At 64.0% G+C, this 53,763-nt stretch carries 68 protein-coding genes and 1 tRNA gene (1 of these 69 only partly in view); 51 read left to right on the plus strand and 18 right to left on the minus strand.

The window, feature by feature from the left end; genetic code table 11:
- Window positions 1-277: 277 nt before the first annotated feature.
- From HNO88_RS02325 to HNO88_RS02335, 3 genes are read right to left on the minus strand one after another with little or no spacing between them, the layout of a single operon-like run.
- On the minus strand, window positions 278-1,186 hold the full coding sequence (locus HNO88_RS02325; RefSeq protein ID WP_221419799.1) for a hypothetical protein: 909 nt from the start codon (window positions 1,184-1,186) through the stop codon (window positions 278-280).
- A gap of 47 nt (window positions 1,187-1,233) precedes the next feature.
- Complete coding sequence (locus tag HNO88_RS02330; RefSeq protein WP_184242436.1) at window positions 1,234-2,427, minus strand: tyrosine-type recombinase/integrase; 1,194 nt, start codon at window positions 2,425-2,427, stop codon at window positions 1,234-1,236.
- Window positions 2,408-3,541: a hypothetical protein gene (locus HNO88_RS02335; RefSeq protein WP_184242438.1), complete on the minus strand. Its 1,134-nt coding sequence runs from the start codon at window positions 3,539-3,541 to the stop codon at window positions 2,408-2,410. The genes HNO88_RS02330 and HNO88_RS02335 overlap by 20 nt, the downstream gene beginning before the upstream one ends.
- Window positions 3,542-3,685: 144 nt before the next feature.
- Between HNO88_RS02335 and HNO88_RS02340 the strand changes: the two genes are divergently transcribed.
- The 12 genes from HNO88_RS02340 (at window position 3,686) to HNO88_RS02395 (ending at window position 11,497) form a co-directional block, all read left to right on the plus strand.
- Window positions 3,686-3,865 carry a helix-turn-helix domain-containing protein gene (locus tag HNO88_RS02340; protein WP_184242440.1) on the plus strand — a complete coding sequence of 60 codons (180 nt, stop codon included), beginning with the start codon at window positions 3,686-3,688 and terminating at the stop codon, window positions 3,863-3,865.
- Window positions 3,865-4,917 (plus strand): ParB N-terminal domain-containing protein, encoded by a 1,053-nt coding sequence (locus tag HNO88_RS02345; protein ID WP_184242443.1) that lies wholly within the window; start codon window positions 3,865-3,867, stop codon window positions 4,915-4,917. The genes HNO88_RS02340 and HNO88_RS02345 overlap by 1 nt, the downstream gene beginning before the upstream one ends.
- Window positions 4,907-5,374 carry a hypothetical protein gene (locus tag HNO88_RS02350; RefSeq protein ID WP_184242445.1) on the plus strand — a complete coding sequence of 156 codons (468 nt, stop codon included), beginning with the start codon at window positions 4,907-4,909 and terminating at the stop codon, window positions 5,372-5,374. The genes HNO88_RS02345 and HNO88_RS02350 overlap by 11 nt, the downstream gene beginning before the upstream one ends.
- 17 nt (window positions 5,375-5,391) lie before the next feature.
- Complete coding sequence (locus HNO88_RS02355; protein WP_184242447.1) at window positions 5,392-6,249, plus strand: DUF6551 family protein; 858 nt, start codon at window positions 5,392-5,394, stop codon at window positions 6,247-6,249.
- On the plus strand, window positions 6,246-6,527 hold the full coding sequence (locus HNO88_RS02360) for a hypothetical protein (protein ID WP_184242449.1): 282 nt from the start codon (window positions 6,246-6,248) through the stop codon (window positions 6,525-6,527). The genes HNO88_RS02355 and HNO88_RS02360 overlap by 4 nt, the downstream gene beginning before the upstream one ends.
- Before the next feature lie 3 nt (window positions 6,528-6,530).
- Entirely contained in the window at window positions 6,531-7,523 is a 993-nt protein-coding gene (locus tag HNO88_RS02365) for a CHC2 zinc finger domain-containing protein (RefSeq protein WP_184242451.1), read from the plus strand.
- Entirely contained in the window at window positions 7,520-9,049 is a 1,530-nt protein-coding gene (locus HNO88_RS02370; protein WP_184242453.1) for a YfjI family protein, read from the plus strand. Before HNO88_RS02365 ends, HNO88_RS02370 begins: the two co-directional genes overlap by 4 nt.
- Window positions 9,046-9,522 carry a hypothetical protein gene (locus HNO88_RS02375; protein WP_184242455.1) on the plus strand — a complete coding sequence of 159 codons (477 nt, stop codon included), beginning with the start codon at window positions 9,046-9,048 and terminating at the stop codon, window positions 9,520-9,522. The genes HNO88_RS02370 and HNO88_RS02375 overlap by 4 nt, the downstream gene beginning before the upstream one ends.
- 343 nt (window positions 9,523-9,865) lie before the next feature.
- Window positions 9,866-10,063 carry a hypothetical protein gene (locus HNO88_RS02380; protein WP_246381173.1) on the plus strand — a complete coding sequence of 66 codons (198 nt, stop codon included), beginning with the start codon at window positions 9,866-9,868 and terminating at the stop codon, window positions 10,061-10,063.
- A complete protein-coding gene (locus HNO88_RS02385) occupies window positions 10,060-10,329 on the plus strand; it encodes a hypothetical protein (RefSeq protein WP_184242457.1) in 270 nt (89 codons plus the stop codon). Before HNO88_RS02380 ends, HNO88_RS02385 begins: the two co-directional genes overlap by 4 nt.
- 3 nt (window positions 10,330-10,332) lie before the next feature.
- Window positions 10,333-10,557 (plus strand): hypothetical protein, encoded by a 225-nt coding sequence (locus HNO88_RS02390; RefSeq protein WP_184242459.1) that lies wholly within the window; start codon window positions 10,333-10,335, stop codon window positions 10,555-10,557.
- Window positions 10,558-10,615: 58 nt separating this feature from the next.
- Window positions 10,616-11,497 (plus strand): hypothetical protein, encoded by an 882-nt coding sequence (locus HNO88_RS02395; protein ID WP_184242461.1) that lies wholly within the window; start codon window positions 10,616-10,618, stop codon window positions 11,495-11,497.
- A 38-nt stretch (window positions 11,498-11,535) separates the two neighbouring features.
- Here HNO88_RS02395 and HNO88_RS02400 read toward each other — a convergent pair whose 3' ends face one another.
- Window positions 11,536-12,414 (minus strand): hypothetical protein, encoded by an 879-nt coding sequence (locus HNO88_RS02400; RefSeq protein ID WP_184242463.1) that lies wholly within the window; start codon window positions 12,412-12,414, stop codon window positions 11,536-11,538.
- A 160-nt stretch (window positions 12,415-12,574) separates the two neighbouring features.
- Between HNO88_RS02400 and HNO88_RS02405 the strand changes: the two genes are divergently transcribed.
- The 20 genes from HNO88_RS02405 (at window position 12,575) to HNO88_RS02500 (ending at window position 27,051) form a co-directional block, all read left to right on the plus strand.
- Window positions 12,575-12,853 carry a hypothetical protein gene (locus HNO88_RS02405; RefSeq protein ID WP_184242465.1) on the plus strand — a complete coding sequence of 93 codons (279 nt, stop codon included), beginning with the start codon at window positions 12,575-12,577 and terminating at the stop codon, window positions 12,851-12,853.
- 79 nt (window positions 12,854-12,932) lie between these two features.
- Window positions 12,933-13,139 (plus strand): HNH endonuclease, encoded by a 207-nt coding sequence (locus tag HNO88_RS02410; RefSeq protein WP_246381128.1) that lies wholly within the window; start codon window positions 12,933-12,935, stop codon window positions 13,137-13,139.
- Between the two features lie 181 nt (window positions 13,140-13,320).
- A complete protein-coding gene (locus HNO88_RS02415; protein WP_184242468.1) occupies window positions 13,321-13,740 on the plus strand; it encodes a hypothetical protein in 420 nt (139 codons plus the stop codon).
- Entirely contained in the window at window positions 13,688-15,505 is a 1,818-nt protein-coding gene (locus HNO88_RS02420) for a terminase large subunit (RefSeq protein WP_184242470.1), read from the plus strand. Before HNO88_RS02415 ends, HNO88_RS02420 begins: the two co-directional genes overlap by 53 nt.
- Window positions 15,505-16,869, plus strand: coding sequence for a phage portal protein (locus HNO88_RS02425; protein ID WP_184242473.1), 1,365 nt, complete (start codon window positions 15,505-15,507; stop codon window positions 16,867-16,869). Before HNO88_RS02420 ends, HNO88_RS02425 begins: the two co-directional genes overlap by 1 nt.
- Window positions 16,870-16,871: 2 nt before the next feature.
- Window positions 16,872-17,573 carry an HK97 family phage prohead protease gene (locus HNO88_RS02430; RefSeq protein WP_312856975.1) on the plus strand — a complete coding sequence of 234 codons (702 nt, stop codon included), beginning with the start codon at window positions 16,872-16,874 and terminating at the stop codon, window positions 17,571-17,573.
- Between the two features lie 23 nt (window positions 17,574-17,596).
- Window positions 17,597-18,850 (plus strand): phage major capsid protein, encoded by a 1,254-nt coding sequence (locus tag HNO88_RS02435; protein WP_184242477.1) that lies wholly within the window; start codon window positions 17,597-17,599, stop codon window positions 18,848-18,850.
- A 56-nt stretch (window positions 18,851-18,906) separates the two neighbouring features.
- Complete coding sequence (locus HNO88_RS02440) at window positions 18,907-19,191, plus strand: hypothetical protein (RefSeq protein ID WP_184242478.1); 285 nt, start codon at window positions 18,907-18,909, stop codon at window positions 19,189-19,191.
- Between the two features lie 2 nt (window positions 19,192-19,193).
- Entirely contained in the window at window positions 19,194-19,508 is a 315-nt protein-coding gene (locus HNO88_RS02445) for a hypothetical protein (RefSeq protein WP_184242480.1), read from the plus strand.
- Window positions 19,508-20,080 carry a head-tail connector protein gene (locus HNO88_RS02450; protein WP_184242482.1) on the plus strand — a complete coding sequence of 191 codons (573 nt, stop codon included), beginning with the start codon at window positions 19,508-19,510 and terminating at the stop codon, window positions 20,078-20,080. The genes HNO88_RS02445 and HNO88_RS02450 overlap by 1 nt, the downstream gene beginning before the upstream one ends.
- The gene (locus tag HNO88_RS02455) at window positions 20,077-20,409 is read left to right on the plus strand and encodes a phage head completion protein (RefSeq protein WP_184242484.1); all 333 of its coding nucleotides are present in this window, start codon (window positions 20,077-20,079) and stop codon (window positions 20,407-20,409) included. The genes HNO88_RS02450 and HNO88_RS02455 overlap by 4 nt, the downstream gene beginning before the upstream one ends.
- A gap of 14 nt (window positions 20,410-20,423) precedes the next feature.
- On the plus strand, window positions 20,424-20,807 hold the full coding sequence (locus HNO88_RS02460) for an HK97-gp10 family putative phage morphogenesis protein (protein ID WP_184242486.1): 384 nt from the start codon (window positions 20,424-20,426) through the stop codon (window positions 20,805-20,807).
- A gap of 1 nt (window position 20,808) precedes the next feature.
- Entirely contained in the window at window positions 20,809-21,237 is a 429-nt protein-coding gene (locus HNO88_RS02465; protein WP_184242488.1) for a hypothetical protein, read from the plus strand.
- A gap of 10 nt (window positions 21,238-21,247) precedes the next feature.
- Complete coding sequence (locus HNO88_RS02470) at window positions 21,248-21,703, plus strand: phage tail protein (RefSeq protein ID WP_184242490.1); 456 nt, start codon at window positions 21,248-21,250, stop codon at window positions 21,701-21,703.
- A complete protein-coding gene (locus HNO88_RS02475; protein WP_184242492.1) occupies window positions 21,703-22,182 on the plus strand; it encodes a hypothetical protein in 480 nt (159 codons plus the stop codon). The genes HNO88_RS02470 and HNO88_RS02475 overlap by 1 nt, the downstream gene beginning before the upstream one ends.
- On the plus strand, window positions 22,179-22,421 hold the full coding sequence (locus tag HNO88_RS02480) for a hypothetical protein (RefSeq protein WP_184242494.1): 243 nt from the start codon (window positions 22,179-22,181) through the stop codon (window positions 22,419-22,421). The genes HNO88_RS02475 and HNO88_RS02480 overlap by 4 nt, the downstream gene beginning before the upstream one ends.
- Window positions 22,422-22,446: 25 nt before the next feature.
- On the plus strand, window positions 22,447-25,446 hold the full coding sequence (locus HNO88_RS02485; protein ID WP_184242496.1) for a hypothetical protein: 3,000 nt from the start codon (window positions 22,447-22,449) through the stop codon (window positions 25,444-25,446).
- Window positions 25,446-26,045, plus strand: a complete 600-nt coding sequence (locus tag HNO88_RS02490) for a hypothetical protein (RefSeq protein ID WP_184242498.1) — start codon at window positions 25,446-25,448, stop codon at window positions 26,043-26,045. Before HNO88_RS02485 ends, HNO88_RS02490 begins: the two co-directional genes overlap by 1 nt.
- A complete protein-coding gene (locus tag HNO88_RS02495) occupies window positions 26,045-26,644 on the plus strand; it encodes a hypothetical protein (protein WP_184242500.1) in 600 nt (199 codons plus the stop codon). The genes HNO88_RS02490 and HNO88_RS02495 overlap by 1 nt, the downstream gene beginning before the upstream one ends.
- 8 nt (window positions 26,645-26,652) lie before the next feature.
- Window positions 26,653-27,051: a DUF6950 family protein gene (locus HNO88_RS02500; RefSeq protein WP_184242502.1), complete on the plus strand. Its 399-nt coding sequence runs from the start codon at window positions 26,653-26,655 to the stop codon at window positions 27,049-27,051.
- A gap of 1 nt (window position 27,052) precedes the next feature.
- Here HNO88_RS02500 and HNO88_RS02505 read toward each other — a convergent pair whose 3' ends face one another.
- Window positions 27,053-27,409: a hypothetical protein gene (locus HNO88_RS02505; protein WP_184242504.1), complete on the minus strand. Its 357-nt coding sequence runs from the start codon at window positions 27,407-27,409 to the stop codon at window positions 27,053-27,055.
- 26 nt (window positions 27,410-27,435) lie between these two features.
- Here HNO88_RS02505 and HNO88_RS02510 point away from each other — a divergent pair, with 26 nt between their 5' ends.
- Together HNO88_RS02510 and HNO88_RS02515 are read left to right on the plus strand one after the other, a co-directional pair.
- On the plus strand, window positions 27,436-29,262 hold the full coding sequence (locus HNO88_RS02510) for a phage tail protein (protein ID WP_184242506.1): 1,827 nt from the start codon (window positions 27,436-27,438) through the stop codon (window positions 29,260-29,262).
- A gap of 317 nt (window positions 29,263-29,579) precedes the next feature.
- Window positions 29,580-30,797, plus strand: coding sequence for a helix-turn-helix domain-containing protein (locus HNO88_RS02515; protein ID WP_184242508.1), 1,218 nt, complete (start codon window positions 29,580-29,582; stop codon window positions 30,795-30,797).
- 52 nt (window positions 30,798-30,849) lie between these two features.
- On the opposite strand, the gene HNO88_RS02520 is transcribed toward HNO88_RS02515, so the two are convergent.
- Window positions 30,850-31,017, minus strand: a complete 168-nt coding sequence (locus HNO88_RS02520) for a hypothetical protein (RefSeq protein ID WP_184242509.1) — start codon at window positions 31,015-31,017, stop codon at window positions 30,850-30,852.
- A 61-nt stretch (window positions 31,018-31,078) separates the two neighbouring features.
- Between HNO88_RS02520 and HNO88_RS02525 the strand changes: the two genes are divergently transcribed.
- Both HNO88_RS02525 and HNO88_RS02530 read left to right on the plus strand, forming a co-directional pair.
- Window positions 31,079-31,597 (plus strand): helix-turn-helix domain-containing protein, encoded by a 519-nt coding sequence (locus HNO88_RS02525; protein ID WP_184242511.1) that lies wholly within the window; start codon window positions 31,079-31,081, stop codon window positions 31,595-31,597.
- Between the two features lie 217 nt (window positions 31,598-31,814).
- The gene (locus HNO88_RS02530) at window positions 31,815-32,009 is read left to right on the plus strand and encodes a hypothetical protein (protein WP_184242513.1); all 195 of its coding nucleotides are present in this window, start codon (window positions 31,815-31,817) and stop codon (window positions 32,007-32,009) included.
- A gap of 155 nt (window positions 32,010-32,164) precedes the next feature.
- On the opposite strand, the gene HNO88_RS02535 is transcribed toward HNO88_RS02530, so the two are convergent.
- The 5 genes from HNO88_RS02535 to HNO88_RS02555 all read right to left on the minus strand — a co-directional run bounded on the left by HNO88_RS02535 (window position 32,165) and on the right by HNO88_RS02555 (window position 36,715).
- Window positions 32,165-32,647 (minus strand): thermonuclease family protein, encoded by a 483-nt coding sequence (locus HNO88_RS02535; protein WP_312856976.1) that lies wholly within the window; start codon window positions 32,645-32,647, stop codon window positions 32,165-32,167.
- A gap of 587 nt (window positions 32,648-33,234) precedes the next feature.
- On the minus strand, window positions 33,235-33,510 hold the full coding sequence (locus tag HNO88_RS02540) for a hypothetical protein (protein ID WP_184242515.1): 276 nt from the start codon (window positions 33,508-33,510) through the stop codon (window positions 33,235-33,237).
- A 378-nt stretch (window positions 33,511-33,888) separates the two neighbouring features.
- On the minus strand, window positions 33,889-35,073 hold the full coding sequence (locus tag HNO88_RS02545; protein WP_184242517.1) for a hypothetical protein: 1,185 nt from the start codon (window positions 35,071-35,073) through the stop codon (window positions 33,889-33,891).
- Window positions 35,074-35,367: 294 nt separating this feature from the next.
- Window positions 35,368-35,865, minus strand: a complete 498-nt coding sequence (locus HNO88_RS02550; RefSeq protein ID WP_184242519.1) for a hypothetical protein — start codon at window positions 35,863-35,865, stop codon at window positions 35,368-35,370.
- Complete coding sequence (locus HNO88_RS02555) at window positions 35,852-36,715, minus strand: DUF4747 family protein (protein ID WP_184242521.1); 864 nt, start codon at window positions 36,713-36,715, stop codon at window positions 35,852-35,854. The genes HNO88_RS02550 and HNO88_RS02555 overlap by 14 nt, the downstream gene beginning before the upstream one ends.
- 324 nt (window positions 36,716-37,039) lie before the next feature.
- Here HNO88_RS02555 and HNO88_RS02560 point away from each other — a divergent pair, with 324 nt between their 5' ends.
- The 4 genes from HNO88_RS02560 (at window position 37,040) to HNO88_RS02575 (ending at window position 39,273) form a co-directional block, all read left to right on the plus strand.
- Entirely contained in the window at window positions 37,040-37,684 is a 645-nt protein-coding gene (locus HNO88_RS02560) for a hypothetical protein (protein WP_184242523.1), read from the plus strand.
- Between the two features lie 402 nt (window positions 37,685-38,086).
- Complete coding sequence (locus HNO88_RS02565; protein ID WP_184242524.1) at window positions 38,087-38,287, plus strand: hypothetical protein; 201 nt, start codon at window positions 38,087-38,089, stop codon at window positions 38,285-38,287.
- Entirely contained in the window at window positions 38,280-38,570 is a 291-nt protein-coding gene (locus tag HNO88_RS02570; protein WP_184242525.1) for a hypothetical protein, read from the plus strand. The genes HNO88_RS02565 and HNO88_RS02570 overlap by 8 nt, the downstream gene beginning before the upstream one ends.
- On the plus strand, window positions 38,563-39,273 hold the full coding sequence (locus HNO88_RS02575; RefSeq protein WP_184242526.1) for a hypothetical protein: 711 nt from the start codon (window positions 38,563-38,565) through the stop codon (window positions 39,271-39,273). Before HNO88_RS02570 ends, HNO88_RS02575 begins: the two co-directional genes overlap by 8 nt.
- A 201-nt stretch (window positions 39,274-39,474) precedes the next feature.
- Here the strand turns inward: HNO88_RS02575 and HNO88_RS02580 are convergent.
- The 4 genes from HNO88_RS02580 to HNO88_RS02595 form a co-directional block, all read right to left on the minus strand.
- Window positions 39,475-39,548 (minus strand) — tRNA-Cys (locus HNO88_RS02580).
- Between the two features lie 78 nt (window positions 39,549-39,626).
- Window positions 39,627-40,634, minus strand: a complete 1,008-nt coding sequence (gene bla, locus HNO88_RS02585) for a class A beta-lactamase (protein ID WP_376768746.1) — start codon at window positions 40,632-40,634, stop codon at window positions 39,627-39,629.
- 375 nt (window positions 40,635-41,009) lie between these two features.
- The gene (locus HNO88_RS02590; protein WP_312856977.1) at window positions 41,010-41,756 is read right to left on the minus strand and encodes an SDR family NAD(P)-dependent oxidoreductase; all 747 of its coding nucleotides are present in this window, start codon (window positions 41,754-41,756) and stop codon (window positions 41,010-41,012) included.
- Between the two features lie 2 nt (window positions 41,757-41,758).
- A complete protein-coding gene (locus tag HNO88_RS02595; RefSeq protein WP_184242527.1) occupies window positions 41,759-43,276 on the minus strand; it encodes a replicative DNA helicase in 1,518 nt (505 codons plus the stop codon).
- A 321-nt stretch (window positions 43,277-43,597) separates the two neighbouring features.
- Here HNO88_RS02595 and HNO88_RS02600 point away from each other — a divergent pair, with 321 nt between their 5' ends.
- The 4 genes from HNO88_RS02600 to HNO88_RS02615 all read left to right on the plus strand — a co-directional run bounded on the left by HNO88_RS02600 (window position 43,598) and on the right by HNO88_RS02615 (window position 46,232).
- Window positions 43,598-44,080: a UPF0262 family protein gene (locus HNO88_RS02600; RefSeq protein WP_184242528.1), complete on the plus strand. Its 483-nt coding sequence runs from the start codon at window positions 43,598-43,600 to the stop codon at window positions 44,078-44,080.
- An 8-nt stretch (window positions 44,081-44,088) separates the two neighbouring features.
- Window positions 44,089-44,814: a glycoside hydrolase family 25 protein gene (locus HNO88_RS02605; RefSeq protein WP_184242529.1), complete on the plus strand. Its 726-nt coding sequence runs from the start codon at window positions 44,089-44,091 to the stop codon at window positions 44,812-44,814.
- Window positions 44,811-45,239 carry a cytidine deaminase gene (locus tag HNO88_RS02610; protein WP_184242530.1) on the plus strand — a complete coding sequence of 143 codons (429 nt, stop codon included), beginning with the start codon at window positions 44,811-44,813 and terminating at the stop codon, window positions 45,237-45,239. The genes HNO88_RS02605 and HNO88_RS02610 overlap by 4 nt, the downstream gene beginning before the upstream one ends.
- 216 nt (window positions 45,240-45,455) lie before the next feature.
- Window positions 45,456-46,232, plus strand: coding sequence for a hypothetical protein (locus tag HNO88_RS02615; RefSeq protein ID WP_184242531.1), 777 nt, complete (start codon window positions 45,456-45,458; stop codon window positions 46,230-46,232).
- 218 nt (window positions 46,233-46,450) lie between these two features.
- Here the strand turns inward: HNO88_RS02615 and HNO88_RS02620 are convergent, their stop codons facing one another.
- The 3 genes from HNO88_RS02620 to HNO88_RS02630 form a co-directional block, all read right to left on the minus strand.
- Window positions 46,451-47,623, minus strand: a complete 1,173-nt coding sequence (locus HNO88_RS02620) for a M14 family metallopeptidase (RefSeq protein ID WP_184242532.1) — start codon at window positions 47,621-47,623, stop codon at window positions 46,451-46,453.
- Entirely contained in the window at window positions 47,620-48,225 is a 606-nt protein-coding gene (locus tag HNO88_RS02625) for a DUF4136 domain-containing protein (RefSeq protein ID WP_184242533.1), read from the minus strand. Before HNO88_RS02625 ends, HNO88_RS02620 begins: the two co-directional genes overlap by 4 nt.
- Before the next feature lie 116 nt (window positions 48,226-48,341).
- Window positions 48,342-49,088 (minus strand): hypothetical protein, encoded by a 747-nt coding sequence (locus HNO88_RS02630; RefSeq protein ID WP_184242534.1) that lies wholly within the window; start codon window positions 49,086-49,088, stop codon window positions 48,342-48,344.
- 188 nt (window positions 49,089-49,276) lie between these two features.
- Between HNO88_RS02630 and ykgO the strand changes: the two genes are divergently transcribed.
- The 7 genes from ykgO to HNO88_RS02665 form a co-directional block, all read left to right on the plus strand.
- Window positions 49,277-49,402 carry a type B 50S ribosomal protein L36 gene (gene ykgO, locus HNO88_RS02635; RefSeq protein ID WP_003046794.1) on the plus strand — a complete coding sequence of 42 codons (126 nt, stop codon included), beginning with the start codon at window positions 49,277-49,279 and terminating at the stop codon, window positions 49,400-49,402.
- Between the two features lie 87 nt (window positions 49,403-49,489).
- Entirely contained in the window at window positions 49,490-50,128 is a 639-nt protein-coding gene (locus HNO88_RS02640; protein ID WP_312856978.1) for an HAD family hydrolase, read from the plus strand.
- A gap of 189 nt (window positions 50,129-50,317) precedes the next feature.
- Window positions 50,318-50,587 carry a hypothetical protein gene (locus tag HNO88_RS02645; RefSeq protein WP_184242535.1) on the plus strand — a complete coding sequence of 90 codons (270 nt, stop codon included), beginning with the start codon at window positions 50,318-50,320 and terminating at the stop codon, window positions 50,585-50,587.
- A gap of 88 nt (window positions 50,588-50,675) precedes the next feature.
- Window positions 50,676-51,311, plus strand: coding sequence for a PEPxxWA-CTERM sorting domain-containing protein (locus HNO88_RS02650; RefSeq protein ID WP_184242536.1), 636 nt, complete (start codon window positions 50,676-50,678; stop codon window positions 51,309-51,311).
- Between the two features lie 3 nt (window positions 51,312-51,314).
- A complete protein-coding gene (locus tag HNO88_RS02655; protein WP_246381129.1) occupies window positions 51,315-51,980 on the plus strand; it encodes a L,D-transpeptidase family protein in 666 nt (221 codons plus the stop codon).
- Window positions 51,981-52,424: 444 nt separating this feature from the next.
- Entirely contained in the window at window positions 52,425-52,946 is a 522-nt protein-coding gene (locus tag HNO88_RS02660) for a CAP domain-containing protein (RefSeq protein WP_184242537.1), read from the plus strand.
- Window positions 52,947-53,069: 123 nt separating this feature from the next.
- Window positions 53,070-53,763, plus strand: the 5' end (the start) of a protein-coding gene (locus HNO88_RS02665; RefSeq protein WP_184242538.1) for a circularly permuted type 2 ATP-grasp protein. Its footprint extends 749 nt past the window's final position; 694 of the gene's 1,443 nt are visible here — the first part of the coding sequence; the start codon lies at window positions 53,070-53,072; its stop codon lies beyond the right edge, outside the window.

The following is a 53,763-nucleotide window of genomic DNA, read 5'->3' on the forward strand; positions in this document are numbered from 1 at the left end:
CGTAGCCATAAGTGCCGCACCGGTGCTGTCCACAGTGCCGCACCTGTGGCTTGCCGATTACCCGTCGCGCAAGGCGCCCCAGACCGGACGCTTACGCTAACGCGACGCCCTCAGCCCCCTGAAAGGCAAAGTTGGAGGCCCGAGCCGGAATCGAACCGGCGTGCAAGGATTTGCAGTCTTAGGCGTAGGCCGCAGAAAACCGCCGTTCCTACGGCTCATGTTGCATCCGTGTTGCGCCGGGTTCCTCGGGCGCGAAGTTGCGAGCTGTTGTATATTGCTAGCCCACAGTTATGACCCGTGTCCGATAGAAGACTTCAAAGGCTTGTATCACCTCTAATGCTGCAAGCAGCCGGGCACGCCTTCCGTTTGCATCCGTTTCGTCCGCCGGCCGCGCTGCATCCAACTGGCGCAGCAGTGATGCCAACGCACTGCGCCTCGGGAGCACATCTTCGATCGCGTTTCGGATAGTTTTGGTAGCTCTAAGCGCTGCTTCTTCGAAGGTAAGCTTGGGTCCGGCAGCGATTGCTTGCTCGAGCATCGCGGGGAAATCTTCCCGCGGTATGATCTCAGGTTCAGAAAAGGCTTTCCCTGGTCCGTTGGCACTTTGGTAGGTGTAGCAGCCGTGGCTAGCTAGTTGTTGAGCACGAACGAAGTGAGCGTGATCCAGAATGGTGGCCTTTGTCGTACAACTCCATAACGTCGCGGCATCAAGGAAGTCAGGGCTGCAATAGCAGCCTAAGGCGCCCGACCCTGATCCATCGATAGCTGCCATCACCGCAAGTTGCTTTGGCTCCATCTCGTAACGGAAGTATGGTGCTTGCCAGTGCGGCCACTGCGCGGCCTTGCCCCCCGAAAGCCCCACGGGAGATTTGTACTGTACGAACAGGTTGAGCCTGAAAGGTGGAATCTTTGCAGCCGGCAAGGCCGCTAAGTTTGTCCAAACAGTGGCATTTACAGTGATGCCCAGATGCAACGGATGTGTTGGCGCTGCGCCAACCGCATGAGGTGCAACGTGCGGGCCGACAACCGCGACAAGATCATCGGCAGTAAGGAGGCAAGCGGCATCATAGCCGAGAGCGTTTTCGGCCACCCGCCCCGGGGTGGTGACGATGTTAGTCAATCGCCCGATCGCCCCGTCTACAAGCTGTTGGAAGGCATCTTCCTCGAATTGGCATTTGGAGGGCACGCGTTTTCCTCAGGGCTTATTGGTCCGAACGGATTGACTTGCATCCGTTAGGCGACAGAGCCACCAGCACCAAGCACGCCGGCTTCCAGCGCCGCCATCACCGCGGCATCTTCCTCATGAGCCGCGAACAGGTGGCCGTACACGTCGAAGGTTAGCGCAATCGAGGCGTGCCCCATCCACGTCTGCACCCGCTTTGGTGCAACCTTTTGCTCGATCCAGAGCGAAGCGGCAGCGTGGCGGAAGTCGTGCAGGCTGTAGAGCCCCTCGAGAACTGGCTGGCCCTCCGGATCCTTTAGAAGCTTGCCGTCCACCATCTTCGGCCTCGTGATGCCGGCAGCGATCTGCAGCGGCTCTTGGAAGCTCAGCACGAGATTGTTGTGGAAGATCGGAGTGCCCGCCGCGCTGGGGAACACGAGGTCCAGATCCGAGGGAGGACAGCGTAGCTTCCAGCGCTTCAGCTCGGTCACAACCGTCGATGGGATTGGAATGGTCCGGAAGCCAGAGGCGGACTTGGGCGGGCCGATAGTGTTCGACGGATCTGCGCGCCTGTTGATGGTGATCGTGCCGCGCTTCAGGTCTACATTCGACCAGGGCAGGGCACGCACTTCCGACGCGCGCAGTCCGGCAAACAGCAGCACCAGCACCAGTGGCTTGTCGATCGGTCGAGCGGCGCTCGTGCCGGCCGCGTCGATCAGCTGACGCATGTGCTGCTTCGTCGGCGGCACGACCTTGGCCTTGTCGCGCCCCGAGCGCTTTACGGTGATGCCTTGGGCTACGTTCTGGCCGACATATCCGACGCGGTGCGCCTCCTTCAGGAGGGAGGATAGCGAACGGAGAATCTTCGCCGCCATGGCGCGCGAGCGGCCGGTGTCGAGCAGCTGGTCCCGGTATTCCTCCACCATCGGCTTCGTGATCTGGCTGAGCCGGCGAGCGCCGAGAAGCGGATTGATGTGGAGCCGCAGGTGCTCGCGGTATGACTTGATCGTAGAAGGCTCCAAGTCCTCGCGCTCGGCGCGGGCGATCCAGTTCGCGCCCGCCTTCTCCACCGTGATACTCTGCGAGTCGGCGGTGTGGGTGCCTTGGCTAACTTCCCAGCTCGCCTTGGTCACGAAGGCGTCAGCGTCCTTCTTGCGGACGAACTGCTTTGCTCGACGCTTCCCTTGGGCGTCTTTGTAATCGACCAGCCAGGCGGTTTTTACCTCGCCCTTGGGCGTCGCCCATTCACGCTTCCGAACTGACATCGGTAGAGCCTCCCTTGGGTTCGCTGCTGGCTGCCTTCTCGTCTGTTAATAGCTGGCGATCGGCGACGTCTTCGGCGATCTCCGACGTAGCTATCGCTCCGAGTATCGTGAGTCGTGGCGGCGTGTCTCCGGACGGTGCTGATAGGAGTTCGTGCTTGATCAGTTCATGATACAAGTCGTCGATTTCGCCACCCCAGCGCAGCGCTTTACTTGCCGTCAGTAGGCCGCTCTTATCGTTCAGGTCCTCCGGCGTAAGGTCCGGCTTCGTCCAAATTGACACGGCAATATACCGCATGAACTGTTTGGCTGGTATCGAGAGCTGAGCAAAAGTTCCGACTGCCTCACGGGTCGGAATGGGACGGCCAAATCTCGGATCAGTCGTTCTAAATCTATGTATGTTTGCGCGCAGAAAATGATCTTTCTGCAGCGGCTCTTGAGTCATTAGATGTGCGGGTATCGTCCACTTAGGAGGTTCTGCGTCGAACAACTGAGTGAGGCCGCGCGCCCGATCGCTCTCCTTATCGATCTCTTCTTGGAGGCTAAGCCACAGAAGGTGCCGGGTGGAGAACTTGAGATCGTCACATAAGAGCGCAACAATATTGCCGACCAAGTTGATGCCGTTGATCACGATCATCCGGAGCCGTTGGCCCCTAACCCAGTGGTCATTATCAGCTATGAACTTAGTGAGTCGCTGCGTGTCGATGCGGAGGACGCGAGTTTGGTCGTACTCAGGCACATCGCCTTCCATCATTTCGCCAAGCTCTGATAACATGAGAAGCCAGTAAGGCTTATACTTATCTCCTTTCTTCAACGGACCGAACTGCATGGCCTGAGTGATGGTGAACTCAAGGCCAAGCAAGTTGGTCGAAATGATTCGTGCCGCTTTCTGCGGCGAAATTCCTACTTGAAGTAGCTCGACTGCAGCCGCGAGCTGGATAAGTTCGCTGAAAGAGAATGCGCCAGCCTTTCCACGCCCTGGCTTCAAGCGGCGGTGTGGGACCCCGTTCTTCTGCAGGAACTTCAATCTACCGCCAAACGCGACCCGCTTGTGATCAGCGATCCTGTTCTGGCGGGCCAGAACGGCTTCAACCTGCCCAAACGTAAACTCACCCATCTAATCACGCCTCTTTCTGTTTGTTCCAGTTTTGTGCCCGCTAGGGCTTGACGCCCCGCGTCACTTCGTGCGACTAGAACAACATCGTTCAACCACATCGGTAACCGACGGCATTGAACGGGAGTAAACGGAAAAGGATGCAACATGCAAGCACTTTCCGACGACCTGCTTGAAGGTGCGTCAGCTGCAGCGGCTTATCTCGGATTGAAGCCTCGGGCGGTTTACCGCCTCACCGAGGCAGGCGAGCTTCCCGTCATTCGCAAAGGCCGAAAGCTCTTCTACCGGAAGAGCGAGCTTGAGCGCGCGTTTCAGGTCGCTGGCTGATGGATGCGCCCACCATCACGTCGCTGCCGATCTCGCTTATTCGGCAGGATGGCGAGATGCAGCCTCGCGATCACATCAACCGGGATGTCTATCGCGGCTACGCCGAGGCCATGATTGAAGGGGCCGAGATGCCTCCGGTCACCGTGTTCTTCGACGGCACGACCAACTGGCTCGCGGATGGCTTTCATCGGCTGCAAGCGCACCATGTCCTAGGCCGCGAAGAAATTCTTGCCGAGGTTCACCAAGGCGATCGTCGTGCGGCGATCCTGCACTCGGTGGGCGCCAATGCCAGCCACGGCTACCAGCGCACGGACGACGACAAGCGCCGCGCTATCGTGACGCTCCTCAATGACCCTGAGTGGCGGGAATGGAGTGATCGGCAGATCGCGCGGCAGTGCCGGGTGTCTCACACTTTCGTCGCCAAGTGGCGGCCGACTGGCGTCACTGGTGGCGATGCCAGTGAGGTGCGGACCTTCATCGACAAGCATGGCAACGCTTCGCACATGCGCGTCGGCGCCATCGGCAAGACCAAGAAGGATCTGCCGCTGATTGCGGGCAAGCGTGCCGAGCGCCGCCCGCGCCCGGACGAAGCGGGACTGCAAAGCACCGTCGGCGTCGCACAGGCTGCGATGATCACCGGCCTAAGCGATCGGAACGTCAAGAGCCTGGCACGGGATGGGAAGATCAACGGCGCCGAGAAGGACGGCGGCTCTTGGTACTTCCCCGCCGCCACACTCGTGGCGCTGGTGCAGGAGGGCGCCGCCACCAGTGAGCAGGTACCGGCGGACGAGCCCGAGCCGGCCTACGACCACGAGGCCGGCGAGCTGCGCTTGGCAATCGTCGACACCCTGGATGCCATTGCGCGCTGGCCATCGGTCGAGGTGGCGCTTGCTGCCTGGGACGCAAGCATCGGCGCAGCGCCGGACGACGCAGTGATCATCAAAGCAGCCGAGTGGGTCGGCGGGTTCGCAGCCCACTGGCCCGCAGTTTCCGCACAGCGCGCCCATCGGATTGAACAAGCTCTTCAGGAGACCGAACGCCATGTCGCTTAACAAGATCGTAGCCGAGGCCATCGACGCGAATGAAAGCGCCGGGGTCATTAACCGGCACAACGCCATCAACCTTGCCGTCCCGAAAGTCCTCGCTGACGAGGAAATGACGGAAATGTGCGTCCGCAGCCATCTTTCGAAGGTGATGGCGAGCACCTGTAAGAAGCGCGCTCGCGAACTGGCTGCAACAAGCGCAGCCCAGTCGAGCCTGTTCGGCCTGCATGACGCGCATGTGCTCGACCATGGTGAGGGCATCATCAAGCGCACGGAAGCACTGACGCGCGACGAGTTTCGCGGGATCATCCGCGTCCGCCAGGAGCAGGTGACTGCCGATATGGCCTACCTGAAGCGGCTCCGTGATGCCGAGCTTGAGACGCGCGCGATCTGGGATCGCAATCCAAACTGGACATGGGGTCAGGTCGAGGCCGCGTACGCGCGCAAAGACGCGAAGGCGGCCTGATCATGGGGGAGGTTCACATGCTTCACAAAGACATGGCCGACGTGATCGAGGCCGCACTCTCGGGCGCGCCCATCGCACCGCGCAAGCACTGGGACAAGCCGCTCGGCATGCCCCCCTCGATCGAGAACCGCAGTCCTGATGAGCTGAATATCGACGACGCCTACCAGCGCAGCATCGACACCGGGCCGAGCCGTGCACTGATCCAGAAGATCGCGAAGGGATGGGACTGGCGCATGTGCTTGCCGCTGGTCGTCTCGAAGCGCGAAGATGGATCGCTTTGGGTGTTGGACGGGCAGCACCGCCTTGCGGCAGCCAAGGTACGCGGCGACATCCCATACCTTCCCTGCTGTGTGAGTGTGTACGGCGGAATCCAGGCCGAGGCGGCGATGTTCGTTGCCATGAACCGCGCGCGGCGCGCCATCAATCGCCTCGACGACTTCCACGCTGCAATCGCTGGCGGGGATAATGACGCGCTCATCGTCGCGCAGATGATCGAGTCAGTCGGCTTCACGGTCTCGCGCAAGACTGGCTCCGCTGCATGGGCACCGGGCGAGGTCGCATTCACGTCGGCGATCAACTCAACCCGACGGAAGCATGGCGAGCGGATTTGCCGAGTTGCCCTTGAGATGATGGCCCAAGCCTTCCCTGGCCAACGATTGTCTGCCGGTTCATCGATCTTCACCGCCCTCTGCCGGATGATGGTGAATCCAGCCAAGCCGCTGGATCAGGCTCGCTTGGCGAAGGCGGTCCAAGCGTTCGACATGGCAGGGTGGTCGAGCTTTCTTTCTGCGATCAAGGGCGGCGACACCCGCGCGCAGCGCCTGCGCGAAGTGCTTCTGCTTGCCTATGACGACACCGAGGCCGCTCAGGCGTGAGCAAGCGCGGTGAGAGCCTAGAACACTGGAAGCAGTGTCAGCGTGAACGTTGGTTCTCCGAAGGTTTCAAAGCCGCTCGAGAGCAGGCCGCCAAGGTGATCCTTGTCATCGCTGAAAACGAGGACTGGCGACCGGAGGATGCGCGGATTGCGGGCCTCAAGGCGGGCAGGGTCGTTCGCATGCTGAAGCGTGCTGCTGAGCATGTTCGCAACATGCCCCGGACCAAGCTCCAACCGACAGACGATCGGGTTGCCGAGGTAGAGCGGGAGGCGAATTGACGCATGGGGTCTCCCGCCAAGCTGCTTCCTGAAAGCGAGTTCCGCGATTTCGTAGAGCGGGCACGTGATAGGCATCTGCTCTCCCACATCGTGGGCCGTCATACCGAACTGAAGAAACGCGGCGCGCGCGAGTTGGTCGGCCTCTGCCCATTCCACAGCGAGCGCACACCCAGCTTTGAAGTGAATGACGGCAAGGGCACCTATCATTGTCACGGCTGCGGTAAGGGCGGCGACGCCATCACGTTCCTCGTCGAGCAAGAAGGTATGCGCTTTCGCGAAGCGGTCGAGGTGCTGCTTGGCGAGGAGTTCCCGGTCATCTCCGAAGAGGAGCGTGCGCAGCGCAAGGCCGAAGATGAAGCCATGCTGCGAGCGCGGGTGGATCTCGCGAGAGAGATGTGGAGCCGATCTGTTCCGGCACCCGGCACCCTCGCCGAGGTCTATGCGCGCTCGCGTGGCATTACGGCCCCACTGCCAGCCACCATCCGGTTCGGCGGCATTCCCCGATACATCAATCTGCAAACTGGCGAGGTCGGGCGGGAGTATCCGGCGGTGGTGTGCGCCCTGCAGGATGCCGCCGGCGCCGTCACCGGGGTGCAGAACATCTACCTGCGAGCGGACGGCGCGGGGAAATACGAGAGCCCGCGCGGAGGTAAGGCCAAATTGACCTTCGGCTCTATTGTGGGATCCGCCATGCGCCTCGGGCCGGTCGCTTCGCACATCGTCGCTGTCGAGGGGCCGGAAGACGGGTGGACGCTTATGCAGCGCCTTCCCGACAAGTCGGTCTGGGCAGCTTGCGGCACAGCGCTGCTGTCCCGCATCGATTGGCCGGCAGAAGTGCAATCGGTCTGCTTCGCTGGCGACAACAATGCTGCTGGTAGAAAGGCGGTGGAAGAGGCGCGCGACGCCGCACTAGCCCGTGGCCTGCGGCCGGGCTCAGCTTTCCCGCCGGAAGCCTACAAGGACTGGAACGATGAGCTGCGGGGTGTCGCCGCATGACGTTTCAAGCCGACTCGCGAGATTTCGACCCGGTTGGCGAAATCGTGGGCCAACCGATCGAGTTCCGACCATCGGTCGGCGATCCGGAGGATTATCCGCTTCAAGTGCTCCCGGCGCGCCTCGCGGACTGCATTCGGGGCCTCGCCGACACGGTGCAGCTTCCCGTCTCGATTGCAGCCCAAGCGATCCTCGGCGCCTGCGCGCTGGTGACGCAAACTCGTATCGATGTTGAGATGCCCACCGGCGAGATCATTCCGACGTCCCTGTTCCTCTTCACGGTGGCTGCGAGCGGTGATCGCAAGTCGAGTTGCGACAAGAAAGCGCTCGGGCCTGTGTACCGGCGCGAAAAGGAACTGCGGGAGGGATTCGAGGAGAAGCAGCAAAGTTTCACGATCGCGAAGGCCGCTTACGAACAGGCGGCTAAGACGGCCAAGGCGGGAAAGAAGAACAGGGCAGAGATCCAGTCGGCTTTGCAGGCATGCGGAAAGCCGCCAACTCCACCGGCACTACCCATGCTTCTGGTGGAAGAGCCGACAACCGAGGGGATCGTGAAGCTCCTTGACGAAGCGTACCCGTCGATCGGGTTGTTCTCGGACGAGGGCGCAGCGTTCCTCGGCGGCTATTCCATGCAGGACGAGCAACAGGCGAAGACCGGAGCGGTGCTGTCGCAGCTGTGGGATGGCAAGCCGATCAAGCGGGTGCGCGGCACCGATGTCACCAAGATCCTCGACGGGCGCCGCATGTCGCTGCACCTGATGGTGCAGCCCGGCGTGGCGATGAAGCTGTTCGGCAATAAGGCACTGCGCGACCAGGGCATGATGAGCCGCATGCTCATCACCTTCCCCAAGAGCATGAAGGGCCAGCGCCTATGGCGCGAGCCGACGCAAGAGGCGCTGGACGCGATCTCAGCCTACCAGTCCCGACTTACCAACCTGTTGCAAGGCCTGTTCTCACGAATGGATCCGGAGACACGCACGTTGGAGTTTTCGACGGTGCGGCTTCAACCCGAGGCGCGCTCCATGTGGATCCAGTTCAGCGATCACTTGGAGCGACAGCAGGGGCCAGATGGGGATCTCGCCGAGGTTAGCGACTTGGCGTCGAAGATGGCCCAACACGCGCTGCGGCTCGCCGCTGTGATCTCGTATTACCAATCAGGGGAAAACACGGCGAGGGAGGGCATATCTGCCGATGCTATGACCGCCGGGATCGCCTTGGGTGAGTTCTACCTCTCCGAGGCTCTACGTCTCTTCAATGCGGGCGCAGTCGACGCCGCCTCGGACAACGCTCAGGTACTTATCGAGTTCATCCGCAAGGAGCGTCTGGAGAAGGTGGGTAAGCGCTGGCTTAGCCAGAATGCACCCAAGAATGTTCGCCCGCACACCGTGCTCAAGCAGGCGCTGGAGTTGGCTGTTGATGCGGGCCACCTCGTCCTGATTGCAGGCGGCGCCGACTTCATGGCGCGGGGGAAAAAACAGAAGTTCGAACGGAACGCCTACACCGTGGTCTATCCGGATGACGGTCGATGACCTTTCAGCGCTTCAACGCCTCCGCAGCTGATCGGACCGAGCAGCCACAGGAACCGCCACCTTCGCTTCCGCGAGCCCTCGATCAGCGCCTCGCCGACGCTCAATCGGCAATAGACGCATTGGAATGCCAGGCGCAGCCACACGGCCTTTCTGAAGCTCGTTGGTATGAGCTGCTGAAGGATTTGCGCCATGTCAGCGATCAGTGGCTCGATCTCGGACTCGGCTGCGGTTGGTCGCTGCTGGATCTTTTCGGCTGCCCTCCGACACTGTCGGGCCGTGTCGGGCTGATGGGGGTCGTTGTGCTCCTGCGAGGCCGCTCGATCGAAAGCATAGATCAAGATCGCATCGTGATCGCCAACCGGCTCGGCCCCCCGAATGTATTCTACCGCCAATCGCCGGGCGTGTCCGTCCCCTTCGATCGATCGGGCGCGCGCCTGGTCTGGGACATTCTTAATCAAGGTGAGAAGGAATGATTGTAGCAGCTGTAGCAAGTGTAGCAGTATCCCCCGAAAAGGGCGGTTTTCTGCGGGTCCAGCCCTGCTGTAGCTACAGTGGTGCAACAGTAGCTGCTACACTTCCGTGTTTGTCGTCAGCGACTGTCAGTGACCCATTCCCACGTAGTCTAAGAACGGCAGAGTTCTGCCATTCAGCAGCAGGGGCGCCTGAACGCCTTGTGCGTGTAAATCGGGGTGGCGGTGGGGGGTCACCCTCTCCGGCTTCGCCGTCGAGAGGGTGCCCAACCCGTCAAGACCGCCTTGGGGGTGCAGAGCAAGGTAGTTGCGATGAAGTGGGAATATCCTGGGGCGAGTTGAAGCTGTGAGGGGGTCTCTCACCCGCTTCTCGGCGCTGATGCAGGAGCCCGACCCGGCTAACGCCCGCCGGGCGGCTCGAGAGGCGTGGCACTCGCACGGGCTGATCCTGATCAATCCCGAATGGCTGAATGGCTGGGCTGATCGGTGCCAGGCCGAACTCCTGGCCGAGAAGTGTCATGGCAAGCGGAAGGTACAATCGTGAGCGGCGACCCATCGCGCCGCCCTTCGAACGAGCGGGTGCGCGTCAACGTGTCGCTCGACGCCGAGGTATGGATCGAATGCACCGCGTGCCTCGGAGATGGCTGGACGCTCAACGGACGGTTCTACCAGCCCCGCGACGCCCGCAAGCTCACATGCCAGCGCTGCAAGGGTCACGGCGCCGAGCGCGTCCTCGCCATCCACCGTCATCCGAATAGCCGCATCATCCCTGGGCCGACTGGCTGGGCCGCAACCAAGAGTGGGAGCTGAACAATGGGACGTCCGAAGAAGCCCGATCCGCTCGAGCAGGCGCAGCGCCTGGCGGCAGTCAAGATCATGGTCCGAGACATGGCTGGTGCCATGCCGACCATGGCCAGAGACTTGCGGCGCAACGCCTGTGAGACGCTCGACGACATCATCGGGGAACTGACGGCGCCGGCTCGCGCGAAGGCGGCAAAGGAACTCCGGAACAATCTCATCAGCGAAGGGGCACAGTAAAATGGGTGGCAACAGGAAGCGGACTGGCGCCAAGAAGGTAGCTGCGAACGCGGGTCAGATGCCGATTGATGAATTGGTAGAGGGTCCGACGCCCGAACAGTCCGATCGGGTCAATTACCAGAAAACCACTCACACAGATGAGATGGGCGCGAAGGTGGGGTTCGGCTACAGGCGCGAGCCATGGTTCGAGACGCTCAACCGGGCGAGCGCTAACGCGATCACCCGAGATGAGCTGCTGGCGCTACGGTTCTACCGGGCTGCCTTCGATCGTTGCGAACGGTCGCCGACCAAGAGCTGCTTGAACGTTGGCGTAGGTGGCGGCCTTCGCGATCCGGGTAGCTCGATCGTCAGCTCAACACCCGCTATTGTCGAGGCCAGGCGCAAGGTGCGGCTTTGCGAGTCTGTGCTGGGCTCGTGGCTGGTCACAGTGCGTGCGGTTGCCCTTCAGGATCGTTCGTTTAGCGACATCGCGATCGAGCGGTTCGGCGGCCGGAAGCAGGACTGGATCATCGTCGACGAGCCCGTGCTGAAGGACGGAAGACCTGTAAAGGTCGGCGGCAAGGTGCTGACGGCACCGGTCACCCGCGAGAAGATTGTGCCCCGCTCCGGGCGCCATCGTGAGACAATCCGCCAAGAGTTCTACGCAGGGCTGCGGCTGCTGACAAAGCAGGTTCGGACGCTCGTATCGACACCGGGTATCGAAGAGATCTGGGTCGAGCCTGGCGTGAGATCAGCTAGCATCCGCCGCGGTGTAGCTGCTCCCAATGGTCTCTATCGGCTGTGGGGGAACTCGGATCGCATCGACGACGTGCTGAGCCGCCTGCGGGCGAAGCACGGCGACGGCCTCGACTTCGCGACGCCGGCTGACGCGCGGACGGCATTGGACGAGGCTGACGGCGGGATGCTGTTGCGGCTGAGCGAACAGGAGCTGTCGCGGTGATCGAAAGGGCGATCACGCCCCTAATGTTGCTACTCAGCTCAGGTGTCGACGGGCAAAGAATTGCACGCTTTAGGGACGGTGTCATGCGAGCGCAGGGTGATGACGTATCCACTGCGTTCAACCGGCGCGACTTCGAAAGAGAAATACGTTCTGAACGAGATGGTGCCCAAGGTCTCATACTCGAGGTATCCAAAAACATGGACTGGGTACTCCGGCAGCCGCCACATCGGGAGGGGCTTGATCTCAGTCGGCTCACCCACGGGGATCAGCTGCGGCGGCTGGTGATACCCTCGATCGAGGCACCCTTCCGTGTATATCGGGCCGGTTCCGACGGTCCAACGTGCATCAGTTATCCGGCCATGACTTCGCCCATAATTGATAAGGGTAAGCGCGAGCTCAAAGTCATCGACCGCATGTGGGTCGGATCTTGCGCGGAAATCGGCGTCATGAACCTTGATGACCGCCCGCTCAGTCGCGATGAAAGCTTGATGCGTATCTTGTGCGGCTTTCGACCCAGCTGCTGCCTCGTCAGCACTCCGCTTGGTCTCGTCCGCAGCGCGCTTCGCGTAGACAGCTGCTGCGCTCGCCGCAGCGAGCGTGAAGGTCCCGATAATGCTTCCTACGATGCCGAAAAGCCAAGAGGCTTCGGCACTGCTCTGAGCGGCATCCGCCGCCTTCCACTGGGCGCAAAGATCGGAGTGTCGGTCGTCTGTTCCTTGCTTGCATGGCTTATCCAAGCGCGCGCTGTCATCCTTGTTTTGGACGGACGTTGGTCGCTGCGGCAAGGTGCTCTTCAGCTGCTGCTGACGTTGCCGCTGTTGATCGGGCCGGGCATTCTTTGGTGGCGCAGCAGCACATAGGGCGCCGGCCGCCAATGTGACCGCAAGTATTCGGTACGCGCTGCCCATGCGAATCAAGCCCCCTGCAAGGTTGTCTCTGAAGCAGTGCTAAGAGTCTACCGGCCAACATGCGGCTAGGGCTTGCGCCGGGGCAGCGCATGTGTGTATATCACCAGCATCTTGAGTTGCGCCCACCCAAGCGCGTGTAGCAGCCCGCCCGAACACGGCGGGTTTTTTCATGGTTATCGCGGAGGCGGACATGCAGCGCTTCTGCTCGCGGGCATTGGCCGCGCTGTTCTTCCTCGCAATGGAAGCGGTCACGAATTGGCTGCTGCTATCGGCCGCGGAGTCATTCATCAGATGGGACTGGGCCGTCATCCACGACGCCGCACTCGGCCGAGCGATCTGGCTGCTGTTCATAGCCATCGGGGCGAAGGCCGCTATGCGGCGTGCAATGGAGATAGCTAACCGGCACATACGGAAGACGGCCAATGCCCAGCCGTCCCCCACCGCTTAAGCAGCGGCCCCGGCAGAAAGCCTGGTCCACCACACACAAGAGCAGGCAAGAGCGCGGATACGGGCGGGCGCATGAGTTGATGAGGGAGCAGGTGCTGGCTGATGAGCCACTGTGCAGGCCATGCGCCAAGCAGGGCCGAGTGACGCAGGCCACCATAGCCGACCACATCAAGCCCAAGGCTGAAGGCGGCACCGACGACCGCGAGAACTACCAGCCCATCTGCGATCTCTGCCACGTCTTGAAGACGGCGGCTGAGGCGAAGCGGGCTAAGGCGAGGAAGGCGTGATGAGTGAGGGCGGAGCATCCGCTCCATCGCGTCGGCTGTCACTGGAAACGGTTGCCAGTGCCGCCCCAGGGGTAGGGTGGGTCTAAAGTCACAGGGCATTCGCCTCAGGACCGTTGGGTCAGGTCTTTTTTTGCACGTGCGATTTGAACTTCTGGGTCGCTAAAGAATTCGGAGACCCGCAATGCAACGAGGCCGGAAAGCCGAAACGCCTTCAAGCAAGCTGGCACGCGGCACCTTTCAGCCGGTGCGCGATGGCGGCAAAACCGAGATCATCGTCCCTGGTGATCCGCCGATGCGGCCGGACTACCTGACGGCCGACGCGATCGATGTCTGGCAGGAGGTTCTTGGGCGGGTGATGGCCGCCGGGGTGACCGAAGTCGATAGTGCACTGCTTGCCCGGTATTGCTCGCTCGAAGCGCTGGTGCGCAAGGCGTTCAAGGCCGACGAAGAGCCACCTCCAGCGGCATACCTGACAGTCTTGCGCCAGTACGAAGAACTGCTGCGCATCGCCGGCCCAAAGAGCCGCGTAGGAAGCGGAGGTGGCGCTGATGCCGCGAAGTCCGGCAACCCGTTTAAGCGCAACGGACACGGGGCACGCTAAGGATTACGCTGCGATCGCGCTGGCGTACGCGAAAGCGGCAGCCGGCGACAAGAAGCAGAACCGCCATTGCAAGTGGGTCCGGCTGGCAGCGCAGCGGCACCTCGACGATCTGAAACGCGCCAAGAACAAGACCTGGGGCTATTACTTCGATCCGTGGCACGCAAATGACGTCTGCGACTTCGCCGAGAAGCTGCCGCACGTAGAGGGCGTTTGGGACACGCCGACGATCACGCTGGAGCCGTTTCAGGTATTCGTGCTTGCGATGGTGTTCGGGTGGCGCCGGCACGACACGGGCGGACGCCGGTTCACTTCGGTCTACGAAGAGGTAGCACGCAAGAACGCGAAGTCGACAAAGACGGCGCTGGTGTCGCTCTACTGCCTCGCTTGTGAGAACGAGCCAGGTCCGCAGGTGCTGACAGCGGCGACCACGTTCGACCAAGCCAGGAAGGTGTTCAATCCGGCCAAGCGCATGGTCGAGAAGATGCCCGATCTACAGGAGGCATTCGGGCTTACTCCCTGGGCCAAGTCGATCACCTGCGCGGACAACGGCGGCTACATGCAGCCGATGCACGCGAAGGCGAAAAGCCAGGACGGGCACAACCCGCATCTGGTGACGATGGACGAGCTGCACGCTCACTCCGATCGAGGCCTTTTCGATGTCATGAACTCGGCATTCGGTGCGCGGCGCAATCCGCTCATGTGGATCATCACGACCGCCGGCTTCAATCTGCATGGCGTTTGCTACGAGCAGCGCACGATGGCGACCAAGGTGCTGGAGCGCACGGTCACCGCCGAGCACATTTTCGCGATCATCTTCACACTGGATCGCGCCGAGGACTACGGCGACGATCGCAAGGTCGGCGACGACCCGTACGACGCCAGCAAGTGGATCAAGGCGAACCCGCTGATGGAGGCCTCGCGGCCTCTGCGCGACGAGGTCGCCAAGCGCGCGATCGAGGCGAAGGCGAGCCCGGCTGCCGAGGGCGAATTCAAGACGAAGCACCTGAATATCTGGCTGGGCGCCGCATCGGCCTGGCTGAACGTCACGCAGTGGCTGCTCTGCTCCGATGACACGCTGACGCTCGACGACTTCGCCGGGCTCGACTGCTACATCGGCGCCGACCTTTCGAACGTGGACGATCTCTCGGCAATTGTGCTCGCGGCCGAGACGCCGAGCGGACAGTTGCTGGTGAAGACGTGGTTCTACGTGCCGGAAGCGCGCCTCGGAAGCGTCGACAACTCGCTTAAGCAGGTGACGGCGCTCTACAAGCAGTGGGTTGCCGAGGGGGCGCTGATCGCGACCCCCGGCGACTTCATCGACCACCGCGTCATCGAGCAGCAGATCCGGGACCTGAAGGACGCTCTGGCCGTGCGTCGCGCCACCTTCGACCAGTGGAACAGCGGTCTCGCGATGGCCTCGCGGCTGAACGAGGATCTGGACGACGGTACCGGCTTCGCAGTGCAGCTGGCCAAGAACGCCAAGAACGTCACCGACCCGGCAAAGGCCATCGAGGCCCGGGTCAAGGCCGGGCCATCCCGGCTTCGCCACGACGGCAATCCCGTCATGAAATGGATGATCGGCAACGCGGTGGTCGACCGGCGCACGGACGGCAGCATCCTTCCCAAGAAGGAAACCGCGAACAGTCCGAACAAGATCGACGGGGTAGACGGCATGATCAACGCGACCGCCCCGATGATGCAGCCGGACAATGACGACGGCGCGCTCGACGACTTCATCGCGCAGCACAAGAAGGCTGCTGCCTGATGGGCATCGGAACCTGGGTGGGGTCCACCGTCCGGTGGATCGCCACCGGTGAGAGCGGCAAGCTGAGCGGCGCGCCTGAGGACGAACCGACCCGCCGCGCGCTCGCGTACGGCGCCGGCATCGATAGCGCCGGTCAGACTGTGAACGAGAAGACCACGCTGGGGCTCCCTGCTGCTTGGGCATGCGTCCGTCTGAAGTCCGGCGTGGTCGGTTCGATGGGCATGGGCGTGTTCGAGAAGGCAGCCGATGGTAGCCGGAAGGCGCGGTCGGACCATTGGCTTTATGATCTGGTGCACGAGGAGCCGAACCGCGATCAGACCGCCGCGGAATTCTGGTCCGGTCAGGTTGCCGCGATGGATCTGTGGGGCAATGCCTACGCCGAGAAGGAGACGCTGGGCTCGCGTGTCACCGCGTTAACGCCGCTTCCTCCGCACCTGGTGCAGGTCACCCGGAACCGGGCTGGCGAGCGCGTCTATCTGTATGCGGACCGTGGCAAGACCGAGACGCTGCCGTCGGAGAAGATCTTCCATCTGCGCGGGCTCACGCTAGGCGGCGACGTCGGCCTCTCTGCGATCGAGTACGGCCGGCGCACGCTCGGCGGTGCGATGGCGGCGAACAAGACGGCGGCAGACACCTTCCGCAGCGGGCTCCAGCTCGCCGGCTTCATGGAGACCGCCGGCACCAAACTATCGCCTGAACAGCGCGCCGACCTGATCGCCATCTTCGATGCTTTTACCGGCGACGCCATGCGCGGCCGGATCGTGCCGCTCGAGAAGGACTTCAAGTTCGCGCCGCTCAAAATGAATCCTGCAGAGGTCCAGCTGCTGGAGTCTCGCGCGTGGGACATTGAAGAGATTTGCCGCTGGTTCGACATGCTTCCCATGCTGATCGGGCACGCGGCCAAGGGTCAGACCATGTGGGGTAGCGGCATCGAGCAGCTGCTCCTCGGCTGGCAGACACTTAAGCTGAACCCGCTGCTGACGAACATCCAGCAGGCTGTGAAAAAGCAGCTGCTGCCGATGGCCGAGCGCAAGAGAATCTATCCCGAGATCAACCGCGAAGCCCTGATGGCAGCCGACAGCGCGGCGCGCGCGGCGCTCTACTCAGCATTTGGCCAGAACGGGGTCATGTCGCGCGAGGAAATGCGCGCGAAGGAGAACATGCCGGAGAAGCCGACCGCCGGCTTCCTTACCGTTCAGTCCAACCTGGTCGCGCTTGACCAGCTCGGCGCTGTCAACGCGCCGGAGCAGGGCGCACGCGCGGCGCTGATGAACCTGCTGTTCGGCGGCGATGCCGAGGCGATGATCGACGCACGCGTGAAAGCACTGATGGGCCAAGATGCCGGCCCTCGTCTGGAGGAATGACGATGCGAGAGTTTCGCGCCTTTGGGCGTAAGCATAGCGGCGCCCTGAAGGTCCGCGACTTCGACTTCGACGTGAAAGCGGTGGGCGATGATGGCACCTTCAACGGCTACGGCTCGGTATTCGGCACCGTCGACAGCTATCAGGAGGTGGTCGCCAAGGGCGCCTTTCTTGAAAGTCTCGCTGAACTGGAGGCCAAGGGCCGTCCGGTCCCCGTCCTATGGCAGCATCGCTCCAGCGAGCCGATCGGCGCCTGGTCCAACCTGAAAGAGGACGACCACGGCCTGTTCGGCGAGGGCAAGATCCTGCTCGACGCTGGCGAGATGGAGCGTCGCGCACACGCGCACATGAAGGCTCGCACCGTCACCGGTCTCTCGATCGGATATTGGGTGCGCGAGAGCAGCTACGACGAGAAGACTGGCATCCGCACGCTGACGAAGCTGGATCTGGTCGAGATCAGCCTGGTAACCTTCCCCGCGAATGACGACGCGCGGGTCGAGGCGGTCAAGTTCAAGCTCGCGCACGGCGAACTGCCGACCGAGCGTGAGTTCGAGAAGTTCCTTCGGGAGGAAGGCTTCTCCAAGTCGCGTGCGACGTTCCTGTCGGGCGCAATCGAAGACCTGCGTCGGAGGGAGTCCGAGCGCGACACTACCACGAACCCGAGCCTCAAGGCTCTTTCGGACACCCTGGCCGGCTTCAAACTGTAGGCGGCCCTACGCGAGTACCCCACATGAACATGATGACCAATCACGCGGCTCTCGCCGCGAGCGCAACCCGTGTGCCCGAGTTCGGCCGCAAGGACGGCAACGGCGGCGGCGACGACAAGACGCTGGAGCAACTGCAGAAGGAACTGGGCGAGACGCTTGGTTCGGTGAAGCAGTTTGCCGACGAGTTCCGCACCAAGACCGCGGCCGGCGACAAGATCTCGGAGGACGCCAAGGAGAAGGCCGACAAGGCGCTTTCTGAACTTGGCGGCCTTCGCGGCGAGATCACCGAGCTTTCGCAGAAGCTGGCGCAGCAGAAGCGCGGTGGCGGCGATGAAGAGCCGCAGCTGAAGTCGCTGGGTCACGAGATCGTTCATAACGACGAATTCAAGACCTACATGGAAGGCGGTGCCAAGGGCACGATCGGCTTCTCGGTCAAGGCGGTCACCAGCGCGTCCGGCTCGGCCGGCAACCTTATCGTGCCCGAGCGTCAGTCGGAGATCATCGGCATCCCGCGCATGCAGCTTCGCGTTCGCGATCTGCTCACTCCGGGGCGCACCAACAGCAACTCGGTCGAGTTCGCCAAGCAGACCGCGCGCACGAACAACGCGGCGCCCGTCGCAGAAACCGCACTGAAGCCCGAGAGCGATTATACTTGGGCGCTGGTGAATGCTCCGGTGCGCACCATTGCCCACTGGACCCTGATCTCGCGTCAGGCGATGGACGACATCCCGCAGATGGAGAGCACGCTGGACGGCGAACTGCGCTTCGGTCTCGACGATGCCGAAGATGCCCAGCTTCTGCTCGGCGATGGCACGGGGCAGAACGTCAATGGCCTCTATACTCAGGCCACCACCTACTCGGCGCCGATCGCCATTGCGGGCGCAACGCGCATCGATCAGCTGCGCCTCGCGCTGCTTCAGGTCGAACTGGCAGACTATGCTCCCGATGGCATGGTGCTGCATTCGGCCGCTTGGGCGGGCATCGAACTGACCAAGGACGCGGCTGGCGGGTACATCTTCGCCAATCCGCAGGCCATCGCCGGTCCCGTCCTCTGGGGTCGCCCGGTGGTGTCGACCAAGCGCATCGGTTCCGGCAACTTCCTGGTCGGCGCGTTCAAGCTCGCTGCCCAGATCTTCGACCGCATGGATACCGAGGTGCGGATCTCGGATCAGGACCGCGACAACTTCGTGAAGAACATGCTCACGGTTCGCGCCGAGAAGCGTCTGGCGCTCGCCGTCCGCCGCCCTGGCGCGCTCGTTCGCGGCGCTCTGCTCTGATCCACCGCCAGAGGGGTGGGCGTTTCACCCACCCCCCATTACTTGGGAGACCACCCATGAAGTACGCTTACGTGCTGGTGCACCACATTGGCGACCAAGGCGAAGCCGCCGAGGGCCGCATCCTCCATGTCTCCGACGAACGCTTTCGCGAACTCGGACCCGACGGCAGCGGTCTGGTACGCGACGCCACCTCCGAAGAGGTGAAGGCTGGCTATCAGCCCGCCTTCGAGAAGGACGGCACCACCGCTCCCGAGATATTGGCAGAGGGTGGCGAGGGCCAGAAGCAGAAGCCAGCCCCCTCCAACAAGCAGGCTCCCGAGCCGAAGAACAAGGACGCCTGATCATGGCCCGTTCCGCTCGGCGTTCTCGCGGCTACGTGTGTGTGCCGCGCTTCACCGTTCAACCGGCGATCACCGGAACCGCCCAGGTAGGGCAGACCTTGACGGGTGTGAGCGGAACGATTGGCGACGGCACTGTAACCGCTCGTCAGTGGCTACGAAATGGCGCGGCCATCTCGGGCGCCACCGCTGCAACATACGTGGTCCAGGCGGGAGATGTGGGCGCGGTCCTTACTTACGAAGTGACCGCGGCGAGCACTTTCAACACGGCGAACACCGCTAAGGCGACGTCGGCCGCTACCACTACGGTCATCGCCTGATGCGCGTCCTCGTTGTCGAGCCACCGCAGCCTGTTGTTTCGCTCGACCGAGCGAAGGAGCATCTGCGCGTGCGCCACGACGACGAGGGCGCGCTCATCGCCGCCTACGTTGCAGCCGCCAGTGGCAGCATAGACGGGCCAGATGGATGGCTCGGGCGAGCACTTGGCGTGCAGACGTTAGAGATCTGGTTGCCTACGTTCGGCACGTGCGGCTGGATCTCGCTGCCGTATCCGCCGGCCATCGAAGTGCAGGCTGTCGAGTATTTCGATGAAGCCGGCGATCTCGTGACGCTCGACGCGGAAGCGTACACCTTGCGGTGCGACATGCTTCGGCCAGCATGGCCTCAGTCATTTCCCGCTGCGGCCTGGCGAGGGGCGACGGGAGATGCGCTCCGCATCGAGTGGACCGCTGGCTATGAGGTCATGCCGGCGCCCATCGAGGCGGCCATCCTACTGATGGTCGGGGATCTCTATGCCCATAGAGAAACAGCGGTCAGCGGTATGGCGGCGGCAGCGATACCCATGAGCACGACGGTCGAGAACCTCCTTGCACCTTTTCGGGTGTACGCATGAGGGGCGCTGGAGCGCGAGATCACTCGATCTCGTTCCACCATGTCGTCACTGCCGAGAACAGCATGGGCGAGCCTGTAGACGACGCGTCCTACCCGCTGATCTGCAAGGAGTGGGCGCGGGTCATTTTTGGTCGAGGAAGCGAGCGTCGCGCCGCGGCGATCGAGGGCTCGGATCAGCCTGCAACCTTCATCGTGTTGGCGAACGCCAAGACACGCTCGATCTCGGTAGGCGATGTCATCGTGTTCGACGACGCGCACTGGGATATCCAGAACAAGTCTCCGCTCGACCGGGCTGAGATCGAGTTCACTGCTGTCCGGAGGGCTGCCTGATGCTTGGTATCAAGTTGACGGGCGATCAGGACGCGATGGCCAATCTGCGGAAGATCGCTGCCGCCCTTGGTGACGATCAGATGCGCGAGTTCGCGATCGAGGCGCTTGAGCCCGTCGCAGAAACCGCTCGGTCGCTGGTGCCTGTTCGGTCCGGTGTCACGAAAGAGGGTATCGTCGTCAGCGGACGACTGCCGGATGGCGGCGAGGCCGAATTCAACGGCAAGGCGGCCTTCGTCGGCGTGCTGGAGGGCGGGTCCTTCTGGGGCTGGTTCGTGGAGCTCGGTACGGTGAAAGTCCGCGCAGAGCCGTTTCTTATTCCCGCGGTAGATGCCGAGACCGATCACGTGTTCGACATTCTGGGGCAGCTCGCCGGCAGGGCGATCATGGCGGCAGTCTGACATGGAAGCACAGCTTCTCGCACGCCTCCGCGCTGACCCGGGTGTCGCGGCAGTGGCGGGCACGATCGCGACCGGCACCGCCGGTCGACCCGCAATCGACTGGATAGAGCGCAAGTCAGATGCCAAGTCGGGCTTCCCGGCTGGCACCCTTCAGTCTGTTTCATCGGGCCGCCTGTACGATCAGGATGGGCCTTCCGGCCTGCAGCAGAAGCGGATCCGCTTCGAGAGCTACGGGCTCAGCTACGAGCAGGCACGCAAATTAGCGGATGCCGCGATCAAGGCGCTGGAGCCTGCGCAGGACGTAGATGGCATTCGCTTCCACCGATCGAAAGTCGCTTTCGATCGGGACTTCCCACCTGAGGACCTTGGCGGCGGGCTCAAGGTGTTTCGAACCCTCATCGACTTCATGATCCCCGCAACCCCCGCATAGGAGACTTACAATGGCCGAAGGCGAAGGCGTCCTTGGTGACGGCGCAGAACTGTGGCTGACGAATGGGTCCGGCACCCTGACCAAGGTCAAAGGCCTGCTCAACGTCAACCGTCCGAACATCTCGATCGCGAAAGTCGAGACGACCGACCACGACAGCAATAAGACCAAGACCTATATCCCAGGTCACGGCGACGTCGGCGAACTGGCCGCCACGCTGAAGTACGAGCCGGGCAGCCCAACCGACCTGCTCATCATGGAGCACTTGGCGAGCCGGGAGAAGCGGGTGTTCAAGATCGTCACTCCCGAAGAGGACGGCACCAAGCAGGAGCATGATGGCACGATGTTCCTCATGACCTACGTGCCCGACAACGCGCCGCTCGGTGGTGTGCGCAACGCCACCCTGACCGGTCAGCCTGGGCCTATCGATCAGGATGACGTCACCCCGACGCCGACGCCGGCGCCCTGATGTCGGCCGGCAACCCGCTGCTGGGCACGGCCACCTTTCTCTATCCGGCGGACGGCGGCCAGGAGTACCGGCTCACGCTCAACAACCGCGTGTGGATCGAGGCGGAGGACGTTCTTGGCTACTCGATCCTTGACGCTGTGGAAGAGCTTCGCCTGGCACTGAAGACCGGGCGCAATCCGCGCCTGAAGGTCATGTGCGCCATCGTCTATGGCGGCCTGCGTCAGCATCATGCCGACGTCACCGAGACCGATGTCGTCGACATGTTCATGTCCGGCGAGCCCGACTTCAAGGAAGCCGTGCTGAAGGCCATGCGCGGTGCGCAGCTGCCAGACACACCGGACGACGCGTCGGGAAACGGGGCAGCCCCGCAGGGGGCGCCGACGTCGAGCTCGGTTGGAACTGGGAGCGGATCTTCCAGTCCTGGTGTGAAGCCGGCCACGCCTCGCAAGGCTTCTGGGAAGAAACTCCGCGTTCGGTGATCCTCGCCCTGCGCGGCGCGAAGTCGCGTGCTGAGGGCGAGTTCCGGCGACAGATGACCGCGGCTTGGCTCTGCGGCTTGCTCGGGCAGGTCGATCCACGAGCCTACCCGAAACTAGAAGAGATCGTCGCCGACGCTGAAAAGCCGAAGGCCGCGCCGATCTCGTCCGATCCTGCCGAAGCCAGCGCCAACCTCAAAGCTTGGGGCGCCTGGCTGAAGGCGGTCAACCGCCGCGCCTAACGCGCAAACGAAAGGAGGTGTCGACATGGGTGGTACGATCGCGCGCCTCAATGCGGCGCTCACCTGGGATCTGGACGACTTCGACAACGGCACCAACCACATCGGTGGCGCTTTCCAGAAGGTCCGCGAGATGGTGTCTGGTCTCGGCGATGCCTTCGCATCGGCTGGGCGCAAGATGACCTTGGCCGTGTCCGGACCGCTAACCGCGTTCGGAGGCTATGCGCTCAAGACCGCATCGGACGCGCAGGAGTTGCAGTCGGCGTTCGACTACACCTTCGGCGCCATGGCCGGCACCATGAACAAGTGGGCCAAGGACACCGGCGACTCCATGGGTCGCTCTACCCATGCGATGCAGGAGGGTGCGCTCGCCTTCGGGCAGTTGTTCAAGGTCGCCGCAGCCAACGGACCCGAGATGGCCAAGCTATCGCAGCACTTCGCCGTCCTGGCGCAGGACGCCAGTTCGTTCTTCAACGTGCCGTACGATGTCGCGATGGGCAAACTGCGAGCGGGCCTGACCGGCGAAAGCGAGCCGCTGCGCGATTTCGGCGTCTTCCTCAACGAGGCAGCCGTCGAGGCCGAAGGGTTGCGCATGGGCCTGATCAAGTCCGGTCAGGAGCTCAACGAGAACGGCAAAATCATGGCCCGGGCATCGCTGATCGCCAAGGGGATGGCCGACGCAAGCGGCGACGTCGAGCGCACGTCAGGCAGTCTGGCGAACCGCTGGCGTGCCCTTACCGAGCGCCTCTCGGAGCTTGCCACCGAGATCGGCGAGCGGCTGATCCCGATTGCAGAGAAGCTCTTGGGCTGGGCGGATCGGATGCTGGCCAAGTTGCAGGAGCTGCCGGACTGGGTGAAGGACCTCGCCTTTCAGTTCGTGCTGTTCTCGGCGGCATTGGGTCCGGCGCTGCTGGCGATCTCCGCCATCGCTGCGGTTGCGTTGCCACTGTTTCTGAGCCGCATGGGTCCGGTCCTCATGATCCTCTCGGCGATCATCAACCCACTGGGCACGGCGGTTGTGATGCTTGCTAAGCTGTCGGGCAGCTTCGGCCTTGTCGGCGCAGTGATCGGCCGCTTCGCTCCCATGCTGTTGCGGCTCGCCGGCCCCATTGGCGTTGCGATTGGCCTGTTCATCATGTTCAGCGATCGGATCACCAGCGCCTTGCGCGACGTACTCTCCGAAGCGCGAGAAGCGTTGGGCCCGCGCCTGGAGGCCATGTTCGGTAAGCTGGGCGATCTCGTCGACACGATCACGCGTGGCTTCGACCGGATGGCAGCGAGTCCAATCGGGCAGTTCATCAGCCGGATCATCGGCCTGCTCGGCGACCTCATCGAGTGGCTTGTCGAAGTGGGCGGCTCCGCCGTCATCCAGGCGATCGGCGCTGCCGTCGACACGATCAACACCATGCTGGACGCTGTGAACGGCCTCGCGGCGGTGGCGCAGCTGGTGCTCATGGGGCAGTGGAGCGATGCCTGGGCCGTCGCCAGTTCGGTGGTGCAGTCGAGCGTCGGCCGCATCATCCAGTCGATCGCGGCCCTGTTCCCGCCGCTCCAGGCCGCCATTTGGCTCATGGAGAAAGCGGGCCTCATATCCGAGTCGAAGGGGAGCGGACGCGGCCTGCAGAAGGCAGCGAGCTACACCGCCAAGGATCTGCTCGGCCCGGACGCGCCGGCTGCGAACGATAATGCTGGCGGTGTCACCTCCTATGCCGAGGCCGAAGGCCCGGCGAAGGCCAAGAAGTCGCGCGCTGGGCGCAGTGGCCCAACGGCCCAGGAACTTGCCGATCGCCGCGAAGAGCTGCGCCTGCAGCACGAGCTCGATATCGCGCGCGAGAAGGGCGACACGGACGCGGAGCGATCGATCCAGCGCCAGATCGACCTGAAGCGCGCGGCCAGCGACTATGAGCGCGCCGGCCTGTCGCGCACACAGGCTCGGGCCGCGGCCGAGAAGGACATCGCCGAGATGGACGAGGCCCGGGCGGTTGCCCAGGCCAAGATGCTCGCCACCGACGAGCGCCAATTCAACATGCAGCTGGCCGAGCTGCGCGGCGACTACGAAAACCTGCGCTTCCTGCGGGACGAGGAGTTCATCGAACGCGAGATCGAGCGCCTGAAGCGCAGCGGCATCACGCTCGCGCAGGCCGAAATCGAGGCGCAAAACAACCTCAAGGCGCTGGAGCAGGCCCGCGCCGACGCGGCCGCTCGGCGTTTGGCGGATCAGCAAGCGGCCCACGACATCGAGCTCTCGCGCCTGCGCGGAGACAGCGACGCCGTCATTCGCGCCAAGGAAGAGGCCGACCGCATCCGCCAGCGGACGCTCGATCTGCGTGGCGATGGTGAGATGGGAGAGGAAGACGCTCGCGCGAAGGCCATAGCGGAGAGCATGGATCGCGAGCGCGCCACCATGACCGGCACCTTCCGCGACAGCTTCCGCGAGGGCCTGCGGGCCGCGATGGACGGCAATCTCGGAGACTTCTTCGAGAACTGGATGAAGGAGCGCACCTTCAACGCGCTGGCGAACGTGCTGGACCGCCTTGCCACCAACCTTGCCGATATGGTGTTCAACATGAAGCAGGGCGGCAGCTCAGGCGGCTTCCTGGGCGGTCTGTTCAACAGCGTCGGCAATCTCTTCGGTGGCGGCTCATCAGGCTTGAGCGGCGTCAACTATGGCGCGATCACGGATGCGGCCAACAACGTCCGCCTTCCAGGCTTCGCGAACACCGGCAGTTTCCAGATCCGCGGCTTTCCGGGCATCGACTCCAACCTCCTGAGCGTCAACGGCAACCCAGTCGCACGCGTGAGCACCGGCGAGATCGTCAACGTGCGCCGCAACCTCGTCGAGGGCGGCGGCGGCCGTGCCGAGCGCTCGATCGTCGAGCTACGGGTCCAGAAGGGACAGATGTTCGAAGCGACCGTCGAAACCATCAGCGGCGGCGTGGTCACGCGCGCTGCGCCGTCGCTTGTAGACGCCGGGGCGCGATCGGGTGCCGCTCTAGTCAGCCAGCGCAACTCGCGGCGGGTTGGCTGATGGCGATCACGCTCCCCGCGCATCCCGCGCCGAACGACGTCAACCCGACCATCCTCGACTTCGGCGTCACCCTGCGGCCCGCAACGGGTGGGCCGGTCCTGAAAGTCGGCAGGCCCGGTTCGCGGCTTCGGATTGCTGTTTCGTACCCTCCAATGGAGCCGCCGGTGGCGAGCCGCTTCATCTCCAGGTTGCTCGAGGCGAAGCGCACTGGGCACCTGATCATCAAGTTTCCACTGCTCGGGCTGAACCAAGGATCGCCTGGCGCACCGGTGATCGATGGTGCCGGTCAGGCCGGCACCACACTGACCCTTCGTGGCCTCACGCCGAACTATCGCGTCAAGGAAGGCTATTGGCTCTCGATCATCGACGCCTCTGGCCAGCACTATGTCCACAACGCGCGCACGACGATCGCCGCGGGCGCCGACGGCACGGTGTCTTTCCAAATCGAGCCGCCGCTGCGCAAGCCCTTCGCGGACGGGGCGACGGTGCTGCTTGCACAGCCGATGATCGAGGGTTTCATCGACGGTGGCGAATGGTCCTGGTCGACGGACACCGCGCACCACACCGGTCTGTCCTTCGTACTCGAAGAGGCATCCTGATGGAGCGCATTGCGCTGATCTCCCTTCTACGCATCGACCTACCGGGTGCGACCGTCCGGCTTTGCGATGGCGGCTTCATCGAGTTCGACGGTGGGCTCTATGAGGGAGCGGATCCTCTTTTCGGCACGATTGGCTCAGTCCAGGCGATGACGGAAGGCATCGGCGAGGAGATCCCTGCGCTCGAGCTCACGCTGCTGCCGCCGGAGACGAGCGCACCGGCCGATCTCTCACAGCCAGGTTACCAGCGCAGCACGGTGCGCGCCTGGGTTGCCGAGTACGTGCAGGAGACCAATGCAATCGTCGGCACGCCGGACTTGCTCTTCCACGGCCAGATCGATCAGACGTCTCTGAAGGTGGGGCGGGCTACACGCGAGCTGTCGATCACGGTCGTGTCCACCGCCGAACGCCTGTTCATGCTGAACGAAGGCAACTCGCTCTCACCCCGGTGGCACAAGTCCATTTGGCCGGGTGAACTTGGGCACGACAACGCAATCGGGCTCACCGTCCCTGTCGCGTGGGGAACCGATGCGCGGCCAGGTACCGGTGGGGCTAGCGGCGCCATCGAGGGCCGCTTCTTCGGTGAGAGGATCCCGCTGTGAGGCAGGAGATGCTCAGACGGCAGCATGCGACCGCAGCCACGTTGCAGAAGTACCGCGACGCGCCGTTCGACTGGGCGGCCGGCAAGACCTGCCTTCACATGGCTCGCTTCCACCTGCGGCAGATGGGTCATCGCCCCGAGGGCCTGCCGCGCATTCGCTCGGCGATTGGCGCGCGACGGGCTCTAGACGTGCGTGGGTGGGCGAACGTTGGCGACATGCTCGACACCATCTTACCGCGGATCGCACCAGCTCAGATGAGGCTTGGCGACGTGGCGATGCTCGATAGCGGAGACGGCTTTGGCGCTATCGTTATCTCGCTGGGCGGAAAAGTCATGGGTTGGCACGAGGGCTACCCAGGTATGACCGCACTGGAGCCGATCGCCATCGCGGGTGCTTGGCGCGCCTAAACTACAAGCAGGATGTTATTTCGGCATTGCCTGGATCGTTGTTCGCAGGTGCGGCCGATGTGTTTCCCGGGATGAAAGCCTTTACCGACCGCATTGATCCGAGATCATCGATGTCGACCACGAGCGCCGGAACTGCCCCGGTTAATTGCTGACCATTCAGTATGAGCGATGTGCCGTTCGGGCGGGGTGCCGTGGTCATGGGGCTGGATCGGCGCTGCCACTTCGCTGCGATGCAGCCGCTGATCGCCTGAACGCTCTTCGAAGACGATGCGTCAATGATCGGTGTGCCTTCGCGCAAGTCACTGACGGTTGCGCATCCGCTCACAAGCAAAGCCACGGCGCCAAGCGTCCTCTTCATACAATTCCTCAGGGTACGGAGCTCACATGAGTAGAGCACTTGCCAAGGTAGCGTTGATCGCGGGCTCTGTCGCGCTCATTGCCACCGGCGTGGGCGCTGCTGCAGGTGCAGGCCTCCTAACCGCATCGACAGCTGCGGGTGCTGCGACGGCGACGGCAATCAGCGCCACCGCCGCAACAATTACCAGCGCTGCCACCCTTGTGACCATAGGCGCGAGCGTCGGTGCACAGCTGACCGCCAAGAAGCCTGCGGCTCGCGGCTCGGCATCGGGCGTCCTGATCCAGACCGATGCGCCGCAGCCCTGCCTGATCGGCCGCACGTTCAGCGGCGGCGTGCTGCGCCACGATGTTGGCTATGGCGGCAAGGTCGGGAAGGTAAAGAACCCTTACCGCGGCTCCCCGGTGGTCTACTCAGGCTGCGGCCCAGTCGAGGAGTTGGAGTCCGTGCAGACGGACTTCACGCCGATCTCGCCGTGGTACGCCGGGTTCCTCTACACCGACAGCCAGCTTGGGCTGACCCCGGAGCCGGCGGCGTTGACGCCTCAGTGGCCCGGCATGCCGAACTGGACCGCGGCGCATAAGCTGAGCGGACAGGCAGCCATCCTGTGGAGCTTTAAGTTCGACAAGGACGGTAAGCGGTTCGCCAGCGGCCTGCCGCCGTTCGGCGCCATTTGGAAAGGCGTAAAGGTCTACGATCCGCGGCTCGACAGCACCTATCCCGGTGGTGATGGTCCGCAGCGCATCACCGACGAGGCGACTTGGGTATGGTCCGAGAATCCAGCGCTTCATGCACTGGCTTATGCCTACGGACGTCACCAAAACGGCAAGAAGGTATTCGGCATCGGCCTGCCGGCGACCGGCATCGATCTCGCCCGTATCGTCGCGTGGGCGAACGTATGCGACGCCAATGACTGGAAGGTTGGCGGCGTGATCTATGAGCCTGCCGATCGCTGGGCGAACCTGAAGGACATCATGGCGGCCGGCGCTGCGGAACCGGTGTTCGCCGGTGGTGTGCTATCTGTGCGCTACCGCGCGCCGATGGTGGCGCTCGAGACGGTCACCGAGGACGACATCGCCGACGACGCGATGAGCGTCACTGCCATGCAGTCCTACCGCAATCGGCTGAACGGCCTTGTGCCCAAGTACCGCAGCGAGGAGCACAACTGGGAGTACGTCTCGGCCGAGCTCGTGTCCGTGCCTGCCTACGTCGAAGAGGACGGCGAGGAGAAGGTCGAGGAGCGTCAGCACAATCTGGTGCAGCAAGGCGACCAATCGGCGCAGCTTGTGGCTTACGAACTCACAGACGGCAGGGAGATCGGACCCATCGTGCTGACGCTCAAGCCACAGTGGCGGCGCTACCGCCCTGGCGAGTGTCTGCACCTCGATCTGCCGTCACTCGATCTCGACACAGATGCGATCATCCTGTCGCGCGATTTCGACCCAGGAACGATGAAGGTTACGCTGACGTTCGTCGGTGAGACGCCGGCAAAGCACGCCTTCGCCCTCGGACAGGTGGCGGTCGCACCGCCAACCCCGGCGCTGGGCGACCCGGAGGAGCGCGACACGACCATCGACGAGAACGGTACCGCACCGCAGATCTACCCAGTCGGCAGCGAGGAGGAGATGCTCGCACTGAGTGCCCGGCAAGGCGACATCGCCGTGCGGTCGGACATCGAGACGAATTTCATGCACAACGGCGGTGCGACCGGCACCGCGGCCGACTGGAGCGAGCTCGCGAAGCAAACCTCAGTCGCCTCAGCCGAGGAGGCAGAGAACGCGCTGCAACTCGGCGCCTACACGCCTTCCGACATCGCCGACCTGGTCGCCCGAGTTGAGGCGCTCGAAACCCCGTAACGAAGGGTTCACCCAACTGGCCATATCGGACGAAGAGAATGGCGACTTTGAGCGCCGCCTGCTTGCCGGCGAGTTGACGCGGACCGTCGCAACGGCGGTGTGCGATCAGGCCGACGTACAGCGTCGGCTTCGGCGCGTCGCTTGCTGGATCCGCATCAGCGATCTGGTGCGATGCTCACCGCATCATGGCGGGTAATGACAGGCGCCACTGTAAACGTTGCCAGTGACGCCGCTGTCGGCCCCGGCCCGCGTGGCCACTGGGCGAAGGTAGCTGTAGCGGCGCCAAGCAGCTGGCGACTGAAGGAGCGCGGCTGGTCATGAAGCCCTACGCTAATTTTCCCGGCGAAAAGATCGAAGAAGTACGGCACTTGGCTCGTGAAGGCTTCTCGGTACGAGAAATCTGCCGCCGCGTCGGCACGCATCACCACAACGTGCGGCCGATCGTGGCCGAGCTTGAGGCGGCAGGCGACCTGCCGCTTTGCTGCCCCTGCGGCTTACCGCGCGGTCATCGGAGCACCGCATGTGCCGTCAGCACGGCGCCGAAGCGCGGCTATCCCAAGATCCGCGACAGCAAGCTGACGAAAGCGCAGATCAAGGAGATCCACGATCTCGCGGCGAAGGGCGTGTCAAACCGGCAGATCGCCGAGCGAACGGGTAGAGCCCTCGTCGCTGTCAATCGACACGTGAAGATTTGGATGCAGAAACTCGAGGAGGCGGGAGCCCCTTTGAAGCCGTGCAAGTGCGGGCGGCCGGCGCGCCACCCTGGCGGCTGCATCAAGAACTCACCGACGCTCCTTTCATCGGATCGCGTCGAACGGATCGAGCGGTGGGCACGTGAGGGCGTTAGCGCGGCTGAGATGCAACGGCGCTCACGCGCGGTCACCAACGGCGCAGGCCTCGACACCATCCTGAAGTATGCCCGACCAATATGGGCGCAGATGGCGGCCGATGGACACGTCTGCGGGTGCGGCGAGGCGTTCGGCCACGCAGCACCGTGCAAGGCTACTTGGGACGCTCCAGGCCGCATCCGCGGCCCGCAGTCCATCTCACCGGATAGTCGCAGGCGTATCATCAACGCTCTGCTCAATGGCGACTCGATTGTCGCGATCCGTCGCCGCCTGCAAGTTTCAGAAAAGAAGGTGCTGCGCGTATTCAGGGCGATGTCCCGAGAGGATCGGCACCGCCGCGCAAAGCTGGTGTGGCAGCGCGTTCACGGCTCCGGTGAACGTCAGCAGGGATTGGACCTGTTTGCCCGCATTCGGCGCGCCGTTCCGAGCGGGCTCGAGCAATCCCTGCGGGACGACGTGACTTCGGAGCTCTACCTAGCGGTGCTTCAGGGCGACATCACCATCGATGCCATTGAGCGGCACGCGCGCACCTACGTCGGCAGAGCATTCACGCTCTGGGCAAGCGCCTTTGGTCCGCAAAGCTTGGATGCCCCTCTCGGTACTGATGATGATCGAAGCCTCGCTGACCTTATCGGTGACGACAGCTATCTTGATGAACTTGCCGACATCCAACTGGGTGATGATTGATATACTGGCACCTTGGCCTTGCTCGGACACCGAGCGTTACTCGCGTCTACCATCAGGCGGCGAGTATCGCTGCTGCAAGCTGCTTCTTGATCGTCGGCCCATTCAGATGCTCGTCGACGGACGAATAGCCTTCTCGCTTGAGCTGACGCTTGATGTCCTCCACGTTCTTGCACGTTCCGGCTCGGGCGATCTCGAACGCGCGGGTGACCGTTCCTGTCATACTCGCTAACTAGGTCCACTCCGGCGCTTTTGGGAAGCGTCCGCGAGAAGGTAGGCGTTCAATGATCGACACCAGGCGCCCCTACTCGGTTGCCAGCCTCGCTGAGCGCTGGAGTTGCAGCGCCGGCTCGGTCCGCAACCTTATTGCCTGCGGTAAGCTAGGCAGCTTTCAGCATGGCAAGCTCATTCGCATCCCCGCCGCCGAGGTAGATCGATACGAGGGGAACCCGCCTGACAGTGGGAGCGAGGACGGCGCACCAGCTGCGCCGTCGCCAGCACCTCGACCGGTCGCGGCGCTCCCGCAGCCGAACTATGGTGCGCAGAGCCGCGCCTCGACCCTGCCCGACTGGCCTGGCGCGATGAAGCGCAAGACAGCCGCCGCATACCTCGACTTGTCAGAGGCAGCATTCGACCGCGACGTAGCTGCTGGCGTCCTTCCGCCCTCGTTCGTCCTGGGCGGCAAGCCTCACTGGCGCAAGGAAGCGCTCGACAAGGCCCTGGAGCTGCTATGTGGCGACGGCCCTGTTCCGGAGCACATTAGGCGCTTCGAGGAGCGTCACGGGATTAAAGGAGGTCTTTGAATCGCTCGAAATCACTGAGCGGGGCACCGCAGGTTGTCCTTGCCTCCATGACTCGGATGGTCCCATTCGGTGACACCTGGAAGGCTGCAACATCCATGCCCAGCTCACGGGCAAGCTCGACATACTGCCTCACCCTTGCTTTGCTCGGGTATCTCGGCTTTTTATCGAGCGCTTCCATATCGCCTCGGTCTGAACCTGTGTGCAGGAGTGGAACCCAATGGCAGCCAATCTGCTCGACCTACAGCGCAAGTTCGAGAAGAAGATCGACGAGCGCAAGACGATCCAGCTCTCTCCAGAGGAGATGGATCTCATCGTTGAATGTGGCGCCTACGATGAGATCGTGCGAGCAGCACTGGAGTTTAGGAAAGCGGAGGTCCGGACGCGACGCCTGCCAGCATCTGAGGGCGAGTGACGCGCGCCGATCGGTCTTATGCCTGGACTCGTCGCGGATTATCAAAGGCACAACATCGCTGCCGGAATCGCGGACCCGGTGAAGGCGGACAGGCTTGCCGCATGAAGGGTTTTGCTCAGCCTAATGCGGTTACTCATGCACGAGACAAGCGATTGTCACAGCACAGCGCCTGGACAAGCGCGAGCAACCCGTAGGCCGTTGTCCCACTTGGCCTTGTAGACCACCTGGTTGTGCTTGAGCTGCCAACAGGAGAGATCGCCTTGGCTTCCGGCCACCATCGCCAGTGTGCGGCCATAATGATCCTCACCCACCCGTTGGATGGTGAGTTTGCCTGCCATGCCGGCGGCTAAGTTCGAGGTAGAGGCGTACGGATCACCTTGCACGCAGTCGCGACCAGGACGACAGTGCCCCGGCATCTCTGGCGCATCGATACCGAGCAGCCGAATGCGCTCATCGCCGCAGCGGATGGTGTCGCCATCCGTGACAGCGCAACCGCTAATTGCTTCGGCATAGGCCGTCGTTGCTCTGTCTGGCGCGCGCACAGACGCAGCATCTAATGCCCCGCCAACCAAGATCGCTACACCGAACGCGCCAGCAATCATCGGCCAGGCGAGCTTCGCGGAACGCGGCTGAGCCAACCTCAATCGTGGCCGTCGATATGCTCTACGGTTTCTTGCCATGTCGGTCTTGTAGGTTGGTTTGGCTGCAATCCAGTTAAGTGTTCACCGATCCGCTCCGCAGCAGCTCATCCTCACCCCGCGGGTATCAGACATCCTCTGGTATTGGCCGGCCCAAGTAGGTGGTCTCACCTTGTTGACGCGCTTCCCACGCGTTCGTGCGCTCGCGGGCATACGCCTTCTGCACCCGCGTCCTGCTGATGCCGTGCCGTGCGGCAAGCTCGCCAAAGGTCGCGCCATCAATCACGGCGACATAGATCGCTTGGTTTCGGTCACGATCGGGGCTTGAGCTTCCTGTTCGATCAACCATCATTCACCCCGCGCCGCGAAGCTAAACGCCATGCCGTTTACCCGTTAAGGGGCTGCATAGCACTTGGAACTCGTTGGGCCCAATCTCTGACGAAGTTCCCGCTACGGGCGGAAAGATCCGGGGAAAACGAACGCTCCCAGTGGCTTGAACGGTTAACGCGACCCGGATAGCTGACGAACCAGTTACACCCCATGTAGCCACCTCAGGCGCTCCGGCTCAGGCTGGGGCGCCGTTTTCCTCAGGACGGTAGCTCAATTTCAGCCCATAGGATCGGCACGCTCGGGCTCAACCATAAGACGCCGCCGGTATCCTCGTCAGTCTCGTTGGTAGCCCATTCGAGCCGCTCGTCGTCCCAGCGCGCCAGGTGAAGGGTGTACGGATGATCAGGATCGACCTTCTTGCCGTCGCCACCGAAGGCATTGCCGATCAGGTGCGGAACCGCGAGCAGCACCTCGGCGCCGTTGAAGGGTAGATCTGACCCGCGCACTGGTAGACCTTGCCAGTCGATCGCCAAGCTCGTTTCTCCCTTTGCGAGTGCCACATCCGCAGCTAAATGCCGCATAGCTGCACACCCGAATGCCCATTCAAAGTGCAGCTAGGACTGGTGCTTTGCTCCCGCTTGGTGCCAGTCCGCCTTTCCCATTATAGCGGCGGCGGCAAGGTCCACCACCGGCTTGTGATAACGAGCGTCGCCAGCGCAGGGGGCATCAGTATGGCACCTGCGGCGGGTCGGTATGTCGATCGCCACCGAGCCGCTCAACCCGTCTCTCCTGAGCCACAATCTCCGCAACCGATCTCGGAACGTGCGCGTGATGAAACATAGACCACCACCGGGCTGAGCTTGGGGAGCATGGGGCGCCCACAACACGGCAACGGACCACAAATTGCTAACTCACATCTTCCCGATCTGGCGCTCGTACTCTTCCTGAGCAATCCGGGCCTTTTCTACCTCTTCAGCATGGATCCGGCTCAATCGTTCGTACTCCGCCACTCGGGCCTGCTGCCGACTTAGAGCGGCGTCGTACGCGTCCTTAGCGGCCTTGTTCGCGGCAAGCTGATCTTGAGCTCGCTTAGCTTGTTCCGCGTTAGCCGAAGCACGCGCGGCCTCCTGCCTTTCCGCCTCCACGCGCTCAGCAGCCGATGCCGCTGCTTTGGCCTCGGCCTGCGCTGAGGCGGCGGGCGAGCTTGATCCTTCGCCGCGTTTGTCGGGGAAGTCGCCGATATTGCCGATGTGGATGGGCGTAGCGCTAGGACTAAGCGAAAGGCTGGCTACGAAATCTTTGTAGGATGCTTTGTCTTTAGTGAATGGCCGCCACATGTCAGAAATAGCGACCTTGTGGAGCTGACCATCAAAACACCCCATCCCGAGAGAATCGCCCGCAAACTGGTCATCAATCACGTCAACCTTGCCAGCATATCCGGTGGCGGCATTTGGTCGCGCCAATATGTCGACTATCATATGCACGCTTGTCAGGTTTAATCGCCCGTATAGCGACTCGGTCGATCCATCATATCGAATAGTCTTAGGTTTGACCGCATAAGCTACATGTAAAGCGCCCGCACATTCGATAAATCGATACTGAAGGTCCACATTAGCCCAAAGAGTGCGGCCTCCCTGCATACCCCTCAGAGTCAGAGTGACGGTCTTGATAGATGCGTCGTCATGATCAAGATTAGATTGCTCTTCTGGGTCATCGCCATAGTTGAAATCTACTGAGGCCTCCTGCGCATCATCAGCAAGCAGACTCAATCTTTCGCTTTCAGCCGCTTTCCGCGAGCCAAACTCTTTACATAGTCCCGAATAAAGGGCCTTACTGTAAACGGCTGGGTATTCCCGCCAATGCTGCTCTGAGACCTTCCGATCGGCAGCAAGTTCGTCGGATTGAGTCGGATCATAGCTTCTTTGGAAAACCTTGCCGATGTATGACTTGGCATATCCGAACTTGTTGCTCTCGTACGTATAACAAACGTAAAATCTCGGCACTTCTTTGGAGGACTGAGCAAAAGCGGTTTTTGTGAAAACAGCCGTCGAAGATAGTGATGCAAAAACACACGCTAGGATCAGCACGAAACGCATATCTTCCCCCCTTGCAGTGCAAGATACACCAGCAGCCATGTAGCGTTATGTCAAATTGAAGCTGGACACTCCCCTTTGTCGATCAACGACATGCTCCTGGCGCGTGACGTGTTCGGCCGATTCAAGTTGGAGGAGGTGCAGACCACTTAAACGATCTCCACCGAGACTGTCGGCAGCGGCAAGCGGGCAGGGACGTTGATCGCGTCGAACTGCTAATAGCCGGTACGACCTGGGCACTAACTAAGCCAGAAGGGCGCCGCGGCTTCGGTCGTGGCGCCTTTTTCAGTTCAGCCCTCAGTCCTCTCCGCCCGTGATGTTGTAGATGCGGGAGATGTTGAGAAGCATCGCCGCGATCGCGACGGCCGAAGCAATCCCATAGGTTGCGAAAAAGAACGCCACTCCCGCGAGCCAGCTCTGATCAGGATAGCTTCGGGAAAACAGCGCCAGCACCAGTCCAACCGCCTGGACCAAGATGAAGTGGAAAAAAAGGACGACGACCCTCATGAAGAGGGAGTCCGGCCTTCCTCCTTCTCGGATAGCATTCGTAAAACGCTTTCCCGAAAGGGCGAGGACAATTGCCATGCCCGCCAAAGTGAAAGCCATGAGCGCCGGGATGACGGTTAGCAACACGTCGGCGACAGGGCGTTCGTCGCTCAGGAACCCGCGATCTAGCCAAAACGGATAGCAGCCCGCGGTGATCAAGACTGACAGCCACAGGTAGATGGATTTCAGGAGCGCAGACAAGCCGCCATAGACGCTCCAGTAAATGCGGAAGGGCTCAAAGCTGCTCACGATTGTCGCGAGCTTCCCGCGCAAGGCTTCGAAGCGCTGCGAGGTATGTGACGCCTTGGGCAATTGCACGTTTGACAATCTTGGGCACCTCCCTCGTTGAGCGTCTAGCATGGACCTCGTTCTCATCCAAACCCGACGAGTTGACGTACCCATTGTGAGCGGCCACCCGAGCGTAAGTCTCGTTCTCCTCGCTCAGTTCAATCCCATCGGTTTTTGCCTGCCGGGTAATTTCGCGCCGCTCCGATCGGGCGTTCTGCTCGATCAGATCCTTCATCACCCGGTTGGTCTCAGTGGTAATATCGTCCTGGTTCGGTCGCTTCACAAGGATCTCGACCTTGTCCAAGCGAGCCAAGCCGAGGACGTAAGTGATCGCATCGTCTGTCGGCACGACGGTTACTTCGACAAGCTCCGCATCCACGCCGAGGACCTTCGGGCTCAGCAATTCTGAAAATATCTTTCCCACTCGCGTGGGGGAGATTGTCTGCCGATCCTCGTTTCTCGCCTCGAAGGTGAGCTGGTGTGTTTTCTCATCGAAGATGCAGTAGAACACTCGACCATTGACGCCATAGGTGGCGGTGAACTCTCGCCCTTGCGTTGGGAAGGCGGCCTTCTTCAACTTCGCCTTGTCGATTGCCGGCTCATCCGGGTTGATCTCCATCCACACGATTAGCTGGAAGGTATGAAATGTGTCGTCCTCATGCAGACTGATCGGCTTGGTAATAGCCGCCTTATATGCACCCCAAAAATCAACGGGGTGTTCCGCAGCTGCCGTTAAGAGCCTGCGGTAGACGCCCTTCGGGTGCGGTGTTGCCACGATATTGAGAAAACCGACCTCAAGCGTCTCTGCCATGCTGCCCCCAGCCTTGATGACTGGACCGCTACCCGGCGGACTCGGGAGGAGTCAAACGAAGGCGGCGCTAGGCGCTTTCAAGCGCCGCCTCATCCCGGCCGCAGACAAGCGCGCCGCCGGAGTCTGCCGCGCGCTTGGCCCTCCGCACGTCCAATCCTACCCGCACCGCCAAGAACCACTCGCGCCGGCTGGCGTCCCATGATGGTGGGTCTGGCGTGCTCGCACGCGCGGAATGTTCGGGCGTCACGCTATCGCCGAGAGCTCTCTTCCCGTGCATGCATTCACTGCTAAGTCTTTCTCTCAGGCAAGCAGAGGAAATTCTAGATGAGCATCGGCTCAAGCCTGTGCGATGTTGATTGGGATGCGGCCGGCTCCATGCTTTCGGGTACTGCAGCATGGGCGGCCGTAGGCGCCGCGTTTTACGCAACTTGGAAGGCCGCCAATACCTTTACGCAGTTCAGACAGCAAAAGAGTTATGAGCGTAGGTTCTCTGCTGCGGAGACCGCGCTTTCGGCGGCATATCGTGCTAAGCGGAACCTGCAGGTCGTGCGAGACGGAAATCTCACATACGAAGAGTATGTCTCCGCAGACATAACGCGGCAGCTTGATGAAATGCCCGAAGGATCGGATGTTGACCGCAAGATTCTTGAGATCCGAGCGAAAATCACGAGCGCCCGCTTTGAGCGCTATCGCCAAGATTGGGACCAGGTCATTAATCAAGTTGCAATCTCAAAAGCACTCTTTGGCCGTGAGGTAGAAGAGGCAATGAAGGAGATCGCAAATGAGATTGTGAAGGTTCAGGATGCCGCCGCTACCGTTGCAGTGCTTAATGTAAAATGGCTTGAAGAGAGTATTTTCACGAGTGGAGATCGCGCCGGCAGCGATCGTCTGATGGAGCGTGTCGACAGGTGCATAGGCGTGCTTGAACGGCATCTTCTGCCGATCCTTGCAGTAAGCAATGGTCGTTAGCAGTCACTGTTGCGACGGGCCACACGGATCAGGGATACGGCGAGCGCCAGCCGTATAGTCTGCAAGCTGCACGCGCTTAGACCTCCCCTTGGCGAGGGAGGCTTGCGCTTTGTTTTCGTTCGGAGCATTTATGTCCGTGGGTGTGAGAGCCCGGACTAGTGAAGCAGGTGAGGCGCCGTTGGCGCGGAGCCCATCTGCCTGAACAGCTTGGCGGCTGTTCGTACGAGCGTGGATTGGCGTCCACCGCTTGCCGACCCCTTATGTCGGGAGCGAGGCGCACATACAATACCCTTTCGGGGGGAAAACGTCTCACCTGTCTCACTAGCAGGCTCTCACCCTCCCGGCACCCGGTCCGTCACCGGGGAACTCGGCTGTGAGAGGCCGATCTAGTGAGTAACCACCATGACAGGACACGACTTGTCCAAGGAAGGCGCAGCTATGGCGCCCGTCCTATTTCCGAACATCGCAGAGCATCATGCCGCACGCATCCGCTTGCTCAAGCGCCTGCGCCCGCTGCTGAACAGCCCCGAGCCGTTCAAGCGGGATGTCGGGTTCTTCCTCTTCGGCGTCACCGAAGCACTGAGGGGGGCGCGTCATGCTTGAGCAAGCGATCTCTCCCACCAGCCGCGCATCGCTCGCGGAACAGAGCGCCATTGCGCAGGAACTGGCCCGCGGTTGCCAGACATCAGTCGAGCGCGCCGTGGAGCTTGCCCGTATCATCAAGGAGGCCGCTGACGACCTGCCCCCCGACTGCGAACGGCGGCGCTTCTACGCTTGCGCGGACCTCATAGAAGAGGCTGCGACCAGCCTCGGAGAGCGGGCCGAAGCGATCGAGATCATCTGCGGCACCTTGCTTCTGGCAGTGCGGGAGGCGTCCAATGCTTGAGATGAAAATCAAGACAAGCGGCCGGCGCTATGTCGGGCCAGGAGAGCTTCGCCACCGTCTCGGCGCGGAACGTGCTCGCGAAGAGCTGGGCGAGATGATCGAGTACCTGATTCAGCAGGTCGATATCATGGAGGGCGACCCTGACCTTGAGGACGGTGGCGACACCGAACTGAGTGGGGACGAGCATGGCGACCCCTCCTGGTGCGAATGGCACGCGCTGCCCGCCTCGACCCGCCGAACCGGCAAGCTGAACAGCAAGCCGCTCGATGTCTGGCGCGGAGTGATCCTTGAGGACGAGGAAGAGGACGACGCGCCCGAGGAGGACGACCACAGCGGTCAGTGCACCGAGGACGAGATCAGCAGTGGTCTTGGGCACTGGGGCTTTGGCGTGGGCGCTCAGGGCGCTCCCGGCTGCGCGATCAGCGACCCTGACACCGAGCACGACACGATGCACGGCGGCGGCAGTGCTGAGTTCGGACAGGAGCGCTGGCTTGAGGTATCACCTTACTACCAGCTTGCGGAGACTGAGATCCCCGCACCGGAGGGCGATCTAGGCGATCGGGCCATCATGCGGCGCACCCTCAAGCGAATACGGGAGGAACGCTGCCAGCGGGTCAAGTCGGCTTGGGGCGGCTACGCCTTCCGGCTGCGGCACTCGCCGTTCCGCTCGCCAGGCTGCACAGTCGCCAGCAACCTGAACTAACGCCTTCTTCGGCCTCGAGTCGACTGACCTTGGGCCTCGCTTCGGCGGGGCCCTTTTTGTTGCACGCATGTCGCACGGACACGCCGGTACTCACACGAAATCGGCGGAAATGCGCGGTATCCAGCGGCGACAGGATGCAACACGGCATTTCCGAAGAACGCGTCGTGAACGCACTAAGGTGTTGCTAACACACGGAAAAAATGGAGGCCCGAGCCGGAATCGAACCGGCGTGCAAGGATTTGCAGTCCTCTGCGTAACCACTCCGCCATCGGGCCATCCGGGGCGTGCCCCTTGCGGGGAGAAGCGCGCCTAGCAACCCTGCCCGCGGCGCGCAACGGGATTCGCGTTGCGCGTCAGCGGGCCGCGGTGCGCGGGTAGGTTTGCGAGGGCTCGCCGGCGTAGCCGTGGAACAAGGCGCGGGCGATGCTGGCGATGCGGCTCTCGCGGTTGAGGCGGTTGCCCTGGCCGGTCACGTAGATGGCGACGGCATAGGCGCGACCTTCGGGCGTGCGGATGATACCGACATCGCTGGAAGTGTTCGCCAGCGACCCGGTCTTGTGCAGCACCGTGGTGCCCGAAGGCAGCAGCGCGGGGATACGGCGCTTGCCGGTGACGCAGCGGCCCATCGCGCCCAGCAGGACGTCGCGGCTGGACGCGCTGAGCATCTGGCCGTTGTAGATCTGCGAGAGCAGGCGGACCATCGCCAGCGGCGTCGCGCTGTCGCGGCTGTCGATCGTGGTGGCTGGATTGACCGCCCCGTCGTCGCGCACGAGGGTGGCGATGTCGCGGTCGATGTGCCAGTCGGTCACGCCGGCACGGCGCACCCAGTCGTTCACCGCGCGCGGACCGCCCACGACCTTGAGCAGCGCATCGGTGGCGTAGTTGTTCGAGCGCGTGATCATCGCCTCGATCAGGCTGCGCGCGCTCATGTACGTGCCCGGGCGGACCGGGGCGACGGTGCTGGAAAAGGGCTTGGACGGCACCGGCATCAACAGCGGATATTCGCTGGAGAGGCTGAAGCGGCCCTGGTCCACGCCTTCGAGGAAAGCAGCGGCGATGGCGATCTTGCTGGTGCTGGCCATCGGGAAGCGCTGGTCGCCCAGCACGTCCACCGTGCGACCCGAGCCCAGATCGAGCGCGGCGACGCCGATGCGGCCTTGCGACGCTTCGGCAAGGGCGGCGAGCTGCTGCTCGAACCCGGATTGATAGGTGCGTGGCGCGCGCTGCTGGGTGCCCAGCAGCGTATCGAACGCGCTCTGCACCTCGTCGATGCCGGAGCTTTCGACGCTACCGGCGTATGCAGGTGCGAGCGGCATCAGCATGGCGACGGCCGCGGCCGCTGCCCGGAAGAATCGGTTCATATCAGTCCTGCCTGCCCCCGACGCAGGGCCACCCTAGATCGTATTATCTTGGCAAAGGCTTAACTGCCGATCGCGCAAACGCCACAGGTTCGCGACAAGTTGCCTGCTGGGTGCGACTATTTCAGGAACCGGCGCTGCGACGCGAGCGTCGAGGCGCTCGGATCGCGTGCTATGAACCCCGCTCCACGACCCGGATGTGCGGAATGCGCCAGAGGGACCCATCGATTCTCCCCTGCAGGGAGAGGTGGCAGTCCACGGGACGGGCGGAGCGGCGTCACCGGTGGCGGCGTACCCGGCCAGGAGGGTGAAAGCGCTCTACCACTGCCTGCAGCGCCTGCTTCGACGAGCTCGGCACAGCCTTGCACGTGAGGATCTTTAAGCGTTCAGACCGCCGTTGACGCTGATCACTTGACCCGTGATCTTGCGCGCGCCGTCTCCGCACAGGAAGATGGCCAAGGGCGCGATGTCCTCGGCCGTCGGCAAGCCCAGCCCCGCGCGCGTGGCGGCCTTGGCCATGCGCTCGGAACCCAGCTTGCGCGCGCTGTCGTTGCCTTCGACGTAGCTGGGCGATATGCAATGCGCGCGGATGCCGTCACGCGCGGCTTCCAGCGCGAAGTTGCGGATGAAGCCGATTGCGCCCGCGCGCGCCGCTCCGATCAGCGCCTGGCGCGGGGCAGCAAAGACGCCGGCGTCCGAGACGAACGAGAGCAAGGTCCCGCCTTCGCGCGCCAGATGCGGATAGGCGGCATGGGCAAGGCGCTGCAGCCAGCCCACCGAGAGATCGAGGAAATGCCCGAAGGCGGCGGGCTCCGCCTGCGCGAACAGGCCGGTGATTCCGGACGGGCCGGTCGCCGTGCAGTCGATTACCGCGTCGAGACGACCGAACTGCTCGACAACTTCGGCGACCAGAGTGTCCGCGGCATCCACCTGCCAGATGTCGACGAGGAAGCCCTCGGCAGGGCCACGGACGCCCAGAGCGGCCACCAGGCCTGCGACCTTAACCTCGCTGCGACCGTGGATCGCGAGCGTCCACCCCTCGTCCAGCGCCGCGCGGGCGATCGCGCTGCCGACCGAGCCGCTGCCGCCGGCGATCAGCAGCACCTTTCCGGCAGCGGCGCTCACACTCAGTCGTCGTCGCCGTAGGCGGCGCGCATGTCGTCGGGCGCGAGGTCGGAGAACTTGGTGATCCGTGCCTCGAACCGCAGGCGCACCTTGCCGGTGGCGCCGTGGCGCTGCTTGCCGACGATCAGTTCGGCGAGGCCTGTGATGCGCTCCATCTTCTCCTTCCAGTCCTCCCACTTGGCGCGCACGTCGGGCGGATCGGTGTCGCTGGCTTCCTTGGGCTGGGTCGCCATAGCGTAGTAGTCCTCGCGATAGACGAACCAGACCATGTCGGCGTCCTGCTCGATCGAGCCCGATTCGCGCAGGTCCGACAGCATCGGCCGCTTGTCGTCGCGCTGCTCGACCGCGCGGCTGAGCTGCGAGAGGGCGATGACGGGGACGTGCAGTTCCTTGGCCAGTGTCTTCAAGCCGCGGCTGATCTCGGAGATCTCGTTCACGCGGTTGTCGCTGGCGCGGCCGCTGCCTTGCAGCAGTTGGAGGTAGTCGATGACGATCAGGCCGATGTCGTGCCGGCGCTTCAGACGCCGTGCGCGCGTGCGCAGGCCGGCGATGGTCAGGCCTGGCGTGTCGTCGATGTAGAGCGGCAGCTCGGCCAGACGCTGGCTGGCGAAGGAGAGCTGCTGAAAATCCTCGCGGCTGATCTTGCCCATGCGCAGGGCCGAGGAGCTGATGCCCGACTGCTCGGCCAGGATACGCGTGGCGAGCTGGTCGGCGCTCATTTCCAGGCTGAAGAAGGCAGTGGCGGCGCCGACCGACTTCTCGACCGGGATACCGTCGGCGATGTCGCGGCGCAGGCGCTCGGCGGCGTTGAAGGCGATGTTGGTGGCGAGCGAGGTCTTGCCCATGCCCGGACGCCCGGCAAGGATGATCAGGTCGGAATCGTGCAGGCCACCGATCTTGCCGTTGATCGAGTCGAACCCGGTCGTCTTGCCGGAAATATGGCCGCCCGAATTGAACGCCTTTTCGATCGATTCGATGGCGACGCGGGTGGCCGACGCGAAGCTCTTGGCCTCGCTACCGGTCGAGGCGCCTTCGGCCACTTTGTAAAGCGCGGCTTCGGCGTGCTCGATCTGCTCGAGCGGTTCGACCGATTCGGAGGTGTCCATCGCCCCTTCGACGAGGCCGCGCCCGACCGACACAAGTTCGCGCAGCAAGGCCAGGTCGTAGATCTGGTCCGCCAGCTCGCGCGGGGCGAGCAGGCCCTGGCCGTCGGCCGTCAGGCGGGCGAGGTAGGAGACGCCGCCCAGTGCCTTCAGTGCCTCGTCCGCTTCGAAGTAGGGACGCAGGGTGACAGGGGTGACCACCGCCTTGCGGTCGAGCAGCTGGGTCAGCCGCTCGAAGATGCGGGCGTGCACGGGCTCGAAGAAGTGACCCGGGGTGAGCGGGGTCTGCAGTTCCTCCAGCACGCGGTTGTCGATCAGGACAGCCCCCAGGAACGCGGCTTCCGCCTCCACGTTCGAGGGCAGCGCGCGAATCGCCGGGAGTTCCGCATCGCGGACGAGAGAGGGTGCCGTTGCCATAAGCCGGCGATTTTGCGCGCGGGTGCGGATGGGAGCAAGCGGAGTATTTTTCGATATTCTTCCACAGGCTGTGGATCGTGGGACGGCTCACGCGGAGGCGCGGAGTCGCGGAGGAAGAACAGGAAGAAAAATGGTTCGCGCAGAGGCGCAGCGAGAAGGAGAATCTACGTCCCTCGCGGCGAACCAGCCTTGCGGACAGGGCCTGGCAGCACGCCACTGCCGGATGTAAGATGGCCTGTGGCGCTCAGCGACCTCGTCCCCGCGCCTCCGCGTGAAACCCGCCTTTCCCCAATTGCCACAAAAGCGTAAGGCCCCGCCACCATGGCGGACCTGCGCATTTCCCATATCGAGCTCGACGAGGCGACCATCCTGTGGCGCAACGCCGACATCGAGCAGGAGCGCCGGATCGCGATCTTCGACCTGATCGAGGACAACACCTTCAAGCCGCTGCGGGCGTTCGAGGCGGGTCATCACGGCCCCTATCGCCTGCGCCTGGCGGTGCGTGACGGGCGCCTGTCGCTGGAGGTTTCCGACGGCGCGGGCGAGCCGCTCGAATCGCTAATCCTGGGCCTCGCGCGCTTCCGCCGGCCGATCCGCGAGTACTTCGCGATCTGCGAGAGCTATTACCAGGCGATCCGCAAGGCGACGCCGTTGGAGATCGAGACGATCGACATGGCCCGCAGGGGCGTCCACAACCAGGCGGCGGAGTTGCTGCTGGAGCGGCTGGAGGGCAAGGTCGAAACCGATTTCGCCACGGCGCGGCGGCTCTTCACCCTCATCTGCGTCCTGCACATCCGCGGCTGAAGGGCACCATGGCACGACGAACCAAGCAGCGCTCCGGCAGGGGGCGCGCCAAGACCGGATTGGGCCTGCGCATCGCGGGCGCACTGCTGCTGGTCGCGTTGATCGGCGGGGGCTGGGCCTGGTGGCACTTGCACCACTGGACGCCCGAGCGCGCCGCGTTTCCGATGCAGGGCGTGGAAGTGGGCGCGGCGGACGGCGAGGTGAGCTTCGCATCGCTCAAGGCGATCGGTGCCGACTTCGCTTACCTCGATGCCAGCGTCAGCGTCTTCGCGCGCGATCCCGCCTTCGTCGCCAACTTCGAGAAAGCGCGCGCGGCGGGCATGCCGGTGGGTGCGGTGCACCGTTACGATCCCTGCCAGCCGGCGGGCCGGCAAGCGGCGAACTTCGTCACCACCGTGCCGCGCGATGCCGCGCTCCTGCCGCCTGCCGTGGAGCTCGACATGCTGGCGGACGGATGCCCGGTCAAGGTTACCGACGCCAAAGTGGAAAGCGAGCTGATGACCTTCCTCAACCAGGTCGAGACGCACACCGGCAAGGCCACCGTGCTGAAGATCACCAAGCCCTTCGAGGCGCGCTACGGCGTCGCGCGCAAGCTGGACCGCAACTTGTGGCTGGTCGAGGACCGCGTGCAACCCGACTATGCGGGGCGGCCCTGGACGATGTGGACGGCGAACACGGCGCTGGCAAACGAGGTTTCCGACCAAGGCCTGCGCTGGGTGGTGATCCAGCGATGATCGGGCGCGACGAACTCCTGGCGCTCGCGCGCGAAGCATCGACGCGCGCCTACGCGCCTTATTCGAACTTCCACGTCGGCGCGGCGCTGCAGTTCGCCGATGGCTCGGTGGTGACGGGCGCCAATGTCGAGAACGCCAGCTACGGCCTGTCGCTTTGCGCCGAGACGGTAGCGGTGGGCAAAGTGCTGAGCGAAGGCGGTCGGCGGGATCTGGTGTCGGTCGCCGTGACGGGCGGTGCGCCGGGGCGTGCGGGGCAGGGCGCGACGGTGACGCCGTGCGGCCGATGCCGGCAGATGCTCAACGAAGTCGCGCAGCTGGGCGGAACCGACCCGGTGGTCTGGTGCGACGGCGACGAGGTGGTGGAGACGACGCTGTCGGCGCTGTTGCCCCACGCGTTCGGCCCGGCGAACCTGGCTAAACCCTAGATCCTCCCATGCAAGGGGAGGTGGCGCGCGCGGAGCGCGTGACGGAGGGGCGTCACCGCTGGTGTAGCGCTCGACCGAGCGGGTTACACCCCTCCACCACCAGCTACGCTGGCGGTCCCCCTCCCCCCTGACGGGGAGGGCAGCAATGCGTAACGAATTGTCGCGCCCGCAAGCCATGATTGCCGCGCGGGCGCTTCCCGGTTAGCGCCGCGCGCGATGGACTCGGACAGCGATCGACCCAGGACCGGGTATCAGCCGGGCTCCCCGCGCGAGCGGCTGGTGTCGTCCGTCCTGTCGATCGGCATCATCGCCCTGGTGGTGCTGGCCTTCGTGTTCCAGGCCGTGGTCGCGCCCGAGCGCGCGGAGCAGCGGCGCACGGTGACGTTCAGCGTCGAGGCCGAAAACCCCGAGAAGACCGCCCGCTCCACGCAGGCACGGCCCAAGGCGCCGCATGTCGCCACGCGCGCCAAGCCGCAGCCGGCGAGCGCCACGCCCAAGCCGCCGATCACCATCCAGAAGCAGGTCGAGCGTCCCGATGCCGAGGACGGCATCCCCGGCTTCATCCAAATGTCCAAGGCCGACCTTGCCGCCGCCGACATCGGCAAGATGAAGGGCCGCGCGCAAGGATCGGACAGCAACGGCAAGGGCACCGATTCGCGCACCGCATATGGACCGGGCGAGGGCCCCGGCGGCGTGCGGCTCTACGAGGCCGACTGGTACCGCCGTCCCACCGATGCCGAGCTGGCGACTTACATGCCGCAGAATGGCGCGCTCGAAGGCTGGGGCCTGATCGCCTGCCGCACGGTCGAGCGCTACCATGTCGAGGATTGCCAGATCCTGGGCGAATCGCCGCGCGGTTCCGGCTTCGGCCGCGCGGTGCAGAACGCGGCCTGGCAGTTCCTGGTCAAGCCGCCGCGCATCGACAACAAGCCGCAGGTCGGCGAGTGGGTGCGGATCCGGATCGACTATTCGGTCAGGAAAGCGGCGGGCTGAGCGTCAGCGGCGGTATCGGGTTCGGAGCCTTTATCGAGCAAAGGCGCAGAACGAGGCAATCCTACGTCGCCCCCGCGCAGGCGGGGGCCCCGCTCCCTCCGAACGAATAATACCGAAGAAAGAACAAGCGGGGCCCCCGCCTGCGCGGGGCCGACGTGGGTTTGTTTCGGGCACGTGGAGCATGCCCTTCGGGCGTGCTCTCTCAGGGCCGGATACCCTCACGGATAGTCCACCAGCTCACCCGCGCTGTCACGCGCGTCCAGCCACTCCAGCAGCGCGCCCAGGCAGTCGCGGCCGAGTTGCCTGGAGCGTTCCGGACTCCACGCCTGGCGCGGATCGGGCGCGTCGTCGTGGTCCTTGAACGGCATCTCCAGCGTCATCGAGACGCAGCCGCGTCCCGAGAACCGCTCGGCGAGTTGGTTGGTCGACATCGCCAGGTTGGCCCGGCCGGCCGGCGTCACCGGGTAGCCGCGCCTGGTCTGGAAGTCGGGCGTGCGGCGCTCCAGCACTTGCGCATAGCGGCGAAAGCCCTCGGACTGCTCTGGCCGCAGCGAGGGGATGCCCTCGAATCCGGCCAGGAACACCGCCGGGATCGCTTCGTCGCCGTGCACGTCCATGGCGAAGTCGACCCCGCTCGCATCCATGGCATTCCGGATAGCGACGATCTCGGGCGAGCGTTCGGCCGTGGGAGACTCCCACTCACGGTTGAGGTTCACGCCCGCGGCGTTGGTGCGCAAGTGCCCGCGCGCCGAGCCGTCCGGGTTGGCGTTGGGCACGACGTGGATGCGGCAGCGCCGGCGCAGCTCGCGCCCGACCGAGTTGGCCGGATCGGCGAGCAGCTCCAGCGCGCCTTCCATCCACCACTCGGCCATCGATTCGCCCGGATGCTGGCGCGCGTAGAGCCAGACCTGCACCGGTCCGGCGCCGGTCTCCAGGCTGTCCAGCGAACGTCCGTCGAGCGTGGTGCCGAGGCATCGGTAGTCGACGCCCGGCGCGGCGGCGATCCGGGCGACGAGGTCATGGTGCCGCTCGGTCGAATACGGCGCGAAGTAGGCGAACCAGGCAAGGTCGCTCGCGGGCGTATGGCGGATCGTCAGGGTGCCGCCATCGGCGCTGCCATCCCAGGTCGACGGCGCGAGGCCCCAGAACTGGCGGTCCTCCGACACCCGCGCGTCGTACCCCGGCCAGCCCATCGGATAGGCCGAGCCGTTGAGCCCGGTGATGCGCAGGGTCAGCTCACGCCCGCGAGCGCCCGAGACGCGGAAGTGAAACCACTGGAAGAAATCAGAATCGATGTCCCGGCGGATGGCGAGGCGCGCCTCGTCGCCCTGGATGGAGAGAACCTCGATGTTGCCGGAATCGAATGCGGAGCTGATCTGGATAGCGGTCATGGAACGACGATAGTTTCGCCCGACTCTCCGGGAAAGCCCCTGAACAGCGCCTGCGCCATCTTGGCAGCGCCGAGCGGGGCCTGCGCCAGCGGCGCGTTGGCCGGCACGGCGAAGCGGGCGCGGCCTTCCCACAGGCTCTGATTGCTGGCGCGGTCGCGGATGGTCAGGCTCAGCCGCGTCTCGACCTGGTCCTTGGGCGCGCCCGACAGGTTGATGCCGAGCCCCAGGCCTACGCCCGAGCCATAGCTGCCGGTGCCGCCGCCGACGCCGACCGAAACCGGGCCGTTGCGGCGCGCCGGCGCGATCGTCTCGCGCTCCACGTGCAGCACCGCGACTTGGGCGCCCGCTGCCCCGCCGGGTACCGCCTCGCTATAGCCCAATCGCGTGAGCTCCTGCGCGACGGCGGCGGCATAGGTGCGGAACTCGATGCTGGAGCCATCGTCGCCGGGCGCCGGCTCCACCCGGATCGTACCGCGGCCCAGTACCGTGGTGTCGGGCAAGTGGAAGCGCGTGACCTCGACCGGGCCAACGGGTGTGGCGCAGCCGGACAGCAACGTTCCGGCGGCCAGGGCCGGCAACAGCACGCGGGCGAGTGGCGTCATGGCATCGTCTCCGTGGGTGCCCGCGGGTTTGTCCCGGTGCCCCAAGGATTTGTGCGCGAAGGTGCGGCTATGCAAGGGGGCCAGGGGGCAAGGGGTCTGCCGGATAGAGCCCCGCTCTAGCCGGTCGGCTGGCGGAAGTCGTCGAACAGCGCTTCGGCCAGGCGCGTCGCGACCGCGCCGTCGGTCCAGCGATCGTCGCCCTCGCGCGTGGCGATCTGGGCATTGCCTTCCCACAGGATCTTGCCGGTGGCGCGATCCTTGATGCGGGCGTCGAGCCGGGTGGAGAGCAGCGCCGAGCGCGGCTTGGTCATGTCGACGTTGATGCCAAGGCCATAGGCGGAGCCGCGGGTGCCCACCTCCATCGCCGCGGTGCCGCTGACCGGGCTGCGCTTGATCTCGCCGGGGACCAGCACCTCGCGGGTGACGCGCAGTTCGGCGACCTGTCCGCCGGTAGGGTCGGCATGCATGGTGTCGTAGCCCAGGGCGACGAGGCGATCGAGCACGGCCGCTTCGAACGGCGCGCGGGCGCCCTGTGCCAGGTAGTCGCGCGTGCCGGTCGCCACTGGGCTGTCATTGCCGGGTCCGGCAAGCGAGCTGACCGCCACGGCGCCGTGTCCCAGCTGATCGATGCCGGCCAAGTCCTGCGTGATGAATCGGCTGACCTGGATGCGCCCCTCGCGCGGGTCCGAGCGGCTGGTCGAGCGATTCATCGAGCGAACAGGGCGATCGATCGGCGGGTCGTTCCAGCCCGCGCCATAGCCGCCGCCCCATCCCGAACCACCCCAGCCACCCGGCCGGGCAAACGAGGAGGAGGGCGCAACCACGACGCAGGCGGCGAGCACAGCGGCGGGAATTGTTCGCATGGGACTTCCTGAAATATACGCCGCCGATCGTCATCGAAGCACGACGGTGGTTGCGGGGCGATGAACGGCGGCTTTCTTGGCCACCGGATCACACCACCTTGACTCGGGATCGCCACGCCCTTAACGGCGCGGCTTCGATTTTCCGGCGGTCGGTAACCGCCCCAATAGCGAATCACGAGAGAACGACCATGAAGATCCGCAACAGCCTCAAGTCGCTGAAGGACCGCCACCGGGACAACCGTGTCATCCGTCGCCGCGGCCGGACTTACGTGATCAACAAGACCAACCGCCGCTTCAAGGCGCGTCAGGGCTGATCTTCGCGGGCGTCCCCTCGGGACGCCGGCACTCACGGCGGGATCGCATCGCCGTTCGAGGCCCCCGCCTATGCGGGGGCTTTTGTTGTGTCCGGAACCGAAGGAACCCCGCCAGTCGAGGCCCCGATTGCCGCGGTCGTTTTCGATGTCGGCCGCGTGCTCGTCGAATGGGACTTGCGCTGCCTGTTCGGCAAGCTGATCGACGATCCGGACCAGCTCGAGTGGTTCGTCACGCATGTCGTCAGCGAGGAATGGCACTTCCAGCACGACGCGGGGCGCGAGCTTGCCGAGATGGTGGCGGAGCGCAAGCTGGCCTTTCCCGATCATGCCGCCTTGATCGATGCCTATGCCACTCGCTTCGGCGAGACCATCCCCGGTCCGGTAGAGGGATCGCACGAACTGCTGGAGCGCCTCGCCGCACGTGGCGTGCCGCTCTATGCCATCACCAACTTCGCGAGCCCGTTCTGGGCCGAGTTCCGCCCGACCCAGGCTCCCTTCGCGCACTTTCGCGATGTCGTGGTGTCGGGCGACGAGAAGCTGGCCAAGCCCGATGCGCGTATCTTCGAGCTTGCCGCCCGCCGCTTCGGTCATGAGCCGGCCGCCATGCTGTTCATCGACGACAACGTCGCCAACGTGACCGCGGCCCGCGCGCTCGGCTGGCAGGTGCACCATTTCCGGGACGCCGCCACGCTGGAGGCCGACCTGCTGGCCCGCGGCCTGCTCTGAGCCACGATCGCCCATAGCGTCGACGCTGATCCTCACCCGAACTAAGCACTCGCTTAGTATCCGGAACGGCGGAGAGGAAAGCCATGCAATCGCTCCAGAGTCTCGCGCTCTATCCTCTGCCGCTGGGCACGCCGGCGATGGGCGAGAACCCAAGGGCCGAGTTCGACAAGGCGCGCGCCGTTCCATCCCTTGCTCGCCAAGTGGGAGGGCAACGGCTTCGTCATCCACGAGTGCCGCGCATGCGCGAACTGCTCGGCCGCGACGACCAGTTGCGCCCGCCCTACGCCGACGTCGTCGGCCACTTGGGGCAGGAGGGCACCCCAAGGGCGGTTCACGCAGGAGCAGCTCATCTCACTGCCGCCCGAGCCGGGCGGGCGTCCGTTTCCCGGCGCCTGGGGCATGAAGGGCCTGCCGATCGCCTTTACCCCGGCGCGAGAGCAGCAGCGCGAACTCGCCTGAGGTGGCGGCCTCGGCCTCTCCGTAAAGCAACTGGGTCCACTCTGGATCATACGCGGAACTGCGCAGCACATCGTCCTGTTAAAACAGGATGCTGCGGGGGATTCGCGCCATGGAGGCGATCAAGCGACTATTGGCAAAGCTGACGCCGCTCCAGCGGCGGTTGGGTGGCTTTGCGCTCCTCCTCGCGGCAGGCACCGCCGCCTACCTTGGCCTGTTCGCGCGGGCCGAGGATCGCGCCGCGGTGGCCGCGACGCTGCGCAATCCCCTGTCGGTGTTCTCGGCTCGCTCTCCGGGCGCGCGAGTGGGCGGCGCGCTGCTCCAGACCAAGCGACGGCTCGCTGCCAATCGCCGCGTGGCCGGCGCGCCGCGACCGGCGGGGGTGCTGCCGCAAGAGCGGGTGCTGTCCAATGTCCGCACCCGCCCCGCCGCACCGGTGCTCGCGCTCGCCCAGCCGCCGTTCGACGCCGGCCTTCTGGGTTCGCCGACCACGGCCTTCGACGTGCCCGGCATCGGCCTGCCCGGCCAGGCGCCCGGCTTCGATGTACCCTCGTTCGGCGGAGGAGACGTCTCGCCGAATCCCGCCGCGACGCAGCCGGAGGGCCCCGTTCCGCCCGGACCCGCCGTGCCGGAGCCGGCCACCTGGGCAATGATGATCCTGGGGCTGGGCGCGATCGGCCAGGCGTTGCGCAATCGTCCGGCGCTCGGCCCAATCCGGCGCGGCTGACGCTTGGCCCGCGTCTACCTCGTCAGGATGGAGGACCCACGCCGCGTGCGGCGCCGTCGCTGGCGCGCAGGCGCAGCGCTTGCGGGGCTGCTGGGCGCGGTCTGGCTGGTCGCGGCGGCCATGCTCGCGCCGAGCGCGCCGGTGGCGCTACCGGTCGCGGCGGCCCCGGCAGCGCACGGCCGCATCAGCTATCCGCCCGCCCATCTGCCGGTGCTGGACCTTCCCGATGGGGAGCGCCGCCAGGTGCGCAGTCTGCTCGATATCGGGCGGCCCATGCAGTTCGGCGAGTTCGTGTGGAACGAGGCTGGAGTGCCTGCCGGGCCGGTCTGGATCCGGGTGGACCTGGGCCTGCAAGTGCTCTCCGTCTTCCGTGCCGGGCATGAGATCGGCTCGGCCGTGATCCTCTATGGCGCGGATGCCAAGCCCACGCCGCCGGGCGTCTACCCCATCCTCGCACGCGCGCGGCATCATCGCTCCACGCTGTATGACGCGCCGATGCCCTACATGCTGCGCCTCACGCCCGATGGCGTCGCCATCCACGCCAGCGATGTCCGCGCCGCTGCAGCCACCCACGGCTGCATCGGCGTACCGCCCGAGTTCGCGCGGCGCCTGTTCGACCAGGCGCGGCGCGGCGACCGGGTGGCGATCATCGGCCATGGGCGCCGTTGAGGGCGTATCGGCGTTGCGCTTTCTTGAGGCGGGGGGCGGAGAGTTCGAGCGGAGTTCGGTGAATCGAAACCGGCTCGAAGGTTATGGCTTCGCTCAAGATCCGCCGGACTGCGACATACCACCGTAATAGCCACAACCACGCTTCGTCGATTCTCCCCTGCAAGGGGAGGTGGCAGGCGCGAAGCGGCTGACGGAGGGGTGTCCCCGCTGGAGTAGCGCGTGAGCGAGAGGGTTACACCCCTCCGTCACGCGCGATGCGCGCGCCACCTCCCCTTGCAGGGGAGGATCGAAGAACCGCCTCGATCACCGCCAACTCTGCATCTACCCGCCTCCAACGTGTTGAAACCACACGCGAAGATCTGAACGACCCGGTAACCATAGCCCCAAACCGCCCGGTCATCGCGCTCGTCCACAAGGCTCCGCATTGCGGTGGAGTGCGGGTCGATGTCGCGGCAGTGGGCAAGGAGAGTGCTCGGTGTGGTCCTGCTGGCGAGCGCGCCGGCGATCATGGGCGCGAGCGATTTCACCGGCCGCTTCGAGCAGCGGGTTCTCGCCGCGCACAACCGCGAACGCTCGGCGCTCGGGATCGCGCCGCTGCGTTGGGATCCGGCGCTTGCCGCCTCGGCGCGGCTCTGGGCGGCGCATCTGTCCGCCAGCGGCCGCTTCGAGCATGCGCCCGAGCGCGCCGATGAGCCGCAGGGAGAGAACCTGTGGGCCGGCACGCGCGGCTATTATGGCCTGGAGGCGATGGTCGATGGCTGGGTGCGCGAGAAGCGCTACTTCCGCCCCGGCACCTTTCCCCATAACAGCACCACCGGCCGCGTGGAGGACGTGGGGCACTATACCCAGTTGGTCTGGCGCGAGACGCGGCGCGTCGGATGTGCCCTTGCGAGCGGCACCCGCGAGGACGTGCTGGTGTGCCGCTACAGCGAGGCCGGCAACTACATCGGTGAGCGGCCGTTCTGACCGCTGGGGCGTGGCTCCCGGCATGGCTTCTGGCGAGCGACCCGCTTTTCTTTCGCACTCGCAGCGTAACCCGCTTGGCAAGCAGGCATGCTTAATGCATCACTGTGACAAACGGGAGTCACGATGAGTTCTGCGGGCGGGTCACGCTACGACGAAATGCTCCATGGGGACGGCTCCGTTCGTGCCGCCTATGCCGATTTTCGCGACTGGTACGACGGGCAGGACATCGCCTGGCTGCGTCGCCAGGACGCGGAGGCCGAGCGCTTCTTCCGCCGCATCGGCATCACCTTCAACGTCTATGGCGACGATGCCGGCGAAGAGCGGCTGATCCCCTTCGACATGATCCCGCGGATCATCACCGCCCGCGAATGGCGCAAGCTGACTCGCGGGATCGAGCAGCGGGTACGGGCGATCAACGCCTTCCTGCAGGACCTCTACCATCGCCAGGAGATCGTGAAGGCGGGCCGCCTGCCGGTGAACCTCTTGCGCGAGAACGAAGCGTTCCTGACGCAGATGATCGGGTTCACGCCGCCCGGCGGCGTCTACACCCACATCGTCGGCATCGATCTGGTCCGCACCGGGCCGGACGAGTTCATGGTGCTGGAGGACAATGCCCGCACGCCGTCCGGCGTCTCGTACATGCTCGAGAACCGCGAGACGATGATGGCGATGTTCCCCGAGCTGTTCACCAGGATCCCGGTGCGGCCGGTTTCGGACTATCCGCGCCGGCTGATGCGCTCGCTCCAGGCCTGCGCGCCGGCGCGCTTCGATGGACGGGGCGGTGCACGACCCTCCGTGGCGGTGCTGACGCCGGGCA

The sequence above is a fragment of the Novosphingobium chloroacetimidivorans genome (assembly GCF_014204535.1).
GTDB classification, from domain to species: Bacteria; Pseudomonadota; Alphaproteobacteria; order Sphingomonadales; family Sphingomonadaceae; genus Novosphingobium; species Novosphingobium chloroacetimidivorans.

Coding starts and splice junctions, on each gene's coding strand:
- HNO88_RS02330 (WP_184242436.1), bottom strand. CDS start 2,427: ATGTCAGTTCGGAAGCGTGAATGGGCGACGCCCAAGGGCGAGGTAAAA.
- HNO88_RS02335 (WP_184242438.1), bottom strand. CDS start 3,541: ATGGGTGAGTTTACGTTTGGGCAGGTTGAAGCCGTTCTGGCCCGCCAG.
- HNO88_RS02340 (WP_184242440.1), top strand. CDS start 3,686: ATGCAAGCACTTTCCGACGACCTGCTTGAAGGTGCGTCAGCTGCAGCG.
- HNO88_RS02345 (WP_184242443.1), top strand. CDS start 3,865: ATGGATGCGCCCACCATCACGTCGCTGCCGATCTCGCTTATTCGGCAG.
- HNO88_RS02350 (WP_184242445.1), top strand. CDS start 4,907: ATGTCGCTTAACAAGATCGTAGCCGAGGCCATCGACGCGAATGAAAGC.
- HNO88_RS02355 (WP_184242447.1), top strand. CDS start 5,392: ATGCTTCACAAAGACATGGCCGACGTGATCGAGGCCGCACTCTCGGGC.
- HNO88_RS02365 (WP_184242451.1), top strand. CDS start 6,531: ATGGGGTCTCCCGCCAAGCTGCTTCCTGAAAGCGAGTTCCGCGATTTC.
- HNO88_RS02370 (WP_184242453.1), top strand. CDS start 7,520: ATGACGTTTCAAGCCGACTCGCGAGATTTCGACCCGGTTGGCGAAATC.
- HNO88_RS02375 (WP_184242455.1), top strand. CDS start 9,046: ATGACCTTTCAGCGCTTCAACGCCTCCGCAGCTGATCGGACCGAGCAG.
- HNO88_RS02390 (WP_184242459.1), top strand. CDS start 10,333: ATGGGACGTCCGAAGAAGCCCGATCCGCTCGAGCAGGCGCAGCGCCTG.
- HNO88_RS02395 (WP_184242461.1), top strand. CDS start 10,616: ATGCCGATTGATGAATTGGTAGAGGGTCCGACGCCCGAACAGTCCGAT.
- HNO88_RS02405 (WP_184242465.1), top strand. CDS start 12,575: ATGGTTATCGCGGAGGCGGACATGCAGCGCTTCTGCTCGCGGGCATTG.
- HNO88_RS02410 (WP_246381128.1), top strand. CDS start 12,933: ATGAGGGAGCAGGTGCTGGCTGATGAGCCACTGTGCAGGCCATGCGCC.
- HNO88_RS02415 (WP_184242468.1), top strand. CDS start 13,321: ATGCAACGAGGCCGGAAAGCCGAAACGCCTTCAAGCAAGCTGGCACGC.
- HNO88_RS02420 (WP_184242470.1), top strand. CDS start 13,688: ATGCCGCGAAGTCCGGCAACCCGTTTAAGCGCAACGGACACGGGGCAC.
- HNO88_RS02425 (WP_184242473.1), top strand. CDS start 15,505: ATGGGCATCGGAACCTGGGTGGGGTCCACCGTCCGGTGGATCGCCACC.
- HNO88_RS02430 (WP_312856975.1), top strand. CDS start 16,872: ATGCGAGAGTTTCGCGCCTTTGGGCGTAAGCATAGCGGCGCCCTGAAG.
- HNO88_RS02435 (WP_184242477.1), top strand. CDS start 17,597: ATGAACATGATGACCAATCACGCGGCTCTCGCCGCGAGCGCAACCCGT.
- HNO88_RS02440 (WP_184242478.1), top strand. CDS start 18,907: ATGAAGTACGCTTACGTGCTGGTGCACCACATTGGCGACCAAGGCGAA.
- HNO88_RS02445 (WP_184242480.1), top strand. CDS start 19,194: ATGGCCCGTTCCGCTCGGCGTTCTCGCGGCTACGTGTGTGTGCCGCGC.
- HNO88_RS02450 (WP_184242482.1), top strand. CDS start 19,508: ATGCGCGTCCTCGTTGTCGAGCCACCGCAGCCTGTTGTTTCGCTCGAC.
- HNO88_RS02455 (WP_184242484.1), top strand. CDS start 20,077: ATGAGGGGCGCTGGAGCGCGAGATCACTCGATCTCGTTCCACCATGTC.
- HNO88_RS02465 (WP_184242488.1), top strand. CDS start 20,809: ATGGAAGCACAGCTTCTCGCACGCCTCCGCGCTGACCCGGGTGTCGCG.
- HNO88_RS02470 (WP_184242490.1), top strand. CDS start 21,248: ATGGCCGAAGGCGAAGGCGTCCTTGGTGACGGCGCAGAACTGTGGCTG.
- HNO88_RS02475 (WP_184242492.1), top strand. CDS start 21,703: ATGTCGGCCGGCAACCCGCTGCTGGGCACGGCCACCTTTCTCTATCCG.
- HNO88_RS02485 (WP_184242496.1), top strand. CDS start 22,447: ATGGGTGGTACGATCGCGCGCCTCAATGCGGCGCTCACCTGGGATCTG.
- HNO88_RS02490 (WP_184242498.1), top strand. CDS start 25,446: ATGGCGATCACGCTCCCCGCGCATCCCGCGCCGAACGACGTCAACCCG.
- HNO88_RS02495 (WP_184242500.1), top strand. CDS start 26,045: ATGGAGCGCATTGCGCTGATCTCCCTTCTACGCATCGACCTACCGGGT.
- HNO88_RS02500 (WP_184242502.1), top strand. CDS start 26,653: ATGCTCAGACGGCAGCATGCGACCGCAGCCACGTTGCAGAAGTACCGC.
- HNO88_RS02505 (WP_184242504.1), bottom strand. CDS start 27,409: ATGAAGAGGACGCTTGGCGCCGTGGCTTTGCTTGTGAGCGGATGCGCA.
- HNO88_RS02510 (WP_184242506.1), top strand. CDS start 27,436: ATGAGTAGAGCACTTGCCAAGGTAGCGTTGATCGCGGGCTCTGTCGCG.
- HNO88_RS02515 (WP_184242508.1), top strand. CDS start 29,580: ATGAAGCCCTACGCTAATTTTCCCGGCGAAAAGATCGAAGAAGTACGG.
- HNO88_RS02520 (WP_184242509.1), bottom strand. CDS start 31,017: ATGACAGGAACGGTCACCCGCGCGTTCGAGATCGCCCGAGCCGGAACG.
- HNO88_RS02525 (WP_184242511.1), top strand. CDS start 31,079: ATGATCGACACCAGGCGCCCCTACTCGGTTGCCAGCCTCGCTGAGCGC.
- HNO88_RS02530 (WP_184242513.1), top strand. CDS start 31,815: ATGGCAGCCAATCTGCTCGACCTACAGCGCAAGTTCGAGAAGAAGATC.
- HNO88_RS02545 (WP_184242517.1), bottom strand. CDS start 35,073: ATGCGTTTCGTGCTGATCCTAGCGTGTGTTTTTGCATCACTATCTTCG.
- HNO88_RS02555 (WP_184242521.1), bottom strand. CDS start 36,715: ATGGCAGAGACGCTTGAGGTCGGTTTTCTCAATATCGTGGCAACACCG.
- HNO88_RS02560 (WP_184242523.1), top strand. CDS start 37,040: ATGAGCATCGGCTCAAGCCTGTGCGATGTTGATTGGGATGCGGCCGGC.
- HNO88_RS02565 (WP_184242524.1), top strand. CDS start 38,087: ATGACAGGACACGACTTGTCCAAGGAAGGCGCAGCTATGGCGCCCGTC.
- HNO88_RS02570 (WP_184242525.1), top strand. CDS start 38,280: ATGCTTGAGCAAGCGATCTCTCCCACCAGCCGCGCATCGCTCGCGGAA.
- HNO88_RS02575 (WP_184242526.1), top strand. CDS start 38,563: ATGCTTGAGATGAAAATCAAGACAAGCGGCCGGCGCTATGTCGGGCCA.
- bla (WP_376768746.1), bottom strand. CDS start 40,634: ATGAACCGATTCTTCCGGGCAGCGGCCGCGGCCGTCGCCATGCTGATG.
- HNO88_RS02595 (WP_184242527.1), bottom strand. CDS start 43,276: ATGGCAACGGCACCCTCTCTCGTCCGCGATGCGGAACTCCCGGCGATT.
- HNO88_RS02600 (WP_184242528.1), top strand. CDS start 43,598: ATGGCGGACCTGCGCATTTCCCATATCGAGCTCGACGAGGCGACCATC.
- HNO88_RS02605 (WP_184242529.1), top strand. CDS start 44,089: ATGGCACGACGAACCAAGCAGCGCTCCGGCAGGGGGCGCGCCAAGACC.
- HNO88_RS02610 (WP_184242530.1), top strand. CDS start 44,811: ATGATCGGGCGCGACGAACTCCTGGCGCTCGCGCGCGAAGCATCGACG.
- HNO88_RS02615 (WP_184242531.1), top strand. CDS start 45,456: ATGGACTCGGACAGCGATCGACCCAGGACCGGGTATCAGCCGGGCTCC.
- HNO88_RS02620 (WP_184242532.1), bottom strand. CDS start 47,623: ATGACCGCTATCCAGATCAGCTCCGCATTCGATTCCGGCAACATCGAG.
- HNO88_RS02625 (WP_184242533.1), bottom strand. CDS start 48,225: ATGACGCCACTCGCCCGCGTGCTGTTGCCGGCCCTGGCCGCCGGAACG.
- HNO88_RS02630 (WP_184242534.1), bottom strand. CDS start 49,088: ATGCGAACAATTCCCGCCGCTGTGCTCGCCGCCTGCGTCGTGGTTGCG.
- ykgO (WP_003046794.1), top strand. CDS start 49,277: ATGAAGATCCGCAACAGCCTCAAGTCGCTGAAGGACCGCCACCGGGAC.
- HNO88_RS02650 (WP_184242536.1), top strand. CDS start 50,676: ATGCTGCGGGGGATTCGCGCCATGGAGGCGATCAAGCGACTATTGGCA.
- HNO88_RS02660 (WP_184242537.1), top strand. CDS start 52,425: ATGTCGCGGCAGTGGGCAAGGAGAGTGCTCGGTGTGGTCCTGCTGGCG.